Origin of the sequence: Methylobacterium sp. E-065 (assembly GCF_022829605.1) — a bacterium.
Lineage (GTDB): Bacteria > Pseudomonadota > Alphaproteobacteria > Rhizobiales > Beijerinckiaceae > Methylobacterium.
On the sequence record NZ_JAKSYD010000253.1, the window covers coordinates 111,620 to 169,290 of the forward strand.

48 protein-coding genes (1 of these 48 cut by a window edge) are annotated in these 57,671 nt (G+C 68.0%); 18 read left to right on the forward strand and 30 right to left on the reverse strand.

What is annotated here, in order from left to right; all coding sequences use genetic code 11:
* Positions 1–59: 59 nt before the first annotated feature.
* Positions 60–1,124, reverse strand: a complete 1,065-nt coding sequence (locus tag MKK84_RS29150) for a DUF2865 domain-containing protein (RefSeq protein ID WP_243925603.1) — start codon at positions 1,122–1,124, stop codon at positions 60–62.
* Positions 1,125–1,282: 158 nt separating this feature from the next.
* Here MKK84_RS29150 and MKK84_RS29155 point away from each other — a divergent pair, with 158 nt between their 5' ends.
* Positions 1,283–1,795: a CreA family protein gene (locus MKK84_RS29155; protein WP_243925604.1), complete on the forward strand. Its 513-nt coding sequence runs from the start codon at positions 1,283–1,285 to the stop codon at positions 1,793–1,795.
* Positions 1,796–1,823: 28 nt separating this feature from the next.
* On the opposite strand, the gene MKK84_RS29160 is transcribed toward MKK84_RS29155, so the two are convergent.
* Complete coding sequence (locus tag MKK84_RS29160) at positions 1,824–2,171, reverse strand: hypothetical protein (protein WP_243925605.1); 348 nt, start codon at positions 2,169–2,171, stop codon at positions 1,824–1,826.
* A gap of 287 nt (positions 2,172–2,458) precedes the next feature.
* Here MKK84_RS29160 and cysS point away from each other — a divergent pair, with 287 nt between their 5' ends.
* Positions 2,459–3,850: a cysteine--tRNA ligase gene (gene cysS, locus MKK84_RS29165; protein WP_243925606.1), complete on the forward strand. Its 1,392-nt coding sequence runs from the start codon at positions 2,459–2,461 to the stop codon at positions 3,848–3,850.
* Positions 3,851–3,941: 91 nt separating this feature from the next.
* A complete protein-coding gene (locus MKK84_RS29170; protein ID WP_243925607.1) occupies positions 3,942–4,703 on the forward strand; it encodes a trypsin-like serine protease in 762 nt (253 codons plus the stop codon).
* An 88-nt stretch (positions 4,704–4,791) separates the two neighbouring features.
* On the opposite strand, the gene ctrA is transcribed toward MKK84_RS29170, so the two are convergent.
* A complete protein-coding gene (gene ctrA, locus MKK84_RS29175; protein WP_243925608.1) occupies positions 4,792–5,493 on the reverse strand; it encodes a response regulator transcription factor CtrA in 702 nt (233 codons plus the stop codon).
* A gap of 417 nt (positions 5,494–5,910) precedes the next feature.
* Here ctrA and fliI point away from each other — a divergent pair, with 417 nt between their 5' ends.
* The 3 genes from fliI to MKK84_RS29190 all read left to right on the forward strand — a co-directional run bounded on the left by fliI (position 5,911) and on the right by MKK84_RS29190 (position 8,937).
* Complete coding sequence (fliI, locus tag MKK84_RS29180) at positions 5,911–7,263, forward strand: flagellar protein export ATPase FliI (protein ID WP_243925609.1); 1,353 nt, start codon at positions 5,911–5,913, stop codon at positions 7,261–7,263.
* Between the two features lie 61 nt (positions 7,264–7,324).
* A complete protein-coding gene (gene fliJ, locus MKK84_RS29185; RefSeq protein WP_243925610.1) occupies positions 7,325–7,732 on the forward strand; it encodes a flagellar export protein FliJ in 408 nt (135 codons plus the stop codon).
* A 137-nt stretch (positions 7,733–7,869) separates the two neighbouring features.
* Entirely contained in the window at positions 7,870–8,937 is a 1,068-nt protein-coding gene (locus MKK84_RS29190) for a lysylphosphatidylglycerol synthase domain-containing protein (RefSeq protein ID WP_243925611.1), read from the forward strand.
* 462 nt (positions 8,938–9,399) lie between these two features.
* On the opposite strand, the gene flhA is transcribed toward MKK84_RS29190, so the two are convergent.
* Positions 9,400–11,538 carry a flagellar biosynthesis protein FlhA gene (gene flhA, locus MKK84_RS29195; RefSeq protein WP_243925612.1) on the reverse strand — a complete coding sequence of 713 codons (2,139 nt, stop codon included), beginning with the start codon at positions 11,536–11,538 and terminating at the stop codon, positions 9,400–9,402.
* A gap of 213 nt (positions 11,539–11,751) precedes the next feature.
* Here flhA and MKK84_RS29200 point away from each other — a divergent pair, with 213 nt between their 5' ends.
* Positions 11,752–12,330 carry a hypothetical protein gene (locus MKK84_RS29200; RefSeq protein WP_243925613.1) on the forward strand — a complete coding sequence of 193 codons (579 nt, stop codon included), beginning with the start codon at positions 11,752–11,754 and terminating at the stop codon, positions 12,328–12,330.
* Between the two features lie 330 nt (positions 12,331–12,660).
* On the opposite strand, the gene MKK84_RS29205 is transcribed toward MKK84_RS29200, so the two are convergent.
* Entirely contained in the window at positions 12,661–12,993 is a 333-nt protein-coding gene (locus tag MKK84_RS29205) for a helix-turn-helix domain-containing protein (protein ID WP_243925614.1), read from the reverse strand.
* Positions 12,994–13,121: 128 nt separating this feature from the next.
* Here MKK84_RS29205 and MKK84_RS29210 point away from each other — a divergent pair, with 128 nt between their 5' ends.
* Entirely contained in the window at positions 13,122–13,448 is a 327-nt protein-coding gene (locus MKK84_RS29210; protein WP_243925615.1) for a hypothetical protein, read from the forward strand.
* 274 nt (positions 13,449–13,722) lie between these two features.
* Here MKK84_RS29210 and MKK84_RS29215 read toward each other — a convergent pair whose 3' ends face one another.
* Positions 13,723–14,964, reverse strand: a complete 1,242-nt coding sequence (locus tag MKK84_RS29215) for a capsule biosynthesis protein (protein ID WP_243925616.1) — start codon at positions 14,962–14,964, stop codon at positions 13,723–13,725.
* Positions 14,965–15,100: 136 nt separating this feature from the next.
* Entirely contained in the window at positions 15,101–15,754 is a 654-nt protein-coding gene (locus MKK84_RS29220) for an ABC transporter ATP-binding protein (protein WP_243925617.1), read from the reverse strand.
* A gap of 298 nt (positions 15,755–16,052) precedes the next feature.
* On the opposite strand from MKK84_RS29220, the gene MKK84_RS29225 reads away from it, so the two are divergent.
* The 3 genes from MKK84_RS29225 (at position 16,053) to MKK84_RS29235 (ending at position 19,101) form a co-directional block, all read left to right on the forward strand.
* A complete protein-coding gene (locus tag MKK84_RS29225) occupies positions 16,053–16,535 on the forward strand; it encodes a PAS domain-containing protein (RefSeq protein WP_243925618.1) in 483 nt (160 codons plus the stop codon).
* A 59-nt stretch (positions 16,536–16,594) separates the two neighbouring features.
* Complete coding sequence (gene frc / locus MKK84_RS29230) at positions 16,595–17,845, forward strand: formyl-CoA transferase (protein WP_243925619.1); 1,251 nt, start codon at positions 16,595–16,597, stop codon at positions 17,843–17,845.
* A gap of 83 nt (positions 17,846–17,928) precedes the next feature.
* Positions 17,929–19,101: an HPP family protein gene (locus MKK84_RS29235; protein WP_243925620.1), complete on the forward strand. Its 1,173-nt coding sequence runs from the start codon at positions 17,929–17,931 to the stop codon at positions 19,099–19,101.
* 3 nt (positions 19,102–19,104) lie between these two features.
* Here MKK84_RS29235 and MKK84_RS29240 read toward each other — a convergent pair whose 3' ends face one another.
* The 7 genes from MKK84_RS29240 to MKK84_RS29270 all read right to left on the reverse strand — a co-directional run bounded on the left by MKK84_RS29240 (position 19,105) and on the right by MKK84_RS29270 (position 28,993).
* On the reverse strand, positions 19,105–19,800 hold the full coding sequence (locus tag MKK84_RS29240; RefSeq protein WP_243925621.1) for an alpha/beta hydrolase: 696 nt from the start codon (positions 19,798–19,800) through the stop codon (positions 19,105–19,107).
* 357 nt (positions 19,801–20,157) lie between these two features.
* Positions 20,158–21,903: an oxalyl-CoA decarboxylase gene (oxc, locus tag MKK84_RS29245; RefSeq protein ID WP_243925622.1), complete on the reverse strand. Its 1,746-nt coding sequence runs from the start codon at positions 21,901–21,903 to the stop codon at positions 20,158–20,160.
* A 49-nt stretch (positions 21,904–21,952) separates the two neighbouring features.
* Positions 21,953–23,239: an oxalate/formate MFS antiporter gene (gene oxlT, locus MKK84_RS29250; protein WP_243925623.1), complete on the reverse strand. Its 1,287-nt coding sequence runs from the start codon at positions 23,237–23,239 to the stop codon at positions 21,953–21,955.
* Between the two features lie 139 nt (positions 23,240–23,378).
* On the reverse strand, positions 23,379–25,175 hold the full coding sequence (locus tag MKK84_RS29255; RefSeq protein ID WP_243925624.1) for a zeta toxin family protein: 1,797 nt from the start codon (positions 25,173–25,175) through the stop codon (positions 23,379–23,381).
* Positions 25,176–25,433: 258 nt separating this feature from the next.
* Positions 25,434–26,453, reverse strand: a complete 1,020-nt coding sequence (locus MKK84_RS29260; RefSeq protein WP_409566562.1) for a branched-chain amino acid aminotransferase — start codon at positions 26,451–26,453, stop codon at positions 25,434–25,436.
* A 160-nt stretch (positions 26,454–26,613) separates the two neighbouring features.
* The gene (locus tag MKK84_RS29265; protein WP_243925626.1) at positions 26,614–28,374 is read right to left on the reverse strand and encodes an ABC transporter ATP-binding protein; all 1,761 of its coding nucleotides are present in this window, start codon (positions 28,372–28,374) and stop codon (positions 26,614–26,616) included.
* A 94-nt stretch (positions 28,375–28,468) separates the two neighbouring features.
* Positions 28,469–28,993, reverse strand: a complete 525-nt coding sequence (locus MKK84_RS29270; RefSeq protein WP_243925627.1) for a Spy/CpxP family protein refolding chaperone — start codon at positions 28,991–28,993, stop codon at positions 28,469–28,471.
* Between the two features lie 168 nt (positions 28,994–29,161).
* Between MKK84_RS29270 and MKK84_RS29275 the strand changes: the two genes are divergently transcribed.
* The 4 genes from MKK84_RS29275 (at position 29,162) to MKK84_RS29290 (ending at position 34,241) form a co-directional block, all read left to right on the forward strand.
* Positions 29,162–30,097: a metal ABC transporter substrate-binding protein gene (locus MKK84_RS29275; protein ID WP_243925628.1), complete on the forward strand. Its 936-nt coding sequence runs from the start codon at positions 29,162–29,164 to the stop codon at positions 30,095–30,097.
* Positions 30,098–30,246: 149 nt separating this feature from the next.
* Entirely contained in the window at positions 30,247–31,995 is a 1,749-nt protein-coding gene (locus tag MKK84_RS29280) for a heparinase II/III family protein (RefSeq protein ID WP_243925629.1), read from the forward strand.
* A gap of 70 nt (positions 31,996–32,065) precedes the next feature.
* Positions 32,066–33,664 carry a bifunctional phosphoribosylaminoimidazolecarboxamide formyltransferase/IMP cyclohydrolase gene (gene purH, locus MKK84_RS29285; RefSeq protein ID WP_243925630.1) on the forward strand — a complete coding sequence of 533 codons (1,599 nt, stop codon included), beginning with the start codon at positions 32,066–32,068 and terminating at the stop codon, positions 33,662–33,664.
* A gap of 346 nt (positions 33,665–34,010) precedes the next feature.
* Positions 34,011–34,241, forward strand: a complete 231-nt coding sequence (locus tag MKK84_RS29290; RefSeq protein WP_243925631.1) for a hypothetical protein — start codon at positions 34,011–34,013, stop codon at positions 34,239–34,241.
* Between the two features lie 592 nt (positions 34,242–34,833).
* Here MKK84_RS29290 and MKK84_RS29295 read toward each other — a convergent pair.
* From MKK84_RS29295 to MKK84_RS29315, 5 genes are all read right to left on the reverse strand, one after another.
* Positions 34,834–36,516, reverse strand: coding sequence for an MFS transporter (locus MKK84_RS29295; RefSeq protein WP_409566559.1), 1,683 nt, complete (start codon positions 36,514–36,516; stop codon positions 34,834–34,836).
* Positions 36,517–36,767: 251 nt separating this feature from the next.
* Entirely contained in the window at positions 36,768–38,450 is a 1,683-nt protein-coding gene (locus MKK84_RS29300) for a cation acetate symporter (RefSeq protein WP_243925632.1), read from the reverse strand.
* Entirely contained in the window at positions 38,447–38,824 is a 378-nt protein-coding gene (locus MKK84_RS29305) for a DUF485 domain-containing protein (RefSeq protein WP_243925633.1), read from the reverse strand. Before MKK84_RS29305 ends, MKK84_RS29300 begins: the two co-directional genes overlap by 4 nt.
* Before the next feature lie 123 nt (positions 38,825–38,947).
* A complete protein-coding gene (gene acs, locus MKK84_RS29310; RefSeq protein WP_243925634.1) occupies positions 38,948–40,894 on the reverse strand; it encodes an acetate--CoA ligase in 1,947 nt (648 codons plus the stop codon).
* A 273-nt stretch (positions 40,895–41,167) separates the two neighbouring features.
* Positions 41,168–43,639, reverse strand: coding sequence for a PAS domain-containing protein (locus tag MKK84_RS29315; protein WP_243925635.1), 2,472 nt, complete (start codon positions 43,637–43,639; stop codon positions 41,168–41,170).
* A 235-nt stretch (positions 43,640–43,874) separates the two neighbouring features.
* Between MKK84_RS29315 and MKK84_RS29320 the strand changes: the two genes are divergently transcribed.
* Both MKK84_RS29320 and MKK84_RS29325 read left to right on the forward strand, forming a co-directional pair.
* On the forward strand, positions 43,875–44,363 hold the full coding sequence (locus MKK84_RS29320; RefSeq protein ID WP_243925636.1) for a phasin: 489 nt from the start codon (positions 43,875–43,877) through the stop codon (positions 44,361–44,363).
* 130 nt (positions 44,364–44,493) lie between these two features.
* Positions 44,494–44,850, forward strand: coding sequence for a hypothetical protein (locus tag MKK84_RS29325; protein WP_243925637.1), 357 nt, complete (start codon positions 44,494–44,496; stop codon positions 44,848–44,850).
* Between the two features lie 81 nt (positions 44,851–44,931).
* Here the strand turns inward: MKK84_RS29325 and MKK84_RS29330 are convergent, their stop codons facing one another.
* From MKK84_RS29330 to MKK84_RS29350, 5 genes are all read right to left on the reverse strand, one after another.
* The gene (locus MKK84_RS29330; RefSeq protein ID WP_243925638.1) at positions 44,932–45,579 is read right to left on the reverse strand and encodes a L,D-transpeptidase; all 648 of its coding nucleotides are present in this window, start codon (positions 45,577–45,579) and stop codon (positions 44,932–44,934) included.
* Between the two features lie 125 nt (positions 45,580–45,704).
* The gene (locus MKK84_RS29335; RefSeq protein ID WP_243925639.1) at positions 45,705–46,523 is read right to left on the reverse strand and encodes a transglutaminase-like domain-containing protein; all 819 of its coding nucleotides are present in this window, start codon (positions 46,521–46,523) and stop codon (positions 45,705–45,707) included.
* Positions 46,524–46,588: 65 nt separating this feature from the next.
* The gene (locus MKK84_RS29340; RefSeq protein ID WP_243925640.1) at positions 46,589–47,533 is read right to left on the reverse strand and encodes a transglutaminase family protein; all 945 of its coding nucleotides are present in this window, start codon (positions 47,531–47,533) and stop codon (positions 46,589–46,591) included.
* Positions 47,534–47,676: 143 nt separating this feature from the next.
* Positions 47,677–48,273 carry a NepR family anti-sigma factor gene (locus MKK84_RS29345; protein ID WP_243925641.1) on the reverse strand — a complete coding sequence of 199 codons (597 nt, stop codon included), beginning with the start codon at positions 48,271–48,273 and terminating at the stop codon, positions 47,677–47,679.
* A 116-nt stretch (positions 48,274–48,389) separates the two neighbouring features.
* The gene (locus MKK84_RS29350) at positions 48,390–49,556 is read right to left on the reverse strand and encodes a transglycosylase SLT domain-containing protein (RefSeq protein WP_243925642.1); all 1,167 of its coding nucleotides are present in this window, start codon (positions 49,554–49,556) and stop codon (positions 48,390–48,392) included.
* Between the two features lie 357 nt (positions 49,557–49,913).
* Between MKK84_RS29350 and alaS the strand changes: the two genes are divergently transcribed.
* The gene (alaS, locus tag MKK84_RS29355) at positions 49,914–52,592 is read left to right on the forward strand and encodes an alanine--tRNA ligase (protein ID WP_243925643.1); all 2,679 of its coding nucleotides are present in this window, start codon (positions 49,914–49,916) and stop codon (positions 52,590–52,592) included.
* A 67-nt stretch (positions 52,593–52,659) separates the two neighbouring features.
* Here the strand turns inward: alaS and MKK84_RS29360 are convergent, their stop codons facing one another.
* The 6 genes from MKK84_RS29360 to mdeB all read right to left on the reverse strand — a co-directional run.
* Positions 52,660–52,941, reverse strand: a complete 282-nt coding sequence (locus tag MKK84_RS29360) for a hypothetical protein (RefSeq protein ID WP_243925644.1) — start codon at positions 52,939–52,941, stop codon at positions 52,660–52,662.
* A 90-nt stretch (positions 52,942–53,031) separates the two neighbouring features.
* Entirely contained in the window at positions 53,032–53,442 is a 411-nt protein-coding gene (locus MKK84_RS29365; protein ID WP_243925645.1) for a DUF2147 domain-containing protein, read from the reverse strand.
* 222 nt (positions 53,443–53,664) lie between these two features.
* Positions 53,665–54,228, reverse strand: coding sequence for a hypothetical protein (locus MKK84_RS29370; RefSeq protein ID WP_243925689.1), 564 nt, complete (start codon positions 54,226–54,228; stop codon positions 53,665–53,667).
* 187 nt (positions 54,229–54,415) lie between these two features.
* Positions 54,416–56,107, reverse strand: a complete 1,692-nt coding sequence (gene lpdA / locus MKK84_RS29375) for a dihydrolipoyl dehydrogenase (protein ID WP_243925646.1) — start codon at positions 56,105–56,107, stop codon at positions 54,416–54,418.
* An 11-nt stretch (positions 56,108–56,118) separates the two neighbouring features.
* Complete coding sequence (locus MKK84_RS29380) at positions 56,119–57,501, reverse strand: 2-oxo acid dehydrogenase subunit E2 (RefSeq protein WP_243925647.1); 1,383 nt, start codon at positions 57,499–57,501, stop codon at positions 56,119–56,121.
* A gap of 76 nt (positions 57,502–57,577) precedes the next feature.
* A protein-coding gene (mdeB, locus tag MKK84_RS29385) for an alpha-ketoglutarate dehydrogenase (RefSeq protein ID WP_243925648.1) crosses the window boundary here: on the reverse strand, positions 57,578–57,671 show its final stretch. The gene runs 2,582 nt beyond the window's last position; 94 of the gene's 2,676 nt are visible here — the last part of the coding sequence; its start codon lies off the right edge, out of view; its stop codon occupies positions 57,578–57,580.

Genomic DNA, 57,671 nt, shown 5'->3' on the forward strand with positions numbered 1-57,671 from the left:
GTATCGGGTCAGGCCGAGCCGAACACGGAACGCTACGATTGGTTCCCCGCAAGTACGCGCTAAGGGGTAAGACGCTGTGGAACAGCGATCACATTCGGCGCGATGATGCGCACGGCGACGTGATCCGGCTTGGCGCGATTGGACGGCTGCGCTTCGGGGTCGACCCAGCCCCTGCCGGCGTCGGGCCCTGTGGCAGACGCCTCCGCGTTGCTCTTCACAGCGCGTCCGGCGACGTCGGCAGCCAGTTCCGCGGCGGTTCGGTCGGCGCGGCCGACCAGCGTCAGCCTAACCTTCGGGCGGGACAACGCCTCGGCCTGCATCGGCGTCACGAAGATGTCGCCCTTGTGCCGGACCAGCATGCTCTCGGCCTTGACCAGCGACTGCGCCCAGGTCTTGCCCTCAGGCTTGCAGGAGCAGTTCGGCACGAATTCCTTGCGGAACTTGAAGGCGTTGGCGAGGCTCGTATAGGCGCGGCTGCCCTTCACCGTGGCGGCATGCTTCAGCGCATCGTCGCCGTAGGGCATCGAATAGGCCTGTGCCTCGGCGCCGGGGCAGAGCGCTTGGCACATCTCGTCCGCACCGCCGCGCCCTTCGGGCAGATTGCGCAGCGGGAAGAACCCGCCGTCGCAGATCCGGACGCAGACCATCTGCGGGCCGCCCCGGGCATAGGATTCGCCGCTCGCCGCGTAGGTCTCCCGCGTGGGGCAGGTCGAAGCCACGAGGCTCTGGAGTTCGCGCCGGCGCGCTCCGTCGTCGTCGAGCACCGCGCCGCCGTAGGTGGCCTTGAGGGCGCGGATCCGCTGCTCCACGGCACCGCATTGCGGTGGCCGCGTATCGAAGAACAGGAATTTCTCCGAGCAGTTGAGGCCGCGGTAATAGGCTTCCAGCCGCCCGATCTCGTCGTTCAGCGCCCGCGTCGTGCTGCCGCCGTTCTGGATCGACGCCAGCTCGGCCCGATAGCGCCGGCACTGGGGTGAGGGCATCTGCGGAACCGGCCGCGTCTCGGCGGCCGACGGCGTCTCCTGCGCGGCAGCCGGCGCGACGAGGGGGCTGGACAGTCCGAGGGCCAAGACCGCAATCGAAAGGATGCGGCCGAGCGAACGGACGATCGGACGGTGAGGCATAAGCTGCATCGCGTTGGCCGGGTACGCTGCGCTCCGAAAAGGCCGGGCGGGGCGCATCCGCGCTTCGGGGCCGAAGCAACGCGATCCTACGCCCCCTCGCAGGACGGCAACACCCCCCCTACATCCCATCGGCAAGCTTGAGGGGGAATTGGCCGGTGATGTGGTTTCGGAGTCTCACCTATGTTGGCGTTCTGGCGCTGGGGATGGCGGCAGCGGGCCCCGCGGCCGCTCAGGAGCCGGACCGGATTTTCGACAAATCGACGGTCTGGCGGCCGCTCACGCCGAACGACAAATTGGTCGTCTACGGCATTGACGACCCGGCGGTGGCGGGTGTCGCCTGCTGGTACACGCAGCCCGAGAAGGGCGGGATCAAGGGCACGCTGGGTCTGGCCGAGGATGTCTCGGACATCTCGTTGGCCTGTCGCCAGACCGGCCCGGTCGCCTTCAAGGGCAAGCTGAGCCAGGGCGAGGTGGTGTTCAGCGAGCGCCGCTCGCTGATCTTCAAGTCGATGCAGATCGTGCGCGGCTGCGACACGCGGCGCAACACGCTGATCTATATGGTCTATTCCGACAAGGTGATCCAGGGCTCGCCGAAGAACTCGAGCTCGGCGGTACCGCTCGCCCCCTGGGGCACGGAGCCGGCACCGAAATGCGCGGACGCCATGAAGTAGGGTAGGCCCCGCGGCCGGTCTTCGACTGTCAGTCCTGGCAGGTGATCCGGATCGGCCGCTCCAGCGGGGTCGAGATGGGCTGGCTGATGGCGCCCGTATACTCGTCGGCGGCGGCGATCCCGTAGGAATTGGCTGCCGCGTATCCCTGAGCCTCGCACCACGCGTTGGCGACGACTTGGCCGCAGCTGCTCCCGGGCGTCGTCAGGCAGTCGCCGACGCCGTAGCCGTCGCTCAACGGGATGAGGAATGTCTTCTCGACGTGGCTCGGCGCCTTCACGGGCGTCTCGCCGTCGCTGCCGGCCAGCGCGGCATGCGCAAGACCTGCGGTGGCGAAGGCCGTGACGAGGGCGAGGATACCGTTTGCCGAGCGACGCATCGAGGGTCCTTGAGCACAGGAACTGCGGCGTGAGGTTCGTTGCCCGGACGGTCCGACGCCGCGGTTAAGGAAGCCTTACCCGCACGATGCGAGCGCCTGCTCGAATTCCTCACGCTTTTGCGTTAGCCCCATCGCGCGAGCCGCGCCGTCGCGGCGATGCAACAGGATGCCGTGGCGGCACCGGTCGCCGCGCCACGTTTCGGCCCTTCTTGGCCGCGTGCGCCCCGTAGGCCTCTGAAGGCAGGCTCGTTTTCGTCGGCGATCGCGCCGGGAGGAGGGTGGGATTCATGGCGCTGATGTTGCGGCTCTACAACACGCTGACCGGCGCCAAGGAGAGCTTCGCGCCGATCGATCCGGAGCATGTCCGCATCTATGCGTGCGGCCCGACGGTCTACGACGCCGCCCATATCGGCAACGCCCGGCCGATCATCGTGTTCGACCTGCTGTTCCGGATGCTGCGCCACCTTTACGGCGCCGCGCACGTGACCTACGCGCGCAACGTCACGGACGTGGACGACAAGATCAACGCCCGGGCGGCCGAGCGCGGCATCACCATCCGCGAACTCACCGATGGGACGCTGGCGCAGTTCCACCGCGACGTGCGCGACCTCGGCGTACTGATGCCGGACGATGTGAACGTGGCCGGCGAGCGCCCCCGCTTCATCGAGCCTCGCGCCACCGATCACATTGCCGAGATGGTGGCGATGATCGAGGCGCTGGTCCGCTCCGGCCACGCCTACGTGGCTGCGGGCCATGTCCTGTTCGATGTGCCGTCGATGCCGGAGTACGGCGGTCTGTCGAAGCGCCCCCTCGACGAGATGGAGGCCGGTGCCCGGGTCGAGGTCGCGCCATACAAACGCTCGCCCCTCGACTTCGTGCTGTGGAAGCCCTCGAAGCCAGGCGAGCCGTCCTGGCCGTCGCCGGCCGGGATCCCCGAGCCGGGGCGTCCGGGTTGGCATATCGAGTGCTCCGCCATGTCGGCCAAGCATCTGGGTCAGACCTTCGACATCCACGCGGGCGGGATCGACCTGATCTTCCCGCACCACGAGAACGAGGTGGCGCAATCGCGCTGCTGCTTCGACACGCCCGTCATGGCCAACGTCTGGCTGCACAACGGCTTCCTCCAGGTAGAGGGGGAGAAGATGTCGAAGTCGCTCGGCAACTTCGTCACCATCCGCGATGTGCTGAAGGACTGGCCCGGCGAGGTGGTGCGGCTCACCATGCTGAAGACGCACTACCGTCAGCCGATCGACTGGACGTTGCGCGGGCTCGAGGAATCGAGCCGGGTGCTCGACCGCTGGTACAACGTCGCCGGGGATGCGCCAGTGGCGCGCGATATCCCCGACGCGGTCGTCGAGGCCCTGTGTGACGACCTCAACACGCCGGCGGCGATCAACGAGCTGCACCGGCTCGGCTCGGAGGGGCAGTCCGCCGCGCTGCGGGCTGGCGCGAACCTGTTCGGCCTCCTCGCACGCACCCGCAGCGACCGGGAGCAGGATGCGGTCGCCGCCTCCGGCGTCGATGTCGCGGCGATCGACGCACTGATCGCCGAACGACGCGCGGCCCGGGCTGCCAAGGATTGGGCGGCTTCCGACCGGGCGCGCGACGCGCTGACCGCGATGGGCGTGGCCGTCAAGGACAACAAGGACGGCACGACCACGTGGACGGTGGCGCGCTGACGTTTCGGCCGCGTCCTCGCGCCCGCTTGCCCCGGAGCGTGCGGGCGGCATCTGTCAGGCAGGACCGTTCGCCGGAAAAAGGGATCCGCACGTGACCATCTTCGGAACCCTTGGGTGGCGCCTCGCCCGCGCCGGATCGGCGTTCGCGCTCGGGCTTAGCTTCGCCGGGCCGGCCGCAGCGATCCAGGGCGGCGCGCCGGCCGGGCGGGACGCCCTGGCGCAGGCCACCGTCGCCATCGGCACGATCACGCAGCCCGAGGAGGCGCTGAAGCTCACCCGTTGCACCGGCGTCCTCATCGCGCCGGACCTCGTGCTCACGGCGGCGCATTGCGTGAACGGTGATCCGCTCGGCGCGCTGGTCGTCTTCTTCCGCGGCACCGAGCCGGCGCAGCCCGTCTACGGCGCGCGGGTCGCAGCCCGCTACAGCCCCGATCCGGGGGAGATGCTGCCGAACGCGGCCCCCAACGTGAGCCTCGCCGACCTCTCCCTGGATCTGGCGGTGCTGCGCCTCACGGAGCCGGTGCGCGGCCACCGTCCGATCGCGCTGGCGGCCGATGCCGGGCGGGTTCCGAAGACCCTACGGATCGCCGGTGCCGGCCTGTCCGGGAACAGCGTCGGGCGCCTGCGCACGGCAACGCTGACGCCGCTGGCCGCCAGCAGCACCGGGTTGACCATCGCGCAGGCTCGGGGCGCCCGGGTCTGCTTCGGCGATTCCGGTGGGCCGGTGGTCGCCCAGGACCGGCGTGGCCTCTACGTCTGGGGCGTCGCCAGCGCGGTGATCAGTCGGGCCGCGCCGTGCGGCAGCTACGTGGTGATCGCGCCGGCCGCGCAGGTCTTTTCGAAAGCGCGCTGAAGTTTCGGAGCCGCGCGCCCATCGAGAACGCGAAAACCCCGCGCGGCCGGACCGCACGGGGTTTTTCGGAAGCGGATCTCTTGGCGGATCAGACCGCCATGCGCTCTTCGCTGTCCATCGGCTCGCGCAGCACGTAACCGCGGCCCCAGACGGTCTCGATGTAGTTCTTGCCCGAGCTGGCGTTGGCGAGCTTCTTGCACAGCTTGCAGATGAAGACGTCGATGATCTTCAGCTCCGGCTCGTCCATGCCGCCGTAGAGATGGTTCAGGAACATCTCCTTGGTGAGCGTCGTGCCCTTCCGCAGCGAGAGGAGTTCCAACATCTGGTACTCCTTGCCGGTCAGGTGCACCCGGGCGCCGCCGACCTCGACGGTCTTCTGATCGAGATTCACGATCAGATCACCGGTGGTGATGACCGACTGGGCATGGCCCTTCGAGCGGCGCACGATGGCGTGGATCCGCGCCACAAGCTCGTCCTTGTGGAACGGCTTGGTGAGGTAATCGTCCGCCCCGAAGCCGAGACCCTTCACCTTGTCCTCGATGCCGGCCATGCCGGAGAGGATCAGGATCGGCGTCTTCACCTTCGCCACCCGAAGGTTGCGCAGCACCTCGTAGCCCGACATGTCGGGCAGGTTCAGATCGAGGAGGATGATGTCGTAATCGTACAGCTTGCCGAGATCGATACCCTCCTCACCGAGATCGGTGGTGTAGGTGTTGAAGTTCTCGGACTTGAGCATCAACTCGATGCTCTGCGCAGTCGCGCTGTCGTCCTCGATCAGAAGTACCCGCATCGTCGGTCCCCAGCCCCGCCGGCCGCATCAGCGCGTAGACACGTCCCGTCGTTCGCCCGCCACCGGCCTGTGGACGGGCGCCTCGTCGCTCTTGACGTGGGACGCTATGGATTAATCGTTAACAAAACCTGATTCCCGACCGCAAGCGCTACGTTCGCCAATCTGCGAGCGTGACCGGAGAAAGAAGGCTCCCCCGACCCCGTCTGGGACCGTAATTCCGCTTCACTTGCGACCGGGGCGTCCGCCCCGGCGGTCTAAGTACTTCTCACGAAACGCTACGGTCCGAGCTGTGGTTCACCGGACACAGCGCCCGATTTCATCGAGCTTGGCCGTGAACCTCTGCCGGACCGAACCGCTGCGTGCTCGTGGGTCGCAGTGTTAAGGAGCCCGGTAAACGAAGCGTTGAGAGCGCGGCTCATGACACAGGATTCGGCAAGATCCGTCTCCTCCCTCGCAGCGGCGCAGGCCGCGCTGGAGCGCGTGGAGGTGCTGGAGACGTTCGGCCGGGTCGTGGCGATCCGGGGCCTGTTGGTGGAAGTCGCCGGCCCCGTGGCGGCGATGCGGCTCGGCGGGCGGATCGACGTCGAGGGCGCGAACGGCCACGGGCTGGTCCCCTGCGAGATCATCGGCTTCCAGGGCGACCGGGCGCTGGCCATGCCGTTCGGGTCCCTGGAGGGCGTCCGCCGCGGCTGCCCGGCCTTCGTGCGCGACGAGGCCGCGGGGGCGATCCGCCCCTCGGGCGCTTGGCTCGGGCGCGTGGTCGACGCCCTGGGGCGACCGGTCGACGGGCTCGGGCCCCTGCCGCAGGGACCGGACATCTATAGTCTGCGGGCCGATCCGCCGCCCGCCCATGCCCGGACCCGGGTCGGCGGCCCGCTGGATCTCGGCGTCCGCTGCATCAACACCTTCCTGACCATGTGCGCCGGCCAGCGGATGGGCATCTTCGCGGGGTCCGGCGTCGGCAAGTCGGTGCTGCTCTCGATGCTCGCCCGCTACACGGCGGCCGACGTGGCGGTGATCGGGCTCGTGGGCGAGCGCGGCCGGGAGGTGCAGGAGTTCCTCCAGGACGATCTGGGTGCCGCCGGCCTCGCGCGCTCGGTCGTCGTGGTGGCGACCTCCGACGAACCGGCCCTCATGCGCCGCAACGCGGCCTACGTGACCCTCTCGGTGGCGGAGCATTTTCGCGATCAGGGCGCCAAGGTGCTGTGCATGATCGATTCGATCACGCGCTTCGCCATGGCTCAGCGTGACATCGGCCTCGCGGCCGGCGAGCCGCCCACCGCCAAGGGCTACACACCGACCGTCTTTTCCGAATTGCCGCGCCTGCTGGAGCGGGCCGGGCCCGGGGTGGGGCAGGGGACGATCTCGGCGCTCTTTACGGTGCTGGTCGAGGGTGACGACCACAACGAGCCGGTGGCCGATGCGGTGCGCGGCATCCTCGACGGTCACATCGTGATGGAGCGGGCCATCGCCGAGCGGGGCCGCTACCCGGCGATCAACGTGCTGCGCTCGGTCTCGCGGACCATGCCGCGATCCTGCGATCCGGCCTACCTGCCGGTGGTGCGGCGGGCGCGCCGGGTGCTCTCGACCTATGCCGATATGGAGGAGCTAATCCGGCTCGGTGCCTACCGCGCCGGCTCATCCCAGGAGGTCGACGAGGCCGTGGCGCTCATGCCTCATCTTGAGGCTTTTCTTGGGCAGGGTAAGGAAGAAGCAACGTCCATCGGCGATGGTTACGCACGGCTCGGTCAGATCGTCGGCGGGGCCTAGGGGCACGGGCCAGGCGCGATCCTCGGCACGGCCTTGAGCGTTGCGTGGAGTGAGCGTCCTGATGAAATCGCGTGACACGCTGATCCGCCTGCGCCGCTTCCAGGTCGATGAGAAGCGCCGGCGTGTGACCCAGATCGAGATGATGATGGCCGACTTCCAGCGCATGGCGGTGGAACTCGACCGCGAGGTCGCCGTCGAGGAGGCCCGCGCCGGCATCACCGATGTGGGCCACTTCGCCTACCCGACCTACGCCCGCGCGGCGGCCACCCGCCGGGACAACATGCGCCAGTCCGCCCAGGCCCTGGAGGGCCAGCTCGCAGAGGCCAAAGCGGAGCTTGGCGAGGCCTTCGAGGAGCTGAAGAAGGTCGAGATCCTCAACGACCGCGAACGTACTGCCGAGCGGGCCGCAGAACTGGTCCGTGACCAGGCCGCGATGGACGGGATCGGACTCAACCGCGCCCGCGGCTGATGCGATCGGCCCCCGAGCCGGTGCGTGGCACGAAACCGTCATGATCAGCTGACAAGGGGGCCCCTTGGTGGCGTCACGCCGCTTGCAGGGCGCCGCGTGACGGCGCATCAGGGGTTACCCCCGGGGCGTCGGTGTTCATGAAGAAGATTAGCGAGTTCATCTGGCCACTGATCGGCCTCGCCGCCGTCGTGATATCGGGCTATTTTCTCTATCAGGAATTGAAGTCGACCTCGCTGTCGGCGATCTGGGCCGCAATCCTGGCGATCCTGCCGCATCGGATCCTACTCGCGGCGCTCTCGACGCTGGTCGCCTACGCGGCGCTCGCTTGGTACGACCGAATCGCACTGCTGCATTTGGGCGTCCGCCACATCTCGTTGTTGTTCGTCTCGCTCTGCTCGTTCACGACCTACGCGCTGTCGCACAATATTGGCGCTTCGGTCTTCTCGGGCGCCCTGGTGCGCTATCGGGCCTACACCGCCAAGGGCCTGACCGCGGCGCAGGTCGCCGTGCTGGTGGCGCTCTGCTCCTTCACCTTCTTCCTGGGCACGATCCTGCTCGGCGGCTTCACGCTGGTCGTCGATCCGCACCTGCTATCGCGGCTCGACGGCAAGCTGCCGGGCTTCCTCACCGATCCGAAGGCCGCACTGATCGTCGGCATTGGCATGCTGGCCTTCGTCGGCCTGTACGTGATCGGATCGATCCTGCGCCTGCGCCCGCTGCACATCCGCTCGTTCAAGCTGGAATATCCGCGGCCCGGCATCATGGGCCGCCAGCTCCTGGCGGCGCCGCTGGAGCTGCTGGGCGCGGCGGGCATCATCTACTTCGCGCTTCCCGACGCGATGAATCCGGGTTTCATCCCGGTGCTGGCGATCTTCCTGGCGTCGTTCTCGGTCGCGCTCGCCTCGCATGCCCCGGGCGGTCTCGGCGTGTTCGAGATCGTGTTCATCACCGCGATGCACATCACCGACGAGGCGCAGAAGGATGCGATCATCGCGGCGGTGATCATCTTCCGGATCTTCTACTTCTGGATCCCGGCGCTGATCTCCGTGGTCGTGGTGATCGCGTTCGAGCGGTCCAGGCTGGCGGCGGCGATCGGCTCCGCGGCGCACGGGCCGAAGGCGACTGTGGTGCCGGATCCGCCGGTCGTGGCCCCGGGGCTCAATCCCCATGAGCTCGAGCGGGAACTGAAGCAGAAAGCGATCTGAGGCGGGCAAGCGGACGTAGCTCCGCTCCCGAAGTGGCTTGCTGATCTGCGCAGCGTGGGCTGGTGATCGCCGCAAGACGTGGCACGGGTCCCGTCTCTCGTCTGGGCTACCGAGTTCACAGATCTCCCTCCGGCGCCATCGCCCTGAGAGCCGAGCGCCTTTCCTCTTGCCCGTGCGGGCATGGGCCAGGGGTGGGGGTGGTTCGGGATGAGATGCAGCAGTGCCATCTGCACGACCCCCACCTCCAACGCCTCCCCGCAAGGGGGAGGAGAGAACCCCGCGGCCAGCGATGTGTGAACATCGTAGCCCGTGCGGGACAAGGATAGGTTGAGGGATGAGGACGCCCAGAACGGGGTTCGACTCAAACGCACCGCTGCGGCGCGCCTAGCCTCCAACGCTCTCGACCCCCGCCTGCATGGTAGAGTGGGCCATCGTGCTCGGTCATCGGCGGCGGTGTCGCCCTCAGATCGAACTCACCGTCCGCAGCCGTGCGCGCGGGTGGATCTCGGCCTGGCTCATCACCGGGGTCTCCCGGCGGAAGCGCTCGATGATCGAACGCACGAACGGCCGGGTCTGCGCCGAGGTCACCAGCACGGGCATCTCGCCCTGCCGCGCCGCCGCCTCGAAGCGGTCGCGCACCGCCGTCACGAATTCGCTGAGCTTCGAGGGCTGCATCGCGAGGTAGCGCTCCTCTCGCTCGCCGACGATCGATTCCAAGAAGGCCTGCTCCCAGGCCGGCGACAAAGTGATGATCGGCAACGCGCCGTTCTGATCCTGATACTGGGCGCAGATCTGGCGCCCGAGCCGGGCACGGACATGCTCGACCACGTCGCGGGGGTTCTTCACGCCGCCCGCAACCTCGGCGACCGCCTCCACGATCGCCCCGAGATCGCGGATCGAGACGCGCTCGGCCAGGAGGAACTGCAGCACCCGCTGAATGCCGGTCGTGGAGATCTGCGACGGCACGATCTCCTTGAGCAGGTCGGTGTGATCCTTCGACAGCTCGCGCAGCAGCTTGGAGACCTCGACGTGGTTCAGAAGCTCGGAGACGTGTGCCTTGATCAACTCGGTGAGGTGCGTCGAGACCACGGTGGCGGCGTCCACGACCGTGTAGCCCTTGAGTTGTGCCTGATCACGCAGCGCTGCGTCGATCCAGGTCGCCGGCAGGCCGAAGGTCGGCTCCAGCATGTGCTGGCCCGGTAGCTGGACCTGCCCGCCCATCGGATCCATCGCCATGAACTGGCCGGGGAAAATCCGGCCGGTGCCGGCCTCGATCTCCTTTACCCGCACCACGTAGGTGTTGGCGTCGAGCTGGACGTTGTCGAGGATTCGTACGGAGGGCATCACGAAGCCCAGTTCGGCTGCGAGCTGGCGGCGCAGCGCTTTGATCTGGTCGGTGAGCCGGTCCTGGCCCTCGCCGTTCACGAGGGCGAGCAGCGCGTAACCCATCTCGAGCTTCAGGTCGTCGAGCTTGAGCAGATCGGTGACGGTCTCCTCCTTCGCGGCCGCCACCGCCTTCGCGTCGATCGGCGCACCCTCAGCATCCAGCGGTGGTGCCTCCTTGGCGGTCTTGTTGATCCGCCACGCGGCATAGCCGGCGCCGCCGCCCAGCAGCAGGAATGGCAGCATCGGCATCCCGGGCAGGAGCGCGATCAGCAGCATCACCGCCGCCGACATGCCGAGCGCCTTCGGATAATGGGCGAGCTGCTTGCCCAAGGCCTTGTCGGCCGCGCCCTTCACGCCCGCCTTGGAAACCAGCAGGCCGGCGGCCGTGGAGACGATCAGGGCCGGCACCTGGCTCGCCAGGCCGTCGCCGATGGTGAGCAGCGTGTAGCTCTTGGCGGCGTCGCCGAAGCTCAGGCCCTGCTGCGCCACGCCGATGATGATGCCGCCGACCACGTTGATGAAGGTGATCAGCAGCGCCGCCACGGCATCGCCGCGCACGAATTTCGAGGCGCCGTCCATGGCGCCGAAGAAGGACGATTCCTCTTCGAGCGCCGAGCGCCGGGCTTTGGCGGCCTTCTCGTCGATCAGCCCCGCCGAGAGGTCGGCGTCGATCGCCATCTGCTTGCCGGGCATCGCGTCGAGGGTGAAGCGCGCAGCGACTTCGGCGATGCGGCCCGAACCCTTCGTGATCACCACGAAGTTCACGATGATCAGGATCGCGAACACGATGATCCCGATCACGAAGTTGCCGCCCATCACGAAGTGCCCGAAGGCCTCGATCACGTGGCCGGCCGCCGCCGTGCCCTCGTGGCCGTGGCCGAGAATCAGGCGGGTCGAGGCGAGGTTCAGCGCGAGCCGCAGCATCGTGGCGATGAGCAGCAGCGTCGGGAAGACGGTGAATTCCAGCGGGTTGTCGATCGACAGCCCGGTCATCATGATCAGTACCGAGATGATGATCGAGACCGCCAGCAGCAGATCGAGCAGCATCGCGGGGAGCGGGAAGATCAGGACCGCGAGGATCCCCAGCACGCCGGTGGCGAACATGAGGTCCGAGCGCTTCGACAGGGCCTGCATGTCGCCGCGGGTCGGCAGCGCGAACTGTCCAAGCAGCGCCGCCGGGCCCATCCGTGTCGGCGCGCTCGCCGTGTCCGCCATCGATCCCACCCGTCGCCGCCTGCCTGGACGCGTTCCCCGCAGCGAACCCGGCAAGATCTGCCGGGTGGATGGTTAGCGGCCCGTTAAGACGAGACCGGCCGGGGTCGGGAACCGGGCGCGCCTCTGCCGCTTGACCGGTCGGTGAACGCACCCGCCCGGCATCGGCCCCGCCGTATCCCGCCCGCAGCGTCGCCACCGATCCGGGAGATTCCGATGGCTGCACGCGCGCTGACCGCCCTGTTCGACGATTACGAGGCTGCCGCCCGGGCGGTGGATCAGCTCGAGGCCGCCGGTATCGCCCATGGCGACATCAGCATCATCTCGAACCGGACCGACCCCGAGGCTGCCGCGCTGTCGCCGATCGATAAGGCACACGAACCGGACGAGGCGGTCGATTCAGCCGGCACCGGCGCAACGGTCGGAACGGTGCTGGGGGGTGGTGCGGGCCTGCTCGCCGGCCTCGGGCTCCTCGCCATTCCTGGCCTCGGGCCGGTGGTGGCGGCGGGCTGGCTTGTGGCGACCGTAACGGCCGCGGGCGTTGGTGCCGCCGCCGGCGGGCTGATCGGGGGGCTCACCGGGGCGGGACTGAGCGAGGGCGAGGCCGAGACCTACGCCGAGGGCGTGCGTCGCGGCGGGACGCTGGTGACCGTCCGGGCCGACGAGACACGGGCCGACGGCGTACTGGGCATCCTCGCTCAGGCGGGCTCGATCGATCTCGACGAGCGCGCCGAGGGCTGGCGCGCGCAGGGCTGGACCGGTGGCACGGTCGGGCCGGCGGGCGCCGGCCGCTGAAGCGATTCCGGGTTGATCGGAGAGCCGCAGTCGACATCTCGGAGGCGGGTCGGCCGGGCGCGCCGCGCGTTGTCGGCGCCTTGGGCTTATGAAGCGCCTGTCCCTGACAGGTGCAGCGAAGCGGAACCTGATCCGGAATTCAGCACAAAGAGCGCCGCGCTAGCGGCTCAGAATGATCCAGATCGACGCTGCGCGACGTCTTGTGCTGGATCCCAGATCGCATTCCGCTGGCGCTGCATGCGCTCGGCAAAGGGGGGCCTGGATCCATCTCGGCGGAGCTTTCACATCTCTGCCGACTATCGCGACAGGACCAGCCGAGCGGCCGTTCGCTTAGCGCCCCATGAAGGCGTCGAGCATCTTCGCCGCCCGGGCCATCTGATCCTCGTTCATGTCGGCGAGGATCGCCTGGATGTGTGCGATCAATCGGCCCCGGTCACCGTTCGGCAAAGCGCCGCCGCCCGCGCCGAACAGGGCGAGCGGTGAGATCTGGAGCGCCGAAGCGATCCGCTCGACCGTGTCGAAGGACGGTGCCGCAACACCGCGCTCGATCTTCCCGATCGTCTCGATGGAAACCTCGACGCGCTCGGCCAGATGCTCCTGGGTCATGCCGACAGCCCGGCGATGCTGGCGCACGTTGGTTCCGAATGCCTGTCTGAGATCCACGCCTCACCTCCGGAGCCTTCATCGGAGGTAGGACGGCGGGTTTAGAGGAACTGAAAGTTCTGATTCCTATCTTAACGAATCAGTGGTTCTGATTATGATCAATCGGTTCCCTGTTTACGGATATGCCGATGGCCGAAGCGCCAACCTCGATTACGGCTTGGTTGCTCATCGCGCTCGCGCTCTCGCCCCCTGCCTGTGCAATCGCTTTGATGATCCTCTGGGGCTTCATCCTGCCGGCGTCGATCCCGCGCGCCGAGATCGAGCGGCTAGCAAACGATATCATGGGTCGCTACCCGGACGATCCTGAAGAGGCCGCCTTCATTGAAGAACAGGCGGCTTGGTTTCGGTCGCAAATGCGCGAGCAAATGCGATGGCGCCGCGTGCGGAGGCAGATCCGCGCCTCTCTTCGCTACGCGAGACCATTGAGAAGCGGCCGCGGCTGCGCTCAGCCCTGACAGACTTCTCGGGGCGTTCTTGGGAGGGCTAACTGAGTGGCCAATCCCGCACACTTCGTCCAACCCATACCCCTCACCTGAGGTGACCCCGACGCGGGCCTGGATGGGGGCTCCAGATATCACACACCCTTCTGGAGTGCGCCTTGGAGGCTTCCGCTGCGCTCCGGTCCTTTAGAATGGGATCGGATGGATTGGATCATCGTCGTCGAGAATCATTCCGACCGGACGTCCGGAGCTTTTTCTGGCCCAGTCGGTGTGGCTCAAACGATAACCTTCAGGCCATCATCTTCCGCGCGAACATGGAGGCGGCGAACAGCACCGCCGCGCCCGCCGTGACGAGGCTGATCATCAGGAGACGCCGGGGCTCGGTCGAGGATTCGGCCCGCACCGGCTCCACGATCGGGCTGAAGAACTCGATCTGGCGGGCTGCGATCATCCGGGAGCGCTCGTAGGCCGTCAGCACCTGCTGATAGTACTTCTCGGCGTTCTTGCGATCGTTCTCGAGGGCCTCGAACCGCGTCAGCGCGTCCGAGAGAAGGCGCTTCTGCTCCGGATCCTGGCTGGCGGATTGCCGCTCGATCCGTGCGATGTTCTCGTCGAGATCCTTGATCTGCTGCTTGATGTCGATGATGCGGCGTGATTCGGGACCGAGATCCCGTTGGCCGATGGCAAGCTGGACCGCAAGGTTGATCCGCGCAGAGCGCAGCTCGGCGATCATCTTCAAATTGATTTCGTTCGACTTCTGGGCGTCAAGCACGCCTTCGCGGTTGCGCAGGTCGCGCATCGCGAGGCGGATCTTGGTCATTCGCTCCTCGGCGAGCTTCAACTCGCGGGTGCTCTCCGCCACCGCATCCTCGCGCGCCTTCACGCTGAGGTCGTTCACCATCCGCTCGGCCTCCTTCATGACGGCCTTGGCGATGGCGAGGGAATGATCCGGGTTGAACGCCTCGACGGTGACCGCCATGATCCCGGAATTGGGCTCGATGTCGATGTCGACGCGCCGCTTCCAGTAGCGGATGAATTTCTCGATCGGCTTGCTCGGGTCGAAACGCGAGACGTAATCGATGCTGTCGCTGCCGAACCACTCGCGCAGCGGAAGCTGCGCCTCGAGCGATTCCAGCATCGGCCGGCTGACGATGTATTCCTTGGTGATCAGCGTGTCCTGCGCGACCATCTGGCTCGGAACGCCGGCGCTGGTTCCGACCGAATCCGGAGCCGCCTTGTCAGCTGTTCCGATGGCCGGCCGGATCGCGAATCGCGCTTCGGTCACATACCGGTCTGAGGCAATCAACCCGTAGTAGATGGCCCCGGCCAGCGTCGGCAGCACGAAGCAGACCACGAACAGGATCGGGATCCAGGGATCGTTCTTGACGTGGCTCTGGTAGGAGCGGATGCCCTTCTTGCGATCGGCGAAGCGCGACATCCGCGCGATCTGCCGCAGCGACTCGGTGATCGCCTGCTGGCGCTCCGCGGTCGTGACCGGCTGCCCCTCGGCTTTCCGGATCTCCATATTCATGGCTTGATTCCTGGCCTCCCCGGCCCTGACGGTCGATCCGTCCGGAAGCACCCGGCCGCACAGCGGCACACGCGTCCGGATCGTCTCTCACGCGGTCACGGCAAAAGCATGTCCGCCAGCCGCGGACGGCGTCGCGTCACGCGTTGAGGCGCCGGTAGACCTCGATGGCGTCGTTCACGTCCTCGTAGATGATCGCGCGGCCGTTGAGCAGCACGAGGCCCTGCGAGCACCATTGCCGGATCGTCTCCATGGAGTGGGAGACCATGATGATGTCGGCGTTCTTGCGGCGCTGGGAGAAGACCTCGTCGCAGCGCTTCGAGAAGCGCGCGTCGCCCACGGAGGTGATCTCGTCGATCAGGTAGCAATCGAACGGGATTGCCATGCTCATGCCGAAGGCGAGGCGCGCGCCCATGCCGGACGAGTAGGTGTAGATCGGCACGTCGAGGTAGCTGCCGAGTTCTGAGAAGTCCTCGACGAAATCCAGTACCTTTCGCGGGTCCTCGCCGTAGATTCGGGCGACAAAAATCACGTTGTCGCGGCCGGTCATCTTCGGGTGGAAGCCGCCCGCGAAGCCCAGCGGCCAGGAGACCCGCAGCCCGCGATAGATCTTGCCCCGGGTGGCATCTTCCGTCCCGGCGATCAGCCGCATCGTGGTCGATTTGCCGGCGCCGTTGATGCCGAGGATCCCGTAAGAAATGCCTGGCTTCAGGGTGAACGAGGCCTGTTCGAGGATGGTCCGCTTGTGACCGTCCGTGCGGTAGACCTTGCTGACTTTCTCGAAGCGGATCACCGGATGAACTCCAGGGCGGGGTGCCGAACCGCCGGTCCGAGCTGTCGGCTGCGGCGCTCCTGCGCGCCGAAAGCGGCAAATCTGAGAACACGATAGGCCGAACCGACCCCGCTTCCGGCCCCATCGCGCGCATTCCCCGGGATACAGAACGGGTCGGAATGAAAGTGCAGCTCTTGGCGGGTCGTTGACGCCATTCCACATTTGGCATACCAAATACCAACGGTTCGGAGCGGTTAAACGCTGGCGCTGCACCGGTAAGCCGGAACTTTAGCTCCAAGTCCGGAGAGAAAGGCCGCCCATGACGCATCCCCCGCTGCAACCGATCCCGCACGGGGCGGCCAGCACGACGACAGGGTCAGGATCCGAGCTTGCCAATCTCGTCGCGGCCATCGGCGACGCCGTGGTCGTGGCCGATCCGGAGGGTTTGATTACCGTCTGGAACCCGGCCGCCGAGCGGATCTTCGGCTATTCCGCCGCAGAGGCGCTCGGCCAGACGCTAGACCTGATCACGCCCGAACGGCACCGCCGTCGCCACTGGGACGGCTACGCCAAGACGATGCGGACCGGCACCACCCGCTACGGGGCAGAGACCCTGAGGGTGCCGGCCATCTGCAAGGACGGAAGCCAGCTCTCCATCGCCTTCACGGTGGGGATGGTGCGGGACGCCGCCGACCGGGTGACCGGGATCGTGGCGGTGATCCGCGACGAGACCGAGCGCTGGACGGAAGAAAAGCGGCTGCGCCAGCGCGTGGCCGAGCTCGAAGCCACCGTGCCGGCCTGACCGGGCCCGCCGCGCATCGCCTTCACCCGAACGCCCAACATTCCAAGGGAGGACGCCCCATGAGCAAGCCGCTGGAAGGCATCAAGATCATCGATTTCACGCACGTTCAGGCCGGGCCGGCCTGCACGCAGCTCCTCGCCTGGTTCGGTGCCGACGTAATTAAGGTCGAGCGCCCCGGCTCCGGTGACGTGACCCGCACGCAGCTGCGCCACGTCGAGGACGCCGACGCGCTCTACTTCACAATGCTGAACTCCAACAAGCGCTCGCTCACCCTCGACACCAAGACCCGGGCCGGCAAGGAAGTCCTCGAGAAGCTGATCCAGGATTCCGACGTCATGGTCGAGAATTTCGGCCCCGGCGCGCTCGACCGGATGGGCTTCTCCTGGGCCCGAATCCAGGAGCTGAACCCGGGCATGATCCTCGCCTCGGTGAAGGGCTTCTCGGACGGCCACCACTATGAAGACCTGAAGGTTTACGAGAACGTGGCCCAGTGCGCGGGCGGTGCCGCCTCGACCACGGGCTTCTGGGACGGGCCGCCCACCGTCAGCGCCGCCGCACTCGGTGACTCGAACACCGGTATGCATCTGGCCATCGGCATCCTCACGGCCCTTCACCAGAAGAACAAGACCGGCACCGGCCAGAAGGTCGCCGTGTCGATGCAGGACTCGGTGATCAATCTCTGCCGGGTGAAGCTGCGCGACCAGCAGCGCCTCGACGCGCTGGGCTACCTCGAGGAGTACCCCCAATACCCCCACGGGGAGTTCTCCGACGTGGTGCCGCGTGGCGGCAATGCCGGCGGCGGCGGTCAGCCGGGTTGGGTTCTGAAGTGCAAGGGCTGGGAGACCGACCCGAACGCCTACATCTACTTCACGATCCAGGGCCACGCCTGGGCGCCGATCTGCAAGGTGCTCGGCAAGGAGGAGTGGATCTCCGATCCCGCCTACAACACCCCGCGGGCCCGCCAGGACAAGATCTTCGACATCTTCAAGACGATCGAGGAATGGCTCGCCGACAAGACCAAGTTCGAGGCGGTGGACATCCTGCGCACCTACGACATCCCCTGCGCGCCGGTCCTGTCGATGAAGGAGATCGCCGAGGATAAGTCCCTGCGCGAGAGCGGCACCGTGGTCGAGGTCGCGCATCCGAAGCTCGGCACGTATCTGACCGTCGGAAGCCCGATCAAGTTCTCCGACATGAAGGTCGAGGTGAAGGCTTCGCCCCTGCTCGGCGAGCATACCGACGAGGTTCTGGCGGACCTGGGCTACACGCAGGAGCAGATCCGGGCCATGCACGAGGCCCGCGCGGTCTGATAGGGACCGGACACCTTCTGCGATCCTGAGACAGGACGGCGTCGCCGCGGCGCCGTCCTGTCCATGTGTGAGCCTCGGACCCGATGCGTGCGTTCCTCAGTCGTTTCCTGCCGGAGCTGACCCCGGTCAGCAAGCGCGAGCGCCTGCGCTCTGCCGCGGGCGCCCTGGTGGGCATCCTGGCGACCGGCCTCGTCTGCCGGGCATCCGCCCCGGCCGAGGCGTTGCCGATCCTGATCGCCCCGATGGGCGCCTCGGCGGTGCTCCTCTTCGCCGTGCCGGCGAGTCCCCTGGCCCAGCCCTGGTCGATCCTCGGCGGCAATCTAATCGCTGCTCTGGTCGGCGTCACGGCGGCGGCCTGGATCGCCGATCCGTTCGTGGCTGCGGCCTGTGCCATCGGGGTAGCGATCGCTCTGATGATGCTCCTGCGCTGCCTGCATCCGCCGAGCGGCGCCGTGGCGCTGACGGCGGTCCTCGGCGGTCCCGCGATCCACGCGCTGGGCTACGGCTTCGTGCTCTGGCCGGTGGCGGCCAATTCGCTGATTCTTCTCGCGACCGCCCTGCTGTTCAACAACCTGACCGGGCGCACCTACCCGCACCTGCGCCCGGCCGGCCCGCGGACCTCCGATCCGCCCTCCGACGCCCGCGTGGGGTTCCGGGCCTCGGATCTCGACGCTGCGCTGGAGGATTTCGACCAGCTGCTCGATGTCGATCGCGGCGACTTGGAGCAGATCCTGCGGCGGGTGCAGATGCGGGTCTACGGCCGCCGCTCGGGGCCGATCGCCTGCGCGGCGATCATGTCGCGCGATGTGATCGCGGTGGCGCCGGATGCGTCGCTGGACGAAGCCATGCGGCTGTTGCGTCGCCACCGGATCAAGGCGCTGCCGGTCACCGACGAGCGCGCACGGGTGCTGGGAATCGTCACGCAGACCGATCTTCTCGACAAGGCCGCCTGGGACCGGGCCGGGCCGCGGCTCGGACTCGGCCGCCGCCTGCGTCTGACCGCCGAGCGGGGCAGGGCGCCCCATGGCTGCGCCGCCGACATCATGAGTGCGGTCGAGCCGGTCGCTCCCGATACACCCATCGCCGCCCTGGTGCCGCGGATGTCGGAGGCGGGGCTCCACCACCTGCCCGTGGTCGATGCCGACGGCCGGCTGGTCGGGATCGTCTCGCAGACGGACCTGATCCCGGCCCTCCTGTCCGAGGCCGATGCGCCCGAGGAACCGCTCCGCACGCAGGCCCGGGCCGCGCTGGCCTGAGCCTCAACGGGCGTCGGATGTATCGTCCAGGAAGAACGCGACTGCCTGCGCCACCACGGCCGGCTGGTGGGCGTGCGGACCGTCATACTCGACAAAGGAGACCGGGTAGCCGGCCTCGCGCAGAGCCGGAACGTGGACCCGGGCGCTGCGGTCGATGGGGATCTGCTCATCCTGCGTGCCGTGCGACAGGAAGATTCTTGGCGCGCCGACTTGCAGGTGCGCCGACAGGAAGCCCGCGGACGAGACGATCAGGTGGCTCGCCACGTCACCGTTCGCGAGCCCCAGGGAGAGGGTGTAGCTGCCGCCGTCGGAATGGCCGGCGAAGCAGAGGTGCTGCGGGTCGAGCAGAAAGCGGTCCGCCACGTAGCCGAGCGCCGTTGCGACCCGCTCGCGGTCCGGCCCGTGGCCGGCGATGACGATGTCCCAGGTCGGGAACAGCGATTGCGGTGCGAGGAGCAGGAATTTCTCGGCGTGGGCGTGCCGCTCCAGCATCGGCAGGATCCGTTCGGCGCTGCCGCCGCCGCCGTGGAACACCACCATCAGGGGGCAGGGCCGGCGCGGATCGAGACCTGCAGGGACCACCAGCACCGCGTCTCGCTCGGCAAACAGGCCGAGGTCATGCCGGCCTGGGGCGAGGGGCTGCTGGGTGGGCAGGCGGTGGCGGAAGTCCAGGCGGCCGGCGAGGTCGGGATCGATCATCTCAGGACATCGCTCGCTCTGATTGGGTTCGATGCTGTCGGGATGGGAGCGATGGCATCCGCATCTCTCCCTCCCCCTCGGCGGGGGAGGGTGGCCCCCGAAGGGGGTCGGGTCGGGACGTAGTCCCGCAAGGGGGGAGCGACGGTGCAGAACAGCGCACCGACCTTCATGAAGGCTTCCACCCTGTCCGGAAGCCGGGCTCCCCTCTCCCGACCCGGCCTGACGGCCCACCCTCCCCCGCAGAGCGGGGAGGGACGGCGCGCGGATACGGTGGTCCATATTGAAAACGGCCGGACCGCTGAGCGATCCGGCCGGGGTGACGACGTCAGGAGTGCACGTTGAGGGCGCCCGCCGCCCTCACTTCTTCTTCTTGATGCCGCTCTGCGGGTTGAGGCTGCCGATATTGCCGCTCTCGCTGCCGGCGGCCGGGTCGATCACCGCGTTGACCAGGGCCGGCCGGCCCGAATTCATCGCCTCGTTGACCGCCCGGGTCAGCTCGTCCGGCGTGGTGACGTGGTAGCCGACGCCGCCGAAGGCCTCCATCATCCGGTCGTAGCGGGAATCCGGCACGAACACCGTCGTGGCCGGATCGCGGCCGGTCGGGTCGGTGTCGGTGCCGCGGTAGATGCCGTTGTTGTTGAACACCACGATGCAGATCGGCAGCCCGTACCGGCAGATCGTCTCGACCTCCATGCCGGAGAAGCCGAAGGCGCTGTCACCCTCCACGCAGAGGACCGGCTTGCCGGTCTCGACGGCGGCCGCGACGGCGAAGCCCATGCCGATGCCCATGATGCCCCAGGTGCCGACATCCAGGCGCTTGCGCGGCTGGTACATGTCGATGATGCCCCGGGCGAGGTCGAGGGTGTTGGCGCCCTCGTTCACCAGGATCGCGTCCGGCCGCTCCTTGACGATAGTCCGCAGCGCCCCGAGCGCGGCGTGGAAGTTCATCGGCGCGGCGTTGCTCATGAGCTTCGGCGCCATCTTGGCGATGTTCGCTTCACGCTTGCTCTTGAGCGTCTCGATCCAGTCGGACGGGGGCTGCTGCCAGCCCTTGCCCATGCCGTCGAGCAGCGCCTGCACGCAGGAGGCGATGTCGCCGACCACCGGGGCCACGATCTCGACGTTCGAATCCATCTCGCGGGGCTCGATGTCGATCTGGATGAACTTGGTCGAGCCTGGCTCGCCCCAGCTCTTGCCCTTGCCGTGCGACAGCAGCCAGTTCAGCCGGGCGCCGATCAGCAGCACCACGTCCGAATCCTTCAGCGCCGTGGAGCGCGCGGCACCGGCCGAGAGCGGGTGGGTGTCGGGCAGGAGGCCCTTGGCCATGCTCATCGGCACGTAGGGGATGCCGCTGGTCTCGACGAGGGCGCGGATGGCGTCGTCGGCCTGGGCGTAGGCGGCGCCCTTGCCGAGCACGATCAGCGGCCGCTTGGCGGATTTCAGGACGTCCAGCGCCCGGGCGATCGCCTCGGGGGCGGGAAGCTGGGCGGGCGCCGGATCGATCACCTTGACCAGCGACTTCTGGCCAGCCTCGGCGTCCATCACCTGGGAAAACAGCTTGGCGGGCAGGTCGAGATAGACGCCGCCCGGCCGGCCCGAGCAGGCGGCGCGGATCGCGCGGGCGACGCCGATGCCGATATCGGCCGCGTGCAGCACCCGGAACGCCGCCTTGCACAGGGGCTTGGCGATCGCGAGCTGGTCCATCTCCTCGTAGTCGCCCTGCTGCAGGTCGACGATCTCGCGCTCGGAGGAGCCCGAGATCAGGATCATCGGGAAGCAGTTGGTGGTGGCGTTGGCCAGAGCGGTCAGGCCGTTCAGGAAGCCCGGGGCCGAGACGGTGAGGCAAATGCCGGGTTTCTGGGTGAGGAAGCCCGCGATCGCCGCGGCATTGCCGGCATGCTGCTCGTGGCGGAACGAGATCACCCGCATCCCCTCGGCCTGCGCCATGCGGCCGAGATCGGTGATCGGAATGCCCGGCACGCCGTAGATCGTCTCGATGCCGTTGAGCTTGAGCGCGTCGATGACGAGGTGGAAGCCATCGGTCAGATCGGGCTCCGCCTCGATCTCGGGGGTGGTGTGGACGATCTTGGCCAGTGCGGTCATCGCAGGGTCTCCGGAAGGTCGATGTCGAAGTTGGCGGGGCGGACGGCCTTCAGGCCGCCCGGATCGGTCGGGCGGCAAGCGCCGCGGCGGGCTCCGGCTCGGCGAGGTAGCGGGCCCGCATCGGGCGGAGCAGGAACATGGCCAAGGCTGCCGCCGTGACGTTCAGGACGATGATCAGCGTGAACACCGCCGACCAGCCGTAGGCCGTCGAGAGCAGGCTCGCGAAGGGCACGAGGAAGGCGGCGGTGCCCTTGGCGGTGTAGAGCAGGCCGGCATTGCTGGCGGCATACTTGGACCCGAACGTGTCGCCACACGTCGCCGGGAACAGCGAGTAGATTTCGCCGAACACCCCGAAATACACCGCGGTCGCAAATACGAAGACCATCGGGTTGTGGCCGTAGGTCAGGAGCACGATCACCGCTGCCGCCGCCGTCGAGAAGGCGATGAACATCGTGTTTTCCCGGCCGATATGGTCGGAGACGTAGCCGAAGAACGGCCGCCCGAACCCGTCGAAGATCCGGTCCAGGGAGATCGCGAGTGTCAGCGCCGCCATCTGCAGGCCGAACAGGCTCACCGGGACGCCGGCGACCTGGAAGTCGTGGGCGATCGGTGCGATCTGCGCCGCCGCCATCAGGCCCCCGGAGGCGACCATCACGAACATTGCGTACATGACCCAGAAGACCGGAGTGCGGACCGCCTCGCGGGGGCTGCGATCGATCTTGGTCTGGGGCAGGCGCGAGCTCTTGCGCTGGACCTGCGCGATCGTCGACGGCTTGCGCAGCAGGAAGGCGAGCACGAACACCACGGCGCCCTGACCGATGCCGAAATACAGGAACGCGTCCTGATAACCGCTGGTGGCGATCATCCGGGCGATCGGCACCACCGTGATGGCCGCGCCGGCGCCGAATCCGGCTGCGGTGGCACCGGCCGCGAGGCCGCGCCGATGCGGGAACCACTTCAGTGCGTTGCCCACGCAGGTGCCGTAGACCGAGCCCGCGCCGATGCCGGCAATGACGGCCCCGAGATAAAGAAGGAACAGGCTGTCGGCGTAGGCGTCGATGGTCCAGGCCAGGGCGATCATCACGCCGCCGAACGCCACGACGATCTTCGGGCCGTAGCGATCCACGAACCACGCCTCGACCGGCACCAGCCAGGTCTCGGTGGCGACGAACAAGGTGAAGGCGAGCTGGATCGCCGCCCGGCCCCAATGATACCGTTGGTCGATCGGATCGACGAACAACGTCCAGCCGTATTGCAGGTTGGCGATCATGGCCATGCAGATCACGCCGAAAGCGAGCTGCCACCATTTCGCCGACGGCGAATCCTGGCGTTCCATCCCTAAGCCTCTCTTGGGCGGCGCGGCCTTACGCGGCGGCGTCTCGTGCACCACAGATCATGCACATCCGTTCCAGGTATGCAATATACCAGCGTGAGACGGACGGAATGAACTGTCAGGACGGCGATATTGTGCCGGTTCACAGGCATGGGGAATCGCTCCCCCACGATCCAAGGGTCGGCTGATCCGCCGGCCGCAAAGTCTCATCCAGGATCGGGATCGCCGCCAGGTCATCCGGCATGCCGATCAGCGCGCGGGCTGCCATCCAGTCCGATTCGTCGGCGAGAGCCGCCAAAGCGGCGGGGTCGAGCCCGGTGATCCGTCCGCGATCGAGCCGCAGGATCGCCCGTCCGGTCTCGGCCTGAACGAAGCGGATCGCCGTCATCCGGCGCAGGCATTCCCGCAGGAACGCCGTGTTGGCGGATGCCGAAAGGTCCGCGCCCTTGAACACCGCTTCCGGTCCGCGCGCGAAAATGTCGACCTTCCGGAAGCGGTCGATGTCGATGAGCCCCTTCACGTCGAGGATGTTGAGGATCCCATCGGCCCAGAACGCGATGGTGCGCGGGCGATCGCCGAGCGGCACGCTGTTGTCTAGGAACTCGCAGACCACCTGCTTGTCGCGTGACAATGCCCAGTTGAAGAACAAGCGCGGCATGCCGGTATAGGCCTCGACATTGTGGGCGAGGAGATCCTCCACGGCCTTGTAGCGGCCGAACATCTCACCGCGCTGCCAAGCCCGCTCCACGGTGTCGGCCGGCGGCGTGACCATGAACTGCATGTAGACCCGGTCGCCGAATCGGGTGAGCAGCTGGCCGCCGCCGTCCGAGCCGGCCTCGGCCTGGAAGCTGTCGAACCGGAACCGGTCGATCAGCAGGTTCGAGATCCGCCGCTCCGCCGCCTTGCGGGTGACGTAGCGGTCGAGCTTCATGTCGATGATCTCGACCTCGTAGCCCGTCAGTGTCCCGGCGTAGCGGGCCGCGGGCCCAAGGCTGTCGTAATCGAGCAGGTACTTCCGCCAGACATCGGGCGTGATCACCGCGAAGTCCGACCACGCCATGCCGAGGCGTCTGGCAAGACCGAGCTGATAGGGGCGGATCGTGCTCTTGCCCGAGGCCGAGGCGCCCTTGACGTTCATCACCACCGGATGGTCCTGGGCCGCGAGCCGGCGGTAGCCTCGGGCCTCCACCACGGCGGCGATCCAGGGCTCGATCCTCTCGCCGATCCGGCGGCTGCCGTAGCCGTTGGAGACCAGCGTCCCGGCCAGGCTGCGCAACAGACCTGCGTCGCGGATCAAGGTGTTGTGTCGGGCGATCAGGCCCGACACGACCGTGCGGAGCGCCTCGCAAGCCGCGATCTCGAGGCCGTCGCCGGATTCCGACGCCCGCCGCTGCCAGGATTCGATATGGAGCAGCGCCCGGGTCGCACGGTCCACGCGCGGCGCCTCGACCGCGGGCGGGCGCCGGCCGAGGAGCCGGTCGAGCCAGCGCGGCTCCGGCGGGGGAGGGATCGGCGGGTCGTCGAGGATCGCGGCGATCTCGCGGGCCAGGACCGCGTCGGCCTCGGCGCGGATCCGCGCCAGGGCGTCCTCGACGTCTCCGAGGCGGGGCTCGACGCCCTCGCGCAGGATCGTGGCGACGATCGCCCGGAAATTCACGCCGAGATCGGCGTAGACCGCGCCCACCGGCACGGACAGGTCCGACATGACCCGAATCAGCACCTCGTGGACGACGAGGCGGCTCGCCCGGAATCGCGTGAGCTGCCGGGCCGGCAGGCCGAACAGGTCGCTGAGATCGAGGGCGTCGCGCAGCGGGGTCTCGACGTGCTCCGGACGGTAGACGGTGACCAGCGGCAGGAAGGCGGACGGCAGGTCGGAGCGGACACCGGGGTTCCAGGGTCCGATGGGCGGTTCTGTGTGCTGGGCGACCGCGTCTGTCATGTGCGCGCCTCCCTCCCCCCTCTGCGGGGGAGGGTGAGCCGGCCGTAAGGCCGGGTCGGGAGAGAGGAACCCGGTTTCAGAAGCGGGCGCGACTGGCAGAACGGGCAGAACTTAATCCTGTACTGTCGCTCCCCTCTCCCGACCCCCTTCCGGGGCCACCCTCCCCCGCAAAGGGGGGAGGGAGCGCGCTCGGCCGAGCCGCTGTGCGCGTTCGAAAAGCCCAAACCGCTCCCCGCCAATGCGGACGGTTCAAAAGTCTCAAAACACCTTCTGGAACCAGCCATGGGCATCATTCGTGTTGCCCCGCTGGATATCGACAAGCAGGTTCCGCAGCCGTTGGGCCACCGGCCCGGCCTTGCCGTTCCCGATGATGAAGCTGTCCTCGCGGCCCTTCACGGTGCCGATCGGCGTGATCACCGCGGCAGTCCCGCAGGCGAAGGCCTCGGTCAGGCGGCCTTCGCGGACATCGGCGCGCCACGCGTCGATCGCGTAGGGCTCCTCCTTCACGGTAAGGCCGGCCTCCTGCGCGAGGGCGAGCACCGAATCGCGGGTGATGCCGTGCAGGATGCTGTCCGAGAGCGGGGGGGTGACGAGCGTCCCGTCCTCGAACACGAAGAACACGTTCATGCCGCCGAGTTCCTCGATGTAGCGGCGCTCGACCGCATCGAGGAACACCACCTGCTCGCAGCCCTGCGCGGTCGCCTCCGCTTGTGCGGCGAGGCTCGCCGCGTAGTTGCCGCCGCACTTGGCCGCGCCGGTGCCGCCCGGGGCGGCGCGCGTGTAGTGCTCCGAGACCCAGACCGTGACGGTGCTGTTCGGGTCTTTGAAGTAGGAGCCCACCGCCGACGCGATGGTGATGAACAGGTACTCGGAGGCCGGCTTGACCCCCAGGAACGCCTCGGTGGCGATCATGAACGGACGGAGATAGAGGCTGCCATCCGCCGTGTCGGGGATCCAGGCGCGATCGATCTCGACGAGCTTGTGCATCGCCTCGACGAAGGCATCCTCGGGAAAGGGCGGGATCGCCAGGCGCTCAGCCGAGTGACGGAAGCGGCGCGCGTTGGCGTCCGGCCGGAACAGGGCGGCGCCCCCATCGGCGGTCCGATAGGCCTTCAACCCCTCGAAGATCTCCTGCGCGTAATGCAGCACCGCGGCGGCCGGATCGAGCGGGATCGGCTCACGGGCCTTGATCGTTGCGTCGTGCCAGCCGCGTCCGGCCGAATAGCGTGCCACCACCATGTGGTCGGTGAACACCTTGCCGAAGCCGGGATTCACCATCAGCGCGGCCCGCTCCTCGGCGGTCCGGCGGGCGGGGTGGCTCTGGATCTCGAACGTCAGGTCGCTCACGGTGGGGTCCTCATCGGCTGAGGCTCTTATGGCGTGCTCTCGCGCGCGAATCTACGGAGCCGGCGCATGACGATGTCGCCGTTCATGCGGATCACTCCGCCGCCGCGGGCTCGGAGAGTTGCAGCCGGTGCAGGCGCGCGTAGGCGCCGCCCAACGCGAGGAGCGTGTCGTGCCGCCCGGCTTCGATAACGCGGCCGGCTTCCATCACGACGATCTGATCGGCCTCGCGCACGGTCGAGAGGCGATGGGCGATCACCAAGGTGGTGCGGCCCTGCATCAACCGGGTCAAAGCCTCTTGAACCAGGCGCTCCGATTCGGAATCGAGGGCCGAGGTCGCCTCGTCGAGGAGCAGGATCGGCGCGTCCTTCAGGAAGGCGCGCGCCAAGGCCACCCGCTGCCGCTCGCCGCCCGAGAGTCGGCCGCCACCCGGCCCGACGCGGAACTCGTAGCCCTCCGGCAAGGCCGAGACGAAGCCGTGGGCCGCGGCCGCGCGCGCCGCCGCCTCGATCTCGCCCCGGGAGGCACCGGGCCGGCCGAAACCGATGTTGACGGCGATCGTGTCATCGAACAGCACGACCTCCTGCGAGACCACCGCCACCGCCGCACGCAGCGAAGCCAAGGTCACCGCCCGAACGTCCTGGCCATCGACGGTCACCCGTCCGGCAGTGACGTCGTAGAGCCGCGGGACGAGATTGAGCAGCGAGGATTTTCCCGAGCCGGAGCGCCCGACCAGGGCCGTGACCGAGCCCGCAGGCACCGTAAGATCAATTCCCTCCAGCGCCGGCGCATCCGGGCGATAACGGAATTGAACGCCATCGAAGCGGATCGCACCGGCTGTGACGGTCAGCGGCCGGGCATCGGGCGCCTCGCGGATCGTGGGCGCCTCATCCATCACGTCGAAGTAGCGCCGCAGCGCGGCCGCAGCCTCCTGCAGGATGGCGTTGAGGTTTCCGAGAGCCCGGGCAGGCTGGGCGGCGAGCAGCAGGGCCGCCACGTAGCCGGTGAAGTCGCCGACCGTCTTCTCCCCTGCGAGCACCCGCTGCCCCACCAGCACCAGCACGCCCGCCACCGCGATGCCGCCGCCGATCTCGAGCAGCGGATCGAGCCGCCCGCGGGCGTTGGCGGCCTTCATCTTGAGGCGACGCACCTCGTCGAGGGCCTCGGCGGCGCGGCCCTTCAGGTAGGGCTCCATCGCGTAGGTCTTGGCGACGCGGGCGCCCTGCAGGCTCTCCGAGATCAGGCTGGCGGTGGCGCCCATCTGCTCCTGCGTCGAGGTCGAGACCCGCCGGAGCTTCTTGCCGATCCGCCCGATCGGGCCAGCCACGAACGGCACCGTGAGGCCGGCCACGAGCGTCAGCACCGGATCCATCCAGAGCAGAGCCGCCACGAGGCCGATCAGCATGGCGATGTCGCGCAGCAGAACCGTCGAGATGCGGGTCAGCGCCTCCTTGATGAAGGCGAAATCGGTGGTGAAGCGCTGGGTCAGCGCCGCCGGGCTCTCGCGGCCGAGCTGGGCGAGATCGGACTCGATCAAGTGCCCATACAAAGCCGCCTGCATGTCGGCCTCGACCCGGGTGACGACCCGGTTGGTCAGCACCGTCTGTCCGAACAGCGCGAAACCGCGCGTGGCCGTGACAACGATCACAACCAGAGGTCCGTAGGCGACCGCCACGGAATCCTTGCGGTCGAAGGCGTCGAAGGCCGCCTTGATCAGCGCCGGGTAGAGCCCGGTCGAGGCGCCGACCAGCGCGATCAGCACGAGCACCACCGCGAGGGTGGCCCGATGCGGGTACAACCACGTGCGCCAGAGTCGGGCGAGAAGGGGTGCCGTGTCGCCGGGAAGGCGCGCCATGAAACCTACCGGGTCGGATCAGCGCCGTCCTCCGGCAGGAGGCGCGGCGGAAGCGGGTTTGCCGCCGCCGCCGCCGCGGATCAAGGTTTATGGGTCAGCGGTCGCCGCCGCCCGGACCGTGATCTTCGTCGTGGCCGTGATGCCGGCCGCCCCGCATCCCGTGGCCGTCCATCGGTCGGGCGAGGATCATGGCGCGCCGCTTCTGGTCCTGGTCCAAGCTGGCGTAGAGCGGCTGCGACGCGTCGGCGAGCTTGCGCAGGGCTTCGCCACGGGCGGTCGCGGTGTCCGCCATGGCCCGCAAGGCTGCGGGGGCATCGTCGGCCAGTTTCGGCCGGTTGCGCATCGCCTCGCGGCGCTGCTGGCGCAGCGTGGCCATATCGCGGATCGCGGATTCCACTGGCGGCCACAGCTTCTCCTGATCGGCATTGAGCTTCAAGCCGGCATGGAGCGCGGCGATCCGGGCATCCGTGAACGCCGCCCGGTCCTCGGGACTCAGCGCGCTCCACCGGCCATGCCCGCGGACCCCGTCCATCCCATGATCGCGGGCGATTGCCGCGCCGGTCAGCCCAAGGCCGAGGGCACCGGTGACGAGGAGTGCGGCTCTCAAACGTCGGGACATGGAAACCTCCGTCTCACACGCGGGGCATCGGCAGGTCCGCCGCCAGGATGCCCGGTGACGCCTATCGAATGCCGGGCGTGTATCCCGCTTGTGTATGTAACATTGTTACACTACTGGCCTGCGCGGACGTGAGTGGGAGCTGAGACCGTGCGTGGGATGGCGGAAACGATGCGGATTGCGATCCGCGCATGGGCCGGCTTTGCGATCCTGGCCCTCATCCTCGCGGTTCCGGCTCGGGCAGCGCCGGAGGCGAGCCCGGTCCGGGCGGTGGCGAGCTTCTCGATCCTGGGCGATCTGGTCCGGGCCGTCGGCGGCACGCGCGTGGTCGTCTCGACGCTGGTCGGGCCCAACTCCGACGCCCATGGCTTCAGCCCGACCCCGGCCGATGCCCGCAAGCTCGCCGAGGCCGACATCGTGTTCGTCAACGGCCTCGGATTGGAGGGCTGGTTCGACCGGTTGATCCGGGCCTCCGGCACCCGCGCGCCGGTGGTGGTGGCCTCCGCGGGGGTGACGCCGATCCCCGCCCAGGACGAGCACGCCCATGGAGCGGGCGGGCACGATCACGGCGACCATGCGGTCGATCCGCATGCCTGGCAGAGCGTCGCCAACGTGCGGATCTACGTCGCCAATATCTGCGACGGCCTCGCCAAGGTCGATCCGGCCCATGCCGCTGCCTACCGGGACGCGGCTGCCGCCTACATCGCCGAGCTCGACGCCCTGGAGCGGGCGGTGCGCGCCACGATCGACGGCATCCCGCCGGACCGCCGCCGGATCATCACGACCCACGATGCCTTCGGGTACTTCGCGGCGGCTTACGGTTTGCGGTTCGTGGCACCCCAAGGCGTCTCGACCGACAGCGAGGCCAGCCCGCGCGACGTGGCGGCGATCATCCGGCAGATCCGCCAGGACCGCATCCCCGCCGTGTTTCTGGAGAACGTCAGCGATCCCCGCCAAATGGAACAGATCGCCCGGGAGAGCGGTGCCCGGATCGGCGGCAAGGTCTATTCCGATGCGCTCTCGGGGCCCGACGGCTCGGCACCGACCTACCTGGACATGATGCGCGCGAACCTGCGCGCCTTCGCGGCGGCGTTGGGGGCGGGCTGAGATCTCGACCGCGGGGCGACGGGCATGACATAGCGTAAACTGGCGGTTAAGAGGCCCCCTCTAGCCTTACGTAACGGGTGCCAGCCGATCCTCGTCCGCGAGGGCTCAGGGCCGTGGGGCCTTGTCGGATCGCGCAGCTCGGAGATCGCGTGGCTTGGGGGCCTGACCGCTGGCGCTTCTATCGGCTCGTCGCGCGCGAGGCCGCGCGCGCGATCCGTGCGGCCGCCGCCAGCCTGACGGCGTCCCCCGACATCCTCGCCCGGATGCGGGTGACCGGGCTCGTGATCGCCCCCCAGGATCTGCGCACCTCCGACGCAACCTTCGCGGACGACATCTACGCGGGGCTGTTCGTCTTCGCCGGGCGGTCGCTCGCGGCGAGCGGCGGCTCGCCGTTCGACTATGCGCCTCCCTCTCCGGAATGGGCCGACGAGCTCTACGGTTTCGGCTGGCTGCGCCATCTGCGCGCCGCCGACACGGCGCTGGCCCGGGCCAATGCCCGCGCCTTCGTGGCCGATTTCATCGCCGGGCGGGGCGACCCGATTCTGGCCCGCCAGACACCGGTGGCGGCGCGGCGGCTGATCTCGTTCCTCTGTCAGTCGCCCCTCGTGCTGGAGGGCGCAGACCATGCGTTCTACCAGAGCTTCCTCAAGGCGATCGCCCGCAACGCGCAACAGCTGGAGCGCGATCTGCGGCGGGGCGTGCCGCCGCAATGGCGCCTGAACGCCGCCGTTGCGCTCTGCTACGCGGGCCTGTGCTGCGACGGGATCCAGCCGATCCTTCGGCGGGCGACCCGGGTCCTGTCGCGGGAGCTCGACCGTCAGATCCTCACCGACGGCGGCCATCGCTCGCGCGATCCGCGCTTCGCCATGGAGCTGCTCCTCGACCTGTTGCCGCTGCGCCAGAGCTATCTGAGCCGCAGCGTCGAGCCGCCGGTGGCGCTCCTGGGGGCGATCGACCGGATGCTGCCGCTCCTGCGGCTCCTGCGCCACCCGGACGCCTCGCTCAGCCATTTCAACGGCATGGGCGCCACCGACGCGGACCACCTTGCCACCCTGCTGATCTATGACGGCGCCCTAGCCCAGCCGCTGATGCATGCCCCGAATTCCGGCTACGAGCGGCTGGAGGGCGCCCGGATCGTGATCGTCGCCGATGTCGGCGCGAGCCCGCCGTTGCCGTACTCGGTTAATGCCGGGGCGGGCTGCCTCGCCTTCGAGATGTCGAGCGGACCGCAGCGGATCGTGGTCAATTGCGGCCTGCCGGCGAGCGGGCCGGATCTGCGCCTCCTTGCCCGGTCGACGCCCGCGCATTCGACGGCCTCCGTGGCCCAGGCCTCTTCGTGCCGGTTCCTGACGCGCAGCGGCTGGTGGGGCGAGCGCCAGGTCGCCGACTGGTTGATCCGGCGGCGCGGATCCGTGGTTCTGAGCGGCCCGACCGCCGTCGCGGCCGAGCGGGCCGAGGATGCCGAGCGCGTCGTGCTGGCCGCCCGGCACGACGGCTTCGGCCCGGATTACGGGATCATCCACGAACGGCGCTGGGAGCTTGTCGCCACTGCGGCGCGCGTCGAGGGTCGGGACGCCTTCCTGCGCCAGGGCAAGGCCGGGAGCCGGGCACGCCGCCGCGCCCAGGATGTCGCGATCCGCTTCCACCTGCATCCCGGCATCGCCGTGCGCGGGGTGCCGGAAGGGCTCGAACTCACCTCGGCGCTCGGCGAGATCTGGCAGTTCCGCGCGGAAAATGCCGAGATCGCCCTGGAGGAGAGCGTGTACTTCTCCGGCCTGACCGGCCCGCGCCGGACCGACCAGATCGCGCTCCACCTGACCGTGTCGGAGGATGTCGAGGTGCGCTGGAGTTTCACGCGCCTCGCCTCGGCGCCGCTGCGGGGCGTCGCGCCGAGCTGACGAGCGGCTGGCCCGGATCGCCGTTTCCGTGCTACCGCCCGAAAAAATCTCACGCTTTCGGCACGAAACCATGGCGCACGATCAGGTGCGGGTCTCCCGCGCGCTCCTCTCGGTCTCCGACAAGACCGGACTCGTCGACTTTGCCCGGGCGCTCCAGGCGCGCGGAATCGCCCTGGTCTCGACCGGGGGCACCCATCGGGCGTTGCAGGAGGCCGGCCTCGCGGTGTCCGAGGTCGCCGACCTGACCGGCTTCCCCGAAATGATGGATGGGCGGGTCAAGACGCTGCATCCGGCGGTGCATGGTGGTCTGCTGGCGATTCGCGACAACCCGGAGCATCAGGCGGCCCTCGCCGCCCACGGGATCGGGGCGATCGACCTGCTCGTCGTGAATCTCTATCCGTTCGAGGCGACGATCGCGGCCGACAAGCCGGACGCCGACTGCATCGAGAACATCGATGTCGGCGGCCCCGCGATGATCCGCGCGGCGGCCAAGAACCATGCCGACGTGGCGGTCGTCACCGACGTGGCCGACTACGCGTCCGTGCTCGCCGCGCTGGAGGCCCATGACGGCGCGCTGGACGCGGAGCTGCGTCGGCGGCTGGCGCAGAAAGCCTTCGCCCGCACGGCGGCCTACGACGCGTCCATTGCCAACTGGATGGCCGGCCGCTTCGGTGCCGATGCGGCGGCGCCATTCCGCGCCTTCGGGGGCAGCCTCGGGCAGAGACTGCGCTACGGCGAGAACCCGCACCAGATTGCGGCCTTCTATCGGGCCCCGGGCAAACCCCGCTCGGGCGTCGCGACCGCGCGCCAGCTCCAGGGCAAGGAGCTGTCCTACAACAACTTCAACGACACGGATGCCGCCTACGAGTGCGTCGCGGAGTTCGATCCCGCCCGCGCCGCCGCGGTGGCGATCATCAAGCACGCCAACCCTTGCGGCGTCGCCGAGGGGGCGAGCCTGCTCGAGGCCTACGAGCGCGCCCTGAGCTGTGATCCGACCTCGGCCTTCGGCGGCATCGTGGCGCTCAACCGGACGCTCGACGCGGAGGCGGCTGCGAAGATCGTGGAGATCTTCACCGAGGTGATCATCGCGCCGGATGCGACGCCCGAGGCCGCCGCGATCGTGGCCGGCAAGAAGAACCTCCGGCTCCTCCTGGCCGGCAGCCTGCCTGATCCGCGGGCGCCCGGCGAGGTCGTGCGGTCGCTGGCCGGCGGGCTGCTGGTCCAGGGCCGCGACGCGGCCGTGGTCGACGACATGCCGCTTCAGGTCGTCACCAAGCGCGCGCCGAGCGAGGCGGAACTCGCCGATCTGCGCTTCGCCTACCGGGTCGCCAAGCATGTGAAGTCCAACGCCATCGTGTACGTGAAGGGCGGTGCGACGGTAGGGATCGGGGCCGGGCAGATGTCGCGGGTCGATTCCTCGCGGATCGCCGCCTGGAAGACCGCGGAGGGCGCCAAGCGCCTCGGCCTGTCCGAGAGCCTCGCCGTGGGCTCCGTGGTGGCGTCGGACGCGTTCTTTCCCTTCGCGGATGGCCTGATGGCGGCGGCGGAGGCGGGGGCTACGGCGGTGATCCAGCCCGGCGGTTCGATGCGCGATTCGGATGTGATCGCCGCGGCCGATGCGGCCGGCCTTGCCATGGTGTTCACCGGACACCGCCACTTCCGGCACTGACAGGCCGAGAAGCCGCGCACGATTCAGGCGAAGCCGACCGCACCCGCCGCGTTAACGATGGTGCCAGATTGGTTGCCGCGAATCGATTGTCGTACGGCCGCGTGGCCGCCGCGTGTCATCTGATCTCGGCCAATTCTCTGTTGCGAGGGATATAAAATCCAGAAGAATCGCCGATCCAATTAAAATTTCAAAGTCTACTCGGACGGAACCGTTAGGCGGAATGTAGATAAGTTGCCCGGGCCGCACCGGGGTTGATGTCGGAACTTCAGCACGTCATCATCGATCGGACTGATGCAGGAGGATTGCGCGCAGCATCTCCTCGAACGGATCCGATCTGGGTGGCGCGATGCTGGTGGCCGTGATGTTGTTCGGAGTGGGGTGGCTGGTCGGCCGAACCTATACAGTGGTCGTCCTTGCCATGACGTCGACGGTCATCATGGTCACGGCATCGGCTATCTTCATCACGACCTTCGGTTTTGATGTGCTTCATACGCTGATCACACTCGGTTACCTCGGTGCGCATCAATCCGGCTACCTGCTCGGCGCGTTCATGAGTGGCTACCAGCACGACAGCTGACCGCATATCCGCCGATCACCACCACCAGACCGGACGTCCGGCATAGGTGTTGATCAGCAACCATAAGGCGATCGTCGCAGACGGCCACAAAAGCACCAGTAGAGCAGGTGGTTTGGTCCCCGGTTTACGGCGGTGCGATGTCGAGGTGAGGTTAACCATCTGAACTCTGAAATCGTTTTGATCGGGCGTGCCATTACGGTTGGAGACCATACATGGTTACCTAAAATTATGGATTTAAATGCCGAGACGTAGTCAACGCATCGCAGTACCGTGTTGCGTGTTGAAGTTCGAACGCACGATCTTTGCGCCGTTATATCGCATTCATGGCAGACTCCAAAAATATTATCGGCGTGTATATTTTAGATAGCCGGCACTAAAATCAAAAGATCAAATCAATTCGACCCCTGTCAGCAAATTATTCGGTCTTCGAAGCTCGCCGCGCAGGCACGGCGGTTTTCGCGAGGCCGCTCGGCGCGCCGAGTGATGATCCGATTTGGCCGGGCACCGTTTCAAAACAAAAGCGCCCAGGCCGCGTGTGCGGCCTGGGCGTCGCCGGCGCAGGTGGTGTCCGGGCGAGGCCCGATCCGGGTAATCAGTCGTCCGCGAAGATATCGCGATCCTTGGTCTCCGGAACGAACAGGACTCCGATAATCACCGTCGCGACGGCGATGACGATCGGATACCAGAGGCCGAAGTAGATATCCCCGGTCTGGGCCACCATGGCGAAGGCGGTGGCCGGCAGCAGGCCCCCGAACCAGCCGTTGCCGATATGGTAGGGCAGGGACATCGAGGTGTAGCGGATCCGGGTCGGGAACAGCTCCACCAGCATGGCGGCGATCGGGCCGTAGACCATCGTGACGAACAGCACGAGGATGAACAGCAGGCCGATCACCTGCGCGACCTGCGGCCGGAAGATGTCGAACGGGCTCGCCATCTTCACGATCTCCGGGTCACCGGCCTTCGGGTAGCCGGCCGCCTGGAGCGCGGCGGTCGTGGCCTTGTTGGCCTCGACATTGCCGCCCTGCGGGTAGGGGATCTCGGTGTCGTTGACCCGGATCGTGGCGGGCTGGCCGGCCGCACCGGCGGCGGTCGTGTAGCGCACCGAGGCCTTCGACAGGAAGTCGCGGGCGAGGTCGCAGGGCGCGCTGAACACCCGGGTCCCGACCGGATTGAACAGCGTCCCGCAGGCCGCCGGATCGGCCGTCACCGTCACCTTCACGGATTCGATGGCCGCCTCGAGCTTCGGATTGGCTGCCGAGGTAATGCCCTTGAAGACAGGGAAGAAGCTCGCCGCCGCGATCGCGCAGCCCGCCAGGATGATCACCTTGCGGCCGATCTTGTCGGACAGCCAGCCGAACACCACGAAGAAGCCGGTGCCGAGCAGCAGCGACCACGCGATCAGGAGGTTCGCCGTATAGCCATCGACCTTGAGGATCGATTGCAGGAAGAACAGGGCGTAGAACTGGCCCGTGTACCAGACCACGCCCTGGCCGGCGACGAGCCCGAACAGGGCGATGACGGCGAACTTCGCGTTCCGCCACTGGCCGAAGGCCTCCGTCAGCGGTGCCTTCGAGGTCTTGCCCTCGTCCTTCATTTTCTGGAAGGCCGGCGATTCGGACAGCTGGAGCCGGATCCACACCGAGATGCCGAGCAGCAGCACCGAGACCAGGAACGGGATGCGCCAGCCCCATTCGGCAAAGGCCGCCTCGCCCGTGAAGCTGCGGGTCGCCAGGATCACCAGAAGCGACAGGAACAGGCCGAGCGTCGCCGTGGTCTGGATCCAGCTCGTGTAGAAGCCGCGCCGGCCGTTCGGCGCGTGCTCGGCCACGTAGGTCGCCGCGCCGCCATACTCGCCGCCGAGCGCCAGTCCCTGCGCCAGCCGGAGCACGATCAGGATGATCGGCGCCGCGATGCCGATCGTGGCGGCATTGGGCAGCACGCCGACGATGAAGGTCGACAGGCCCATGATCAGGATCGTGATCAGGAAGGTGTACTTGCGCCCGACGAGGTCGCCGATGCGGCCGAACACCAGCGCGCCGAACGGCCGGACGATGAAGCCCGCCGCGAAGGCCAGCAGGGCGAAGATGTCCCGGGTCGCCGGCGGATAGGCCGAGAAGAACTGGGCGCCGATGATCGCGGCGAGCGAGCCGTAGAGATAGAAGTCGTACCACTCGAACACGGTGCCGAGTGAGGATGCGAAGATCACGCGCTTCTCGGCCGAACTCATCGGCCGTGCCGCCCCACCCGCCCGCGGGACTGCGGTTGCTACAGCCATGGCCTAACCTCCCCAACACCATCTGCCTCCAGCGTTTCACCGGGGGCACGGGATGCGCTGCGCGTCCTCGCCTTGCGCGAGCTGCAGATCACCTATGCGTTATAGGAAGTGTAGCTGCGGTCAATTGGTAAAGCGATTGTGATCGCCGCCATCAACACGGCCGTCCGCGGATCGTCGCGCCGCTTGTCCTGAAACGAGGAAGGGCGCGGCCATAGCCGCGCCCTCCGATGCTCATCCTATGGCGCGTGGGGTCAGTGCGCGTGCGCGCCGGACGCCCCGATTCCCGTCTCGGAGCGCACGTATTGCGCCTCGAACGCCGCCCGCTCGCGCTGGCCCCGGCGGGATCTGTCCATGAGGGACACGACCCAGATCGTCGCGAAGGCCAGCGGCATCGAGAACAGAGCCGGGTTGTCGTAGGGGAAGATCGGCGCGGGGTTGCCCAGCGTCGTCACCCACACGGCCTTCGACAGCACCACCATGATCACCGCCGCGAGCAGACCGACGAGCCCGCCGGCGAGGGCACCCCAGGTGGTCGTGCCCCGCCACAGGATCGACATGGACAGCACCGGGAAGTTGCAGCTCGCCGCCACCGCGAAGGCGAGGCCGACCATGAAGGCGACGTTCTGGTTCTCGAACACGTAGCCGAGGAAAATCGCCACGATCCCGATCACCACCGCCGAGAGCTTCGACAGGTTGACCTCGCGCTTATCGGTGGTGCGCCCGCGGGCGATCACCTGAGCGTAGAGATCGTGGCTGATCGCCGAGGCGCCCGCCAGCGTCAGGCCGGCGACGACCGCGAGGATCGTCGCGAAGGCCACCGCCGAGATGAAGCCCAGGAAGTACGGGCCGCCGATCGCGTTGGCGAGGTTGACGGCGACCATGTTGGTCCCGCCGATCATGTCCTTCAGCTTGTCGAAGGTGCCGGCCGCGCCGAGCTTGTAGTAGCTCGGATCCGACATCAGCAGGGCGATGCCGCCGAAGCCGATGATGAAGGTCAGGATGTAGAAGTAGCCGATCAGGCCGGTGGCGTAGAACACCGACTTGCGGGCGGCCTGCGCGTCCGACACCGTGAAGAACCGCATCAGGATGTGCGGCAGCCCGGCGGTACCGAACATCAGGCCGACGCCGAGCGAGATCGCCTCGATCGGGTTCGACACGAGGCCGCCCGGTGCCATGATGGCGTCGCCCTTCGGATGGACCTGCACGGCGTTGGCGAACAGCGTCTCCGGGTTGAAGCCGTACCTGTACAGCACCGCGCCGGCCATGAAGGTCGCGCCGCCGAGCAGCAGGCAGGCCTTGATCACCTGCACCCAGGTGGTCGCCTTCATGCCGCCGAAGGCGACGTAGACGATCATCAGCACGCCGACGATGATCACCGCGTAGAGGTAGGGCAGGCCGAACAGGAGCTGGATCAGCTTCCCTGCGCCGACCATCTGGGCGATCAGGTAGAACGCCACCACCACGAGGGTGCCCACCGCCGAGATGATGCGGATCGAGGTCTGGTCGAGCCGGAAGCTCGCCACATCGGCGAAGGTGAACTTGCCGAGGTTGCGCAGGCGCTCCGCGATCAGGAACAGCACGATCGGCCAGCCGACCAGGAAGCCCGTCGAGTAGATCAGCCCGTCGAAGCCCGAGGTGTAGACCAGGCCCGAGATGCCGAGGAACGAAGCCGCCGACATGTAGTCGCCCGCGATCGCCAGCGAGTTCGTGCCGGCCGAGATGCCGCCGCCCGCCGCGTAGAAGTCGGCGGCCGACTTGGTGCCCTTGGCGGCCTTGTAGGTGATGCCGAGGGTCGCCAGCACGAAGAACAGGAACATGCCGATGGCCGGCCAGTTTGTGGCCGATTGCTGCACGGCGCCGAGATCGGGCCCGGCGGCGTAGGCCGCAGTCGCCGCGATGGTGGCGAGCGTCAGGCCGAGGAGGATGCGGTTCATCGGCCAACGCTCCGCTTGAGGGCGTCGCTCAGCGCGTCGAACCGGGTGTTGGCCCGGGCCACGTAGACGCCGGTCAGCGCGAAGGCGAACAGGATCACGAACACGCCCATGAACAGGCCGAGCGAGGCGGTGCCGCCGCCGACCTTCACGGCGAGCAGCGCCTTGTCGAAGGCGATCAGGCCGATAAAGCCGAAATACACCACCAGCATCAGGATGGTGAGGATCCAGCCGAACCGGGTGCGCTCATGGACGAGCTGCTGGAATTCCGGGGTGCGGACGATCCGCGCGACCTGCGGATCGGCATCTGCCCCGAGGGTGCCGGATCCCGGGGGCGCTGGTCGTCCCCGAGCGCCGAGTGTCGTTCCGCTGCTCATAATGTTTCCTCCCGCGAGGGCTCTCCGGCCCTCGGGTTCATCGCGTTGATTCGTGGTTCTTGTTGGGGGCGGGCGCCGGACCGGCATCCGCCTCATCGTGTGCTCAGCGAGGGGCTGACCCGATCAGGGGCGGTTCTGCCGATTCTCGATCAGGTCTTCGACGACGGTCGGTTCGGCGAGCGTCGAGGTGTCGCCCAGCGAGCCGAAATCGTCCTCGGCGATCTTGCGCAGGATGCGGCGCATGATCTTGCCCGAGCGGGTCTTCGGCAGGCCCGGCGCGAACTGAATGAGATCCGGCGAGGCGATCGGCCCGATATCCTTGCGGACCCAGGTCACGAGCTCCTTGCGCAACGTATCGTCACCCTCCTCGCCGTCGTTAAGGGTCACGTAGGCGTAGATGCCCTGGCCCTTGACGTTGTGCGGGTAGCCGACGACCGCCGCCTCGGCGACTTTCGGATGGGCAACCAGGGATGACTCGACTTCGGCCGTACCCATCCGGTGACCCGAGACGTTGATGACGTCATCGACCCGGCCGGTGATCCAGTAATAGCCGTCGGTGTCACGCCGCGCGCCATCGCCGGTGAAGTACTTGCCGGTGTAGGTCGAGAAGTAGGTCTGCTCGAACCGCTCGTGGTCGCCGTAGACCGTGCGCATCTGGCCGGGCCAGGAATCCGCGATGCACAGATTGCCCTCGCAGGGGCCTTCCAGGACCTTGCCCTCGGCATCGACCATCTCGGGCTTCACACCGAAGAACGGCCGCGTCGCCGAGCCGGGCTTGAGGGCCGTGGCACCCGGGAGCGGGGTGATCAGGATGCCGCCGGTCTCCGTCTGCCACCACGTGTCGACGATCGAGCAGCGCTTGTCGCCGACCACGTTGTAGTACCACTCCCACGCTTCCGGGTTGATCGGCTCGCCGACCGAGCCCAGCACCCGCAGCGAGGCCCGCGAAGTCTTCTTCACCGGGCCCTCGCCGCCGCCCATCAGCGAGCGGATCGCGGTCGGTGCGGTGTAGAAGATGTTGACCTTGTGCTTGTCGATCACCTCCCAGAAGCGGGAATTCGACGGGTAGGTCGGGATGCCCTCGAACATCAGGGTCGTCGCGCCGTTCGCGAGCGGCCCGTACACGATGTAGCTGTGGCCGGTGACCCAGCCGACATCGGCAGTGCACCAGTATACGTCGCCCGGGCGGTAATCGAAGACGTACTCATGCGTCATCGACGCGTAGACGAGATAGCCGCCTGTCGTGTGAACCACGCCCTTCGGCTGGCCGGTCGAGCCCGAGGTGTAGAGGATGAACAGCGGGTGCTCGGCCTCGACCGGGGCGGCGGGGCATTCGTCGGTCACCTGCTCGGCCGCCTCGTCGTAATAGACGTCGCGGCCGGCCTCCATGGCGATGGGGCTGCCGGTGCGGCGCACCACGATGACATGGTCGACCAGATCGGTACCGATCCGCTTGATCGCCTCATCGACATTGGCCTTCAGCGGCACCTTGCGGCCGCCACGCAGGCCCTCGTCGGCGGTGATCACCACCTTCGACTCGCAGCCCTGGATGCGCGAGGCGAGCGAGTCCGGTGAGAAGCCGCCGAACACGATGGCGTGGATCGCGCCGAGCCGTGCGCAGGCGAGCATCGCGTAGGCGGCTTCCGGGATCATCGGCAGATAGAGGGTAACCCGATCGCCCTTGCCGACGCCGCGATTGCGCAGCACGTTGGCCATCCGGCAGACCTGTGCGTGTAGTTCGCGGTAGGTGATATGCTTGGACTCGTCCGGGTTGTCGCCCTCCCAGATGATCGCCGTCTGGTCGCCGCGGGACTCGAGGTGCCGGTCGATGCAGTTATAGGCGACGTTGGTGGTGCCGTCCTCGAACCACTTGATCGAGACCTTGCCCGGCTCGAAACTGGTATTCTTGACCTTGGAGAACGGCGTCATCCAGTCGATGCGCTTGCCGTGCTCGCCCCAAAAGGCGTCCGGATCAGAGATCGACGCCTTGTACATGTCTTGATACTTGGCATCGTCGACGAGAGCACCCTCCCGCCACGCTGCCTGTACCTCGATGACCTTGCCGTCCATGGCTTTCCATCCCTGCTTGGCGCCCGATCGTATCGCGGTCTATGCCGCGCAGCCAGGACTTCCAAAGTAACGTACCGTATACTCTACGCTGGCGATATCATCGTCGATCCACGGGGCAAAGCCTCGAATCCACTAAATAAGTTGGGCACAATGTAAGGTGGTGCGCGAAGCACCGCTGTCGGTATGTCGGGCCGTGCGCGAAGCAGTTCGAGATCGCGGATCGGCCCACGCCAAACCCGCGACGCCTTGCACGGTCGCACGCGGGCTAGGGCTCTAGCCCGCCGCCGCCTGACGCGCCGGCATGATGATTTCCACCAGCGTGCCATCCTCCGCCGGAGTCGACAGCTGAAGGCGGCCGCCATTCGCCTCCACCAGGGCGCGGGGCAGGGCCAGACCCTCCTCGACATCCCGGCCCCGGTCGGCGGCGGACCGCGCGGCGGCCCCCGTATCGCGAACCCGGAGCGCGACGCCGGCCCGCTCGGCCGCACCGGTCGACACGATGATCTGGCCGCCGACTGCCGACCGGCGGATTGCGTTCTCGATCACCAGGGCCGCGGCTCGACTTACGGACGGCTCGTCGGCCTCCAGCTCCGCAAGATCCGACGCAAAGCTCGTGCGCACGACGATGCGGCCGCGGGCCGCCTCGGCCTGGAGCTGCGCCACGCATCCCGCCACGACATCGTTGAGATCGAGGGTGCGCGGCTCGAGGTGCAGGGCGCCAGCCTCCACGGCCGCGAGGTCGAGCAGCTTGCCGACGCGTTCGAGCATCGCATCGCCGGACGCCTTGATCTCGGCGAGGCAGGCCCGGTAGCGCGCGTCGCCCAGGGAGCCGAAGGGCTCCTTCAGCATCGCGTCGGCGAGCGCGATCATGCCGGTCAGCGGTTCGCGGAACGCGCGATCAGCGCGCACCAGCGCGAGACCGGTGCCGTTCGAGGCGTCCCGATCCGATGCGCCCGTCGGCGTCTGTCCGCGGAGACGGCTCGCCGGCTCGACGATGGCGAACCGGTGGCTATCCCCCTCCGCAGCCTTGACGTCGAGACTCACGGGCGTGCCGGAGAGGGTCACGCGACGCGGTCCCTTGACCACGCCACGTAGGACATCGGCGACGGTCAGCACGCAGTCCCGATCGAACTGAGCGACGAAACTGCCACCCACGATCTCTCGTGGCGCGCAGTCGAACAGGCGGGCGGCGGCACGATTCACCGACACGATCCGCCCTGCCTGATCGAGGGTCACCACGCCCGTATCGAGCGCGTCCAGCGCGGCCTCGGCGGCGGTCGCCCGCTCGGCTTGAGCGGTGCGGTCGAGGCGCTCGGCAGCCAGGGCCATGGCGGCATCGGCCTCGTCGATCGGACGCAGGACCAGGCATGCCGCAGCCGCCCCGGCCCAAAGGCAAGCGCCGCTCAGCATCTCGACCGGCCTGACGTACCCGTCGGCGCCTGTGACGGTGGTCCGTCGCGCCGCCGGATCCGCGTCCGCCTTGCGTTGTGCCCCTGGAAGTACCGCGCTGAGCCCGCGCCCCGACAGGGCCGCGCTGTCGGCGTCGCCGGTCAGCTCCAGAAGCTTGCGACTCGCCCCGAGGATCACGCCGTCCCGATGCACCAGCACCGGAACCGGAAGCCCGGCCAGTAGCTCGGGGAACGCAGCGGCGCGGCCTGCACCGTCCCGCGATTCCACGGCGCCCGCTTGCGGCCCGGGAAAGGGCATGACGGCGCCGCCTTCCGGCCTCGGCGCGGCTTCCTCCGACGTCGCCTCATCGCCGGCATAGCGTGCCCCGAGGGCCCGGGCGATCTCGCGGAACGCGGCATGCTCGTCGTTCGAAAGCGCGGTCGCTACGGGTTCCAGCTCACCAGCGGGCGGCGGTTCGGGTTCGCTCGTCACCGCTGCTGGTTCGGGCAGTACGGACGGGGTTGCTGTCGGTGGGAGCGGCGCGTCCGCGACCGGCTGCGCCCCCGGCAAATCGACCGGCGATGCCTCCGGCAGGTCGACCGGCGCCGCCGTGGGTCCGGACCGGAGCAACCCGAAGCCGGCAAAGCCCGAGCCGCTGGCTTCACCCCGGCCGAGCGGTGCACCCGAGAGTTCGACTCGGCACGGACCGGCGCCGGCATCCAGCACCGCCGGCTCTCCGCGGAAGGTTCGCCGCTCCCGCAGAGCCGCCAAAACCCCGTCGGCGCCCGACATGCGTCCGGCCGCCGCGAGATCCTGCCACCGTTGCCCGACGAGTCCGGCCAGAAGATCCGGGCCCGTGAATTGGATCACCGTGCCCGAAGCGTCGAGCCGCCACAGAAACCGATCGTCCCGGACGACGACAGAGGCCGGCTTCGGCGCCGGCGCGCTCTCGGGTTGGCGCTGACGCGCCCGCGGTCCGACGGGAGCCGTGGGAATTACCAGGATCGCATCCGTGCCATCGTCGCGGTGCCCACGGGCCAGCCAGCAGAGCACCGGGGGCGCGATGCGGCGGGGATCGAGGCGCAGCCGCGCGAGCCGGGGCGCATCATCGTTCGGCGCCGTCGACAGGATCTGCCGAAATAATTCCGCGCGACCGGGGCCGGAAAGCGCGTCGGACAGGGCGTGCGCGGCTGGAGAGGCGTGCAGCATCTGCCCGTCGCCCGCATCGACAACGAGATGGATCGGGTTCGGCATGGCCAGGGCCGCCGACAGACTTGGCAGCCGCCGCCAGGCCGCAAAAGCGGTGGTGAGACCGAGCCCACGCTCCGGATTGGCCGGTGTCAGTGTCGTCTCCAAAGCCCGCGACCTCGAACCCCTACGCGATCCGACGCTCCTCCCGGTGAGAAACGACGACGACCGACGCACTTTTGTAAACGCTGTGTCGCCGCGGCGCTTAATCTTCGCAACGACCGTCATACGTTTACGTTGTATCAACCTTAACGCCGATGGCGTGGCTGGCATATGGCGGCGAATCGGTTATTGTGCAGCGCACAACAAGCCATCCACAGGCTGACACGAGAGGAGACGACACATGGCCAATCCCCCGAACTATGAAGTTCCCGCCGAGATGCGCGACATGGCCGAGAAGAGCGTCGAGCAGGCGCGCAAGGCCTTCGACAGCTTCATTGGTGCGGCCCGTCGCACGGCCGATACGGTGCAGGGTTCCGCTGAAGTCGCGCGCACCAACGCCCGTGATGTCTCTACGCGCGGCTTCGAATATGCCGAGCAGAACGTCAACGCGGCCTTTGACCTCGCTCAGAAGCTCGTCCGCTCCCGCGACATGCAGGAGGCGATGCAGCATCAGGCCGAGTTCGTGCGCAGCCAGTTCGCCGCTATCCAGGCTCAGGCCAAGGAGTTCAGCGGCCTGGCGCAGAGCGCGATGCAGCAGGGTGCCGAGCGCGCCAAGTCGGCAATGCAGCAGGGCGCCGACGAGGCCCGCAAGGCCATGGAGCAGGGGCAGGATGCTGCCAAGCAGACGGCTCAGAACGTGCAGGATGCCGCCGAGCGCGCCAACCACTAACATCGCCTGAGTGTGATGCTGCTGCGGCCCGCCGCCGGTTTCCGGCGGCGGGCCGTCTCGTTTTCGCCGGTATTGCCGTCGAGATCCGCCCGGCGGACGGGTCGGTCCGCATCGAGCGAAGGATTCAAGGATGCGCCCCGCTGTCTCCGGCCGCACGCGCCCGCGTGACACACTCCGTCTGACGATCGCTGCGCTGGCCCTCGCTGCCGCGCTGCCCGGGACCGCGGCCCGTGCGCAATACGTCGACGAGCCGGCCTACGGCGCGCCGCCGTCCGGCTACGAAGGCGAGTACCGCCCGGTGCCGCGCCGGCGGGAACGGGCCCCTGTGGGCTTCAACTGCGATGCCGTCCAACAGGGCATCACCGGGCCGAAGCCGTTCTCCTGCCCGCTTCCGGGTCCGCGGCCCCTCGGCGTGCGTTGCTTCTGCGATCTCCCGATCGCGTCGTTCAGCCCGGCACAGACGGCCGTGGGCCGCGTCGTTCCGTAGAACGATTTGGCCGCGTCGCCTGATTCAAGCAACGCGGCCAAATTATCGAGAAGAGGGCGGGCCGGAGCCGGGCCAGACCGTTCAGTTCAGCACGACGACCTTGGCGCCAACCTTGACCCGCTCGTACAGGTCCGTGACGTCGTCGTTGGTCATGCGGATGCAGCCCGAAGACACGGCCTGACCGATCGTATCCGGCTCGTTCGAGCCGTGAATGCGAAACTCGGTGCGGCCGATATACATAGCGCGGGCGCCGAGCGGGTTCTCGATGCCGCCGGCCATGTAGCGCGGCAGGTCGGGGCGGCGGGCGATCATGGCCGCCGGGGGCGTCCACGAGGGCCACTCGCGCTTGGCCGTAATCGTGTTGGTGCCGCTCCAGCTGAAGCCCGGACGACCGACACCAACGCCGTAGCGCAGCGCCTGACCGTTGCCCATGACGTAGTAGAGCCGGCGCTCGGCGGTGGAGACCACGATCGTGCCTGGGGCGTAGGGCGCGTCGAACGCCACGACCTCGCGGGGGATCGGCTGGACCTGAGCCTGCGGTGCGGCCTGCACGCCCTGGCCATACCCCGGGGCGTAAGTCCCCTGGTAACCGTACTGACCCTGATCCTGGTAATACGAGTCGGCGCCCTCGGTCCCGAAGGGATCGTAGGACGAAGCGGCGAGGGCCGGCGTTGCGGCAAGAACAGTCGCGCCCAGCAGCGCGGCGAGTGCGGTGACCGTGGTCTTCATGAGTGGCCTACCTGTGCAATAACCTTTGCCATTACAAGCGTGAGCATAGGCAGACAGTTCCACACAACCGCCACGATTTCGGTGGGCGGCGGAATACGCAGGCCCGCTCGCCCGTGCTGGTCCGCTCAGACGACCTCGTCGGTGTGCACATCGAAGCGGGCGAGATGGGCATAGCCGAAGTTGGTCGAGATCGCGCAGTCGGTGGCATCCCGCCCACGGGCCATGACGATGCGGCCGATGCGGGGGCGGTTGTGGCGGGCGTCGAACGTGTACCAGCGCGGGCCCGCCGGACCGTCGAGATAGGCCTCGAACCAGGCAGAGAAGTCCATCGGCGCGGGGTCGATGGGCACGCCGATGTCGCCGAGATAGCCGGTGGCGTAGCGGGCCGGTATGTTCATGCACCGGCACAGGGCGATGGCCAGATGGGCGAAGTCGCGGCAGACGCCTTCGCGCTGCATGAAGCCGTCATGGGCAGTACGGGTGGCATCGGCGCGCTGATAGTCGAATCGCAGGCGCTCGTGGGTGTAATCGACAATCGCCTGGACGCGGGCCCAGCCCTCAGGCGTGGAGCCGAACAGCGACCATGCCGTCTGGGATAGCTTGTCGGTGTCGCAGTAGCGCGAGCCGAGCAGGAACATCAGCACGGCGTCCGGCAAATCCTGCACCGGGATCTGTCGCGCCTCGCTCTCGATAATATCCGGCTCGCCGCTGTCGGCGACCATGAAATCCGCCGAGACCGTCAGCTGGCCCGCCGGCGCGACGATGCGGTGGCAGATGTTGTCGTAGGTGTCCCTGAACTCGTGCACAGGGAGTGGCGGATCGAAGGTGATCACGTGCGGCGTCAGAACGTCGGGCATCCGCGACGGGTGGACGCTTACCATCAGGATCATCGGGGTCGGCTGGGTCATCGTGAAGGCGATATCGAAACCCGTCTTGATCTTCATCGCGGCCACCTTGCTGTATCGCTCTCCGCGCGGGGTCGCCACGCATGTTCGTTCCGGATCCGGGATCAACGCGCCGGGCTGGGGGCGGACCCTTGATGCAGTATCTGGTCTGTCGTGATTGGAGTTGCCGCAGTCCCGGTCAGTTCCACGACGTCGACCTCGACACGCATACCCAGATCGTCACTGGCCAGGCCGAAGAAGGAGCCGTGCAGCGGCACCGCCTGCGCGGGATCCCGGGTCACTGCTACGCGAATCAGGTCGCGGTTTCCGACGATCCCGTTGGTCGGGTCGAACTCGACCCAGCCGGCGCCCGGAAGATAGACTTGCAGCCACGCATGGGTTGAGCCGCCCCCGACATGGCGCGCGCGGTCATTGCGGGGATTGTAGAGGTATCCGGACACGAACCGGGCTGCCATCCCGAGCGCGCGCACCGCTTCCATCATCAGCACGGCGAAGTCCCGGCACGAGCCACGCCGGCCGCGCAGGGTCGTGAGCGGGTCCTGCACGCCCTTTTCGCTACGGGCGAGATAAGTGAAGTTTGCCCGGACGCCGCGGGTCATGGCGGCCAACAACTCCTGCGTGGGAATGCGCCCGTTTGCCGGCAGGAAGCTGCGTGCCCAGGCATCCACCTCATGCTTCGGGTCGGGCCATTGCCGTTCGATGGAGCGGGCAAGGTCCGGCATGTCCTCGGCCCCGTACCCGAACGGGAAATGGGTCGCGTGCGGGGCCAGCGGGAAGACCGGCGCATGCTCAGGCGTGTGCTCGAGGGTGATGCCGCAGGCGAAGGTGAGCGTTTCCGCGCGTATGTCGAAGGTGGCCACCGCCACGCAGTTGCCGAACACGTCGAACAGCCAGCGCAGCGTTGCCGGTTCCGGTGCGATATCGAGGGTCGCCTCGATCAACCGCTGATCGTAGCTGTCGCGTGGCCGGAACATGATCCGGTGCTCGCCGAACGAGACCGGGCGCCTGTACCGATAAGTCGTTCGGTGTTGGACGGATAGGATCGGCAAAGCGGCTCTCTTCCGGCGCGCGCCGTTGCGAACTCCATCAACGCGCGAACGTGTCATGCAAGGGCCGGGCCCCGCAGGTTCGCGGGGCGGGCTCGTTCGACGGGAGCCGCACCGCGGCCGGCCAACGACCGCGGGCCGCAGCGTCAGACAACAGGAGGCGCAGGCTCGGCAGCCGCGCGCTCCGCCTCGACCAGCACGTCGAGCGGACGCCACGGCTTGGAAATGAACACGGCCTCCTGCGGGAGGTCGGGACGGGGCAAGTCGTGGCCGGAGGTCACCACCAGCCGCGCCCGGGGCCAGAGGGTCGCCACAGCCCGCGCAAGTTGCAAACCGTCCATCTGGCCGGCCAGCCGGATATCGGCGAAGACCAGGGCCACCTCTCCGCCGCGCGCCTGCAGTACCAACAGTGCGGCCTCAGCACTGTCGCAGCCGATCACGTCGAGCTCGGTCTCCTCGAGCAGCGTCTCGGCCAGCGCACGGATCTGGGGATCGTCTTCGACGACAAGCGCAAGCCGCGCATGCACGGCAGCCGTCGCGACGGCGCCCGCCTCCGGTCGCGCGGGCTCTTCGGTCTCGGTCTGACGGACGCGGCGAACCAGTGCGGCGAGGTGCTCGGGCACGCCCTCGGACACGAGGTCGTCGTAGAACGACGCGAGGGTCCGGCCGATCTGATCGAGCGGAATACCCGGTGTGAGCGTATCGGTGAGCGGCAGGGGTGCGCTCGTCTGGTGCTTCCTCAAGGACTCCCCCCGAAGTCTTCACGCGCAGGACGAAAGCGCGGCGCGCAAGGAAGAAAGTCGGCAATCCGCCGGTGGTTGCGCGCCGATGTGGAATCTGGCGCTGGCTCGCCGACCCGTTACTGGGTGGCGGTCTCCGCATCCGCGTACGCCATGACACCCGAGACGGCGCGCACGTTTTGGTAACGCGAACCGCGGCTGCTCATCATCGTCTCGAACTTCTCGTGGACCTGGGCCACCGAGAGGCTCAACGGCTTGCGGTGCCGGCCCCGGCCGATGAAGCGGCCGGCCGCGAAGAAGATCGAGCGGTTGGCCCTGGCCGGACCGGGGAGGAGCGCGGCCGCTGCGGCGGCGGGCTTGTTGACCACGTTGGCCAGGAACTCCTCGGCGTCGTCCGGACCGAGGAAGTGGGCGAGATAGACTTCACCGAGGGTCAGTTCGCGCCCGATGCGGAGCGCGATGCGGGCCGCGTCGCGCTTGAGCATCTCGCCGGCCATCAGCGCCGAGAGGTAGGGGTCGCGGCGGAGTTCGAGCACCCGGGCCCGTTCGGCCGGATCGCTGATAACGGGCCGGTCGTTGCCGTCGGCCGTGATCAGCGCGGCCTCCTTCGCCATCCCGTACTTGGTGCCGAAGTCGCGGACCACGCCGAGCCACGTGCGCTCGATGAATTGGTAGAGGCCGGTCGCCGAGGAGGTCTTGGCCTGGACCGCGGTGACGAAGCTCGATTCCTTGTCGGCCACCGCCATGAGCAGGACCGGATCGGTCTGGACCGCCTGGGCGGCGCGCACGATCGTCTGCACGAGGTGGCGCCGGATCTTCATCGGGCCGAATTCGAGAATGTCGTTCGGGTCGCCCGCCGCGCTCTCGGAGAGCAGGAAGTCGTAGGAGACACGATCGACCGTGTTGGAGCCGATCTCGGTGTCGAGGTCATGCACGGCGGCGAAGCTCGAAGAGGCCCGCAGCGGCGTCCGCTCCAGCTCGTCCTCCAGCGCAACCGTGTGGATGCGCGGGCGGGGCATCGGGATCTCGGTGGCGGCTTCCGCGACCGACACGGCCGGTGATAGGCCCACCTTGCCGAGGTCGATACCCGACCCGATCAGGGCGGCGCTGAGACCGCCGGCGATCAGCGTCACGGTCATCAGCGACCGGACCAGGGCGGGAGCGCTGCCATGGGCGCGGCCGAGCATCGGCTGCGCGGCGATCACGTCGGCACGGCGCGTGCCGAAATGCCCGGCGCCAGACTTGCCTGTGATGGCCTTCGACGTTCCGACCGTGCGGCCCTGCATCGTTGATCCGATTCCCCGCGCCGTTGACGGCGCCACGGGTTCATCATCGCTTGACAGATGTGGCAACAACACGGCCGCGCTTGTGGCGGAGCTGGGGCTAATCGCGGTGTTTTCGCGGCCGATACCTGTAAGCCACAGGTTCAGACCACATTTCCGGGCGCCGTTGCGGGGAAGGCGCAATTTTTGTCGAGCGATGCCACGCCGGAAGCGGCGAATCGCCAGGGAGCAGGGAACGGCAAGCACTTAGGCCGGGCACCGATTGCAACCCGGTCCGGAACGGCTCTAAGAGGGCGCCATGCGGATGCCGCTCGAAGGTGAGCGGTGCCCGATCCCGTGTTCCTGCCAGAGCTAGCCTTGATGAGCGGCGTCAACGAGATCCGGTCGACCTTCCTCGACTACTTCGCCAAGGCGGGGCACGAGGTCGTGCCCTCTTCGAGCCTCGTGCCGAAGAACGATCCGACGCTGATGTTCACCAATGCCGGCATGGTGCAGTTCAAGAACGTCTTCACCGGGATGGAGAAGCGCGCCTACGACCGGGCCACGACGGCGCAGAAATGCGTGCGCGCCGGCGGCAAGCACAACGACCTCGACAATGTCGGCTACACCGCGCGCCACCATACGTTCTTCGAGATGCTCGGCAACTTCTCGTTCGGCGACTACTTCAAGGACCGCGCGATCGAGCTCGCCTGGACGCTGATCACCAAGGAGTTCGGCCTCAAGCCGGACAATCTTCTGGTCACGGTCTATGCCGACGACGACGAGGCCGCCGGCCTGTGGAAGAAGATCGCGGGCCTGTCCGACGACAAGATCATCCGCATCGGCACCTCCGACAATTTCTGGCAGATGGGCGATACCGGCCCCTGCGGACCGTGTTCGGAGATCTTCATCGATCAGGGCCCTGCGCTGCAGGGTGGGCCGCCCGGTTCTCCGGACGAGGATGGCGACCGGTTCCTGGAGTTCTGGAACCTCGTGTTCATGCAGTACGAGCAGGTGGAGCCGGGCTCGCGCAACCCGCTGCCGCGGCCGTCGATCGATACCGGCATGGGCCTCGAGCGCATGGCGGCGATCCTCCAGGGCGTGCACTCGAACTACGACACCGACCTGTTCCGGGCGCTGATCGATGCGGTGGCCCACGCGGTCTCGCGGGCGCCCGAGCCCGCGACGATGGCCTCCTATCGGGTGATCGCCGACCATCTGCGGGCCGCCTCGTTCCTCGTGGCCGACGGCGTGCTGCCGGGCAACGAGGGCCGGGGTTACGTGCTGCGCCGGATCATGCGCCGGGCTATGCGCCACGCCGAGATCCTGGGCGCCCGGGAGCCGACCATGTTCCGCCTCGTGCCGACCCTGGTGCGCGAGATGGGCCAGGCCTACCCGGATCTGATGCGGGCCGAGAGCCTGATCGCCGAGACGCTGAAACTGGAGGAGACCCGGTTCCGCCGGACCCTGGAGCGGGGCCTGTCGATTCTCGACGCCGAGAGCCGCGAGCTCAAGGATGGCGACAAGCTCTCCGGCGAGACCGCCTTCACCCTCTACGACACCTACGGCTTCCCCCTCGACCTGACCCAGGACGCGTTGAAGGCCCGGGGCATCGGCGTCGATACCGAGGCGTTTACGGCGGCGATGCAGCGCCAGAAGCAGGCGGCGCGCGAGGCCTGGAAGGGTTCGGGCGAGGCGGCGACCGAGACTGTCTGGTTCGGGCTGCTCGACCGCCTCGGCGCGACGGAGTTCCTGGGCTACGAAACCGAGAGCGCAGAGGGCATCGTCACCGCGCTGCTGCGCGACGGCGGCGAGGTACAGGGCCTCGAAGCGGGCCAGACCGGCCTCGTCCTCGTAAACCAGACGCCGTTCTACGGAGAATCGGGCGGTCAGGTGGGCGATACTGGTGTGATCCTGGCGCAGGGCGTGCGGGCGCGGGTCACCGACACCCAGAAGATGCTCGGCGACCTGTTCGTCCACCACGTCACCGTGGAGGAGGGGCGCTTGAGCCTCGACCAGCCGGTGGAGTTGAAGGTCGATCACGCCCGCCGCCGGGCGATCCGGGCCAACCACTCCGCGACCCACCTCCTGCACGAGGCGCTTCGACAGGTGCTGGGCGACCATGTCGCCCAGAAGGGCTCGCTGGTGAGCCACGAACGCCTGCGCTTCGACATCAGCCATCCGAAGCCGATCGAGGCCGACGAACTGGTCCGGGTCGAGGATATCGCCAACGCGGTGCTTCTGCAGAACGCGCCGATTGTCACGAAACTCATGGCGGTGGACGACGCCATCGCGTCGGGCGCGCGGGCGCTGTTCGGCGAGAAATACGGCGACGAGGTCCGGGTCGTCTCGATGGGCCATCCGGTCGATGCGCAAGCCGGGCAAGGGCGGCCGAAGAGCTTTTCCGTCGAACTCTGTGGCGGCACCCATGCCGGGCGCACCGGCGATATCGGTGCGATCACCATCGTGGCGGAGAGCGCGGTCGGGGCGGGCGTGCGCCGGATCGAGGCGCTGACCGCCGATGCGGCCCGGCATCATCGCGCCGCGGAGGCGCGCACGCTGGCGGCGCTCGCGGGCATCCTCAAGGCGCCGGCGTCCGAGGCACCCGATCGGCTGACGGCTCTGATGGACGAGCGGCGGCGCCTGGAACGTGAATTGGCCGAGACCCGGCGCAAGCTCGCCATGGGCGGCGAGGGCGGCCCAGGGTCGGGCGCGCAACAGACCGAGATCGGTGGCGTGGCGTTCCGCCGGTCGGTGGTCGAGGGCCTCGACATGCGCGACCTCAAGCCGATCGTCGACGAGGAGAAGAAGCGCCTGGGATCCGGCATCGTGGCGGTGGTCGGCGTCGGGCCCGACGGCAAGGCCGGCCTGGTTGTCGGTGTGACCGACGACCTGACGGAGCGCTATGACGCGGTCGGGCTGGTCCGGGCCGGCGCTGGGGCGCTCGGCGGCAAGGGCGGCGGCGGACGGCGTGACATGGCGCAGGCTGGCGGCCCCAACGGGGCCGGCGCGGAAGCCGCTCTCGACGCTGTCGAGCAAGCCCTCACCGCGGCGGCTTGAACGAACAAGGCCGCACCGTTTCCGGTGCGGCCTGTCCTATCCGGAGCGTTGCGCTCTCGGCGAGGGCTTACTTGCCGCCTCCGCCAGCGCCGCCCTGCGGCGCGACCCGCGACGGCTGGTTCGCGTTGCCGGCGGCGGCCGAGTCAGTTGAGATCGTGTCGGCCGGCTGGCCGGTCGGAGAGTACGTGATCGACGGGTCGTTGCCGGTCGTGCTGGACTGCGTGCTGACCACACCGGGAGCGCCAGGCGGTACCCCGACCCGGGCGCCATTCGGTGTCTCCACGACTTGGGCGGCGGCCGGCGCGATGGCGGCCAGCGTCAGCACGGTGATGAGAAGTGCCCGGGTCATAAGAAATCCTATCGTTGTCCGACCCAGGCAACTTCGTTAGCGCACAATCGATCCTGCGTTGTTGCGACGCGGTAGAGGGCGGACAGCGGGTTAGTTGACCCGCGTCCAGCTTTGGCGCTTGCAGAAAACGCTCATGACGCAGCCCGAAACCTCGAGCGTGTTGGGGCTGGTTAGGCGCAGGGACCCCGAATAGGTCTTTCCGTCATTCGGGTTGTAGAGCGAGCCCGAAAAGCCCGAACCATCCTTCTGGCGGGCGTCGAGGATCTGTACCCCGACGACGCTGCGGGTGCGCAACGCAGGGTCCGGATTCTTGGCGTCCAGCGCCTTGCCGGGGGCGCTGACGATCGTTCCGCAATAGCCGTTGCCGCAGGGTGCGACGCGGATGCGCGAACTGCCGGTCTCTGTCAGCCAAAGTCCCGCCGGATCGGCCGCCCTTGCCGGACCCGACAGGGAGCCGATCCCGACCGTCACCAAAGCTGCAAGGCCAAGCCTCGAACGCATGCCCGTTCCTCCCGCTTTTCTCGTTCGGCTCGACTCGGAGCCTGCTTGATCGTGGCTCACGGCTTGTATCACCGGGCTGGCAGCCTAACCCGCTCGAGAAGCGTCCGCCCAACGGCACAGCCGACGGTCCGCCGTGGACGCGGCTCGGTCGCGCAATCCACGCGCCGGGGCAGAGCGACCTGAACCATCGCCGGCTGATGCGCCCGAATGGCTACCGAAGCCTTAGCGCATCGCGGTCGGTAGGGCGGATCCGAGATAGGTCTCGACGACTTCACAGAAGGGCTGTCCGGCTCCGGTCGAAAGCACCGCATCGACTTCGAACAACGGATCCTCCGGTTCTGTGCCCGGTGGGCGAGCCCGAACTTCGACGGTCCGACGGACCGGGGCGAGCGGACGTACGACCCGACCGAACGGCGTGCGGGTCCCGTCCAGCACGGCGTTCATCTCAGGCGTCAGCCGCGCCGGCACGTACCAATTGTCCGCCTCGGACATCACGTGCTCGCCGCAGACGAGGCGCACCCGCCGATAGCGCACCGGCTCATCCGGGCCGATCGCCAACCGGGCGCGCTGCGCAGCGGACAGCGACTTGTCCGGACCCGGCAGGCGTAAAGCCACGAGATGTGGATCGGCGGCGAGCCGATGCTCGGCGCACCAGCTCTCGAGGGCGAGCGTCGCGCTGTCGGAGCCGAGGATTCGGTCGCGCAAAGCCGCAACGAGGGCTTCGGAGTTGGCAGGCTTGCCGATGACGATCGGGGCCTCAGCGAGGGCTCGACCCGGAATGGTCATCACCAGCGTGGCCACCAGGGCAACCCAGACGACGATCGGATGCCTCTGGGATCGCCCTGCCGGTAACGGCATCTCCACACACAGATTCCTCATCGACGCACCGCCTTCGGCGTGCCGTTAACGCCGCAGCCGCTCCGGAGTCCATCCCGGGGGCATTGCCAGTCTCGATGCGTCCGCCCGCGGACCGCTACCGCCGCGCCGCCGGTGGCAGGTCGGTGCAGAGGCCGAGGGCGGCCTCTGCGGCGAGGCCGACCGTCTCACCGAGGGTCGGATGCGGATGGATCGTCCGGCCGATATCGATGGCGTCCGCCCCCATCTCGATGGCCAGCGCGATCTCGCCGATCAGGTCGCCCGCGCTTGGTCCCACGACGGCGCCGCCCACGACACGCTTGTTTCCCGCCTCGAACAGCAGTTTGGTCAGGCCATAATCCGCGCCGTTGGCGATGGCCCGACCCGAGGCGGCCCACGGAAAGCGCGCCACCTCCACGGCCCGGCCAGCCGCCCGCGCTGCCGTTTCGGTGACACCGACCCAGGCGATTTCCGGATCGGTATACGCCACGGACGGGATCACGGCGGCGTCGAACCCCGCCCGGTGTCCGGCGGCGACTTCGGCAGCCACGTGGCCCTGGTGAACGGCTTTGTGGGCCAGCATCGGCTGCCCCACGAGATCGCCGATGGCGAGGATGTTGGGCACGTTCGTTCGCAACTGCGCGTCGACCGGCACGAACCCGTTTTCCACGGAGACGCCGGCAGCCTCCAGACCGAGCTCCGCGCTGTTTGGCCGGCGCCCGGCCGCTTGGAGCACGAGGTCGTAGATCGTGGCCTGCGCCTCGCCCGCCAGCGTGACGGCGATGCCCTCCGGGCCGGCGGTAGCGGAAATCACCTCGGCTCCGGTCAGCAGACGGTCGAAGCGGTACGCGTTGCGTTTGGTCCAGATCGCAACGAGGTCGCGATCGACGTCTTCCAGCAGGTTCGGTAGCCGTTCAACGACGTCGACCCGGGCGCCGAGCGCGCTGTAGACGGTGGCCATCTCCAAACCGATGATGCCGCCGCCGATCACCAGCAACCGGCGGGGCACGAACGGCAGCTCCAGGGCACCGGTGGAGTTCACGATGCGCGGATCCTGCGGCAGCATCGGCAACGCCACCGGTGAGGAGCCGGCCGCCACGATGGCGCTGGCGAAGGCGACGCTGCGTTCGCCGCCCTCTTGTGTGGCGACCGTAACCGTCTTGGGTCCGGTGAATCGCGCGGTCCCGCGGATGACGCTGACCTTGCGCTGGCGCGCCATCTGGGTGAGCCCGTCGGTGAGACGGCGCACGGTCCCGGCCTTGAAGCTCCGCAGCTTGTCCAGATCGATCGCCGGAGCGCCGAAGCTGATGCCGTGGGCGGCGAGGCGCTGGGCCTCCTCGGTCACGGACGCAACGTGCAGCAGGGCCTTGGACGGGATGCAGCCGACGTTCAGGCACACGCCGCCCAGCGTCGCGTCGCGTTCCACGAGGATGACCCGCTGCCCGAGATCGGCGGCCCGGAAGGCCGCCGAATACCCGCCTGGGCCGCCACCGATCACCAGCACGTCGCAATCCGCATCCGGGTTCTGGGTGGGAGTCGGCACGGGGGAGGGTGCCTCGGCATCTTGGTCGGCTATGGCAATGCGCGCGATCAGCGTCCCGGCCGAGACCCTGTCGCCGAGGCCGACCAGCATCTCCGTCAGCCGTCCCGCCACCGGGGACGGAATGTCCAGGGTCGCCTTGTCGGATTCGACCACCAGCAGCGACTGATCGCGGGTGACCGCCTGTCCCGGCGCCACCGGGATCTCGATGACCGGCACGTCGGCATAGTCCCCCAGATCGGGGACGCGGATCTCGTGGAACGCGGGCATGGCGGGGACCGTCACAGGAGGGCGCGGCGCAGGTCCGACAGGACCGCGGCCACGTGTCCGAGGAAGCGGGCGGCGGCCACGCCGTCCACCACGCGGTGGTCCCAGGACAGGCTCAGCGGCAGGATCAGGCGCGGCTGGAAGGCTTTGCCGTCCCAGACCGCCTCCATGCGCGAGCGCGCCGCGCCAAGGATCGCGACCTCGGGGGCGTTGATGATCGGCGTGAAGCCGTCGCCGCCGATGCCGCCGAGCGACGAGATCGAGAAGCAGCCGCCCTGCATGTCCGCGCCCGCAAGTGTCCCGGCCCTGGCCTTGTCGGCCAGCGCAGACATCTCAGTGGCGATCTCGATGATCCCCTTCCGGTCGCATTCGCGCACCACCGGCACCATCAGGCCCTTCGGTGTGTCGACCGCGAAGCCGACATGGACATAGTCCTTGAGGACGAGGTCGCCGCCTTCGAGCGACGTGTTGAAGCGCGGGTAGGCCCGGAGCGCGGACGCCGCAGCCTTGATCAGGAAGGTCACCATGGTGACCTTCGCGGGCGGCGTGCGCGGCTCCTTGTTGAGTCCTATGCGGAACGACTCGATCTCCGTCACGTCGGCCCGGTCGAAATTCGTCACATGCGGGATCGTCAGCCAGTTGCGGCTGAGATTGGCGCCCGAGAGCGTCTGGATCCGCGACAGGGGTTCGCGCCGGACTGGGCCGTACTTGGCGAAATCCAGCGCTGGCCAGGGCGGCAGACCGGCGCCGATCCCGGAGGCCGGCGCGCTCGGCTGCCCGGCCGGCGCGGCGAGGGCGGCCTTGACGAAGGTGTGGATGTCCTCGCGCAGGATCCGTCCCTTTGGGCCGGTGGCGGGCACGTGCTCCAGGGCCACGCCGAGTTCACGAGCGAGCTGGCGCACCGACGGACTGGCATGCACATCGCCGGACGATGCCGGGAGCGGTTCGCGCTGCGCGGTCTCCGACGCGGCGCGACCAACCCCCTCTCCGGTGCGGGAGAGGGGTGGGGTGAGGGTTGCGCCGTTTCCGGAAAGACCTGATCCCTCGCCCTGTCCTTCTGCCGCACGGGGAAGGGGTCGGGCGTCCTGTCCGGGCTCCGGTTGTGCAGGAGCAACAGGGGTATCCGTTGGAGTTGCTGTTGCGGCGCCGCCCCCCTCCGCGGGCTCGACCATCAGAATCGGCGTCCCCTCCGAGACCTTTGAGCCCACCCCGACCAGCAGCTCGCGTACAACGCCAGCGACCGGGGAGGGGACCTCCATGGTCGCCTTGTCGGATTCGATGCTGAGGATCAGGTCGTCCACCGCGAGGCGGTCGCCGGGCTTCACCAGAAGCTCGATGACCGGAACGTCCCGATATTCGCCGATATCCGGAAGGGCGATCTGCAGCGCGGCGCTCATGCGGGTAAATTTCCGTAGATCGGGCGTTTGGAGGAGTTGCTGGATGTATGGAGGCCCCTCGGCAGGCCGCCCGGACTCAGATGGTCCAAGGCGCGGGAGCGTCCGCGGTGATGCCGTATCGGCGGATCGCCTCGGCAACCGTGGCGCGTGGCACCTCACCGGCCTCGGCC

Excerpts from the sequence above, each read along its gene's own strand:
- MKK84_RS29150 (WP_243925603.1), bottom strand. The coding sequence starts at position 1,124 with ATGCCTCACCGTCCGATCGTCCGTTCGCTCGGCCGCATCCTTTCGATT.
- MKK84_RS29155 (WP_243925604.1), top strand. The coding sequence starts at position 1,283 with ATGTGGTTTCGGAGTCTCACCTATGTTGGCGTTCTGGCGCTGGGGATG.
- MKK84_RS29160 (WP_243925605.1), bottom strand. The coding sequence starts at position 2,171 with ATGCGTCGCTCGGCAAACGGTATCCTCGCCCTCGTCACGGCCTTCGCC.
- cysS (WP_243925606.1), top strand. The coding sequence starts at position 2,459 with ATGGCGCTGATGTTGCGGCTCTACAACACGCTGACCGGCGCCAAGGAG.
- ctrA (WP_243925608.1), bottom strand. The coding sequence starts at position 5,493 with ATGCGGGTACTTCTGATCGAGGACGACAGCGCGACTGCGCAGAGCATC.
- fliI (WP_243925609.1), top strand. The coding sequence starts at position 5,911 with ATGACACAGGATTCGGCAAGATCCGTCTCCTCCCTCGCAGCGGCGCAG.
- fliJ (WP_243925610.1), top strand. The coding sequence starts at position 7,325 with ATGAAATCGCGTGACACGCTGATCCGCCTGCGCCGCTTCCAGGTCGAT.
- MKK84_RS29190 (WP_243925611.1), top strand. The coding sequence starts at position 7,870 with ATGAAGAAGATTAGCGAGTTCATCTGGCCACTGATCGGCCTCGCCGCC.
- flhA (WP_243925612.1), bottom strand. The coding sequence starts at position 11,538 with ATGGCGGACACGGCGAGCGCGCCGACACGGATGGGCCCGGCGGCGCTG.
- MKK84_RS29200 (WP_243925613.1), top strand. The coding sequence starts at position 11,752 with ATGGCTGCACGCGCGCTGACCGCCCTGTTCGACGATTACGAGGCTGCC.
- MKK84_RS29210 (WP_243925615.1), top strand. The coding sequence starts at position 13,122 with ATGGCCGAAGCGCCAACCTCGATTACGGCTTGGTTGCTCATCGCGCTC.
- MKK84_RS29215 (WP_243925616.1), bottom strand. The coding sequence starts at position 14,964 with ATGAATATGGAGATCCGGAAAGCCGAGGGGCAGCCGGTCACGACCGCG.
- MKK84_RS29225 (WP_243925618.1), top strand. The coding sequence starts at position 16,053 with ATGACGCATCCCCCGCTGCAACCGATCCCGCACGGGGCGGCCAGCACG.
- frc (WP_243925619.1), top strand. The coding sequence starts at position 16,595 with ATGAGCAAGCCGCTGGAAGGCATCAAGATCATCGATTTCACGCACGTT.
- MKK84_RS29235 (WP_243925620.1), top strand. The coding sequence starts at position 17,929 with ATGCGTGCGTTCCTCAGTCGTTTCCTGCCGGAGCTGACCCCGGTCAGC.
- MKK84_RS29240 (WP_243925621.1), bottom strand. The coding sequence starts at position 19,800 with ATGATCGATCCCGACCTCGCCGGCCGCCTGGACTTCCGCCACCGCCTG.
- oxc (WP_243925622.1), bottom strand. The coding sequence starts at position 21,903 with ATGACCGCACTGGCCAAGATCGTCCACACCACCCCCGAGATCGAGGCG.
- oxlT (WP_243925623.1), bottom strand. The coding sequence starts at position 23,239 with ATGGAACGCCAGGATTCGCCGTCGGCGAAATGGTGGCAGCTCGCTTTC.
- MKK84_RS29255 (WP_243925624.1), bottom strand. The coding sequence starts at position 25,175 with ATGACAGACGCGGTCGCCCAGCACACAGAACCGCCCATCGGACCCTGG.
- MKK84_RS29260 (WP_409566562.1), bottom strand. The coding sequence starts at position 26,453 with ATGGTGAATCCCGGCTTCGGCAAGGTGTTCACCGACCACATGGTGGTG.
- MKK84_RS29265 (WP_243925626.1), bottom strand. The coding sequence starts at position 28,374 with ATGGCGCGCCTTCCCGGCGACACGGCACCCCTTCTCGCCCGACTCTGG.
- MKK84_RS29270 (WP_243925627.1), bottom strand. The coding sequence starts at position 28,993 with ATGTCCCGACGTTTGAGAGCCGCACTCCTCGTCACCGGTGCCCTCGGC.
- MKK84_RS29275 (WP_243925628.1), top strand. The coding sequence starts at position 29,162 with ATGCGGATTGCGATCCGCGCATGGGCCGGCTTTGCGATCCTGGCCCTC.
- purH (WP_243925630.1), top strand. The coding sequence starts at position 32,066 with ATGGCGCACGATCAGGTGCGGGTCTCCCGCGCGCTCCTCTCGGTCTCC.
- MKK84_RS29290 (WP_243925631.1), top strand. The coding sequence starts at position 34,011 with ATGCTGGTGGCCGTGATGTTGTTCGGAGTGGGGTGGCTGGTCGGCCGA.
- MKK84_RS29295 (WP_409566559.1), bottom strand. The coding sequence starts at position 36,516 with ATGGCTGTAGCAACCGCAGTCCCGCGGGCGGGTGGGGCGGCACGGCCG.
- MKK84_RS29300 (WP_243925632.1), bottom strand. The coding sequence starts at position 38,450 with ATGAACCGCATCCTCCTCGGCCTGACGCTCGCCACCATCGCGGCGACT.
- MKK84_RS29305 (WP_243925633.1), bottom strand. The coding sequence starts at position 38,824 with ATGAGCAGCGGAACGACACTCGGCGCTCGGGGACGACCAGCGCCCCCG.
- acs (WP_243925634.1), bottom strand. The coding sequence starts at position 40,894 with ATGGACGGCAAGGTCATCGAGGTACAGGCAGCGTGGCGGGAGGGTGCT.
- MKK84_RS29320 (WP_243925636.1), top strand. The coding sequence starts at position 43,875 with ATGGCCAATCCCCCGAACTATGAAGTTCCCGCCGAGATGCGCGACATG.
- MKK84_RS29325 (WP_243925637.1), top strand. The coding sequence starts at position 44,494 with ATGCGCCCCGCTGTCTCCGGCCGCACGCGCCCGCGTGACACACTCCGT.
- MKK84_RS29330 (WP_243925638.1), bottom strand. The coding sequence starts at position 45,579 with ATGAAGACCACGGTCACCGCACTCGCCGCGCTGCTGGGCGCGACTGTT.
- MKK84_RS29335 (WP_243925639.1), bottom strand. The coding sequence starts at position 46,523 with ATGAAGATCAAGACGGGTTTCGATATCGCCTTCACGATGACCCAGCCG.
- MKK84_RS29350 (WP_243925642.1), bottom strand. The coding sequence starts at position 49,556 with ATGCAGGGCCGCACGGTCGGAACGTCGAAGGCCATCACAGGCAAGTCT.
- alaS (WP_243925643.1), top strand. The coding sequence starts at position 49,914 with ATGAGCGGCGTCAACGAGATCCGGTCGACCTTCCTCGACTACTTCGCC.
- MKK84_RS29360 (WP_243925644.1), bottom strand. The coding sequence starts at position 52,941 with ATGACCCGGGCACTTCTCATCACCGTGCTGACGCTGGCCGCCATCGCG.
- MKK84_RS29365 (WP_243925645.1), bottom strand. The coding sequence starts at position 53,442 with ATGCGTTCGAGGCTTGGCCTTGCAGCTTTGGTGACGGTCGGGATCGGC.
- MKK84_RS29370 (WP_243925689.1), bottom strand. The coding sequence starts at position 54,228 with ATGACCATTCCGGGTCGAGCCCTCGCTGAGGCCCCGATCGTCATCGGC.
- lpdA (WP_243925646.1), bottom strand. The coding sequence starts at position 56,107 with ATGCCCGCGTTCCACGAGATCCGCGTCCCCGATCTGGGGGACTATGCC.
- MKK84_RS29380 (WP_243925647.1), bottom strand. The coding sequence starts at position 57,501 with ATGAGCGCCGCGCTGCAGATCGCCCTTCCGGATATCGGCGAATATCGG.